Source organism: Spongiibacter thalassae, from assembly GCF_012272835.1.
In the GTDB taxonomy this organism is placed as follows: Bacteria; Pseudomonadota; Gammaproteobacteria; order Pseudomonadales; family Spongiibacteraceae; genus Spongiibacter; species Spongiibacter thalassae.
In genome coordinates, this window is the sequence record NZ_JAAWWK010000005.1 from 250,983 (window position 1) to 308,653 (window position 57,671).

Sequence of the window (57,671 nt, forward strand, 5' to 3'; positions counted from 1 at the left end):
TAAAGCTTGGGGAGTTCAACTATGCTGAGTTTTTCCCTGGTAGCAAAAACATTCAGAAATTCCTGGAGGTAAATCCTAACCACGCCAATACAAGTCAAACACAGCTTGTACGTGTACAAAACAGCAACATCCCCGCGAGGATCTCAACAAGGGCACCGCTATTTGAAATCTTCGCACGCCAATGGCAAACCGAAAAGAAAATAGAATGGCGTGCATCCCATGCCCGCAACATTGAATCGGTGCTTTCAAATTCACTGATCAAGTTTTTCGGCAAACGCGTGTTATCCGATATCACCAAAGCCGAGATTCTCGAATTCCGTTCTAAACTGGCATCGAAGCCAGGTCGTGGCGGTAAAGAGCAGATTGCAGCCAAGACCATCAATACTCATATGGCGCTATTGAAGGCCATTTTGGAAGAGGCCTCAGATCGCTATTCCTTTGAGAACCCCTATAAGAACATCAAGCCACTCAAACTCCAGCGCAGTCACGTTGAGCCGTTTTCCTTAATCGAGGTTAACCGCATCATCGAATCGGTACGCGAAGATTACCGCAATTATTATGCAGTGCGCTTTTACTCGGGCATGCGTACCGGCGAAATCGATGGGCTTCGCTGGGAGTTCGTCGATTTTAAGCGCGGACTAATCGCTATCAGAGAAACATTAGTTCAAGGCAAGACCGAATACACCAAAACTGACGGCAGCCAGCGGGATATTCCCATGCTAGGGCCAGTTAAAGCTGCACTAGAGGCTCAATATCAAGCAACCGGCAAGCTCAGTCCTTATGTATTCTGCAACACCGAAGGCAAGCCCCTGGACCACAACAATATTACTAAGCGTGTCTGGTACCCCCTACTCCGCCATCTAGGCCTGAAGATGCGACGGCCTTATCAAACCCGCCATACCGCAGCAACGCTATTACTGGCTTCCGGTGAAAATCCGGAGTGGGTAGCAAGGTTTCTCGGCCACGCCAGCACCGAAATGCTCTTCAAGGTGTACTCACGGTATATACCCAACCTGACCAGACAAGATGGTTCCGCATTTGAGCAAATGCTTGGCGTACAGGATGAACGGCACGCCGCCCAACAACACAGCACGGAATAAGGGGAAATATTCATGACCAATGAAACAAACGATACCAATTTTATCGCTTTGCTCACCCTAGGCGATATGCGCTTACTCAACATCAAGGTACCGGAACATCTTGCAGATAATCCCGATGACGCTGTACTAGGGCTACTACGCAGTGCCGCACTTATCCTCGCGGAACGCATACTGAACATATGGGAAGTGCCTCAGGAAGACATAGAAGCATTTCTGGTTAATATCGCTGATGAAGCATTAAGTAGCCTCCTCGTTATCCATCAGCTACTGCTGGTGCTATTCCCCAGGAACGAGCCAAGTAAGTATATACACACAAACAATAAGAACTACGACGGCCGAACAACGTGGCAAGCAATTCAGGACGGCGAATCGCTGAAGGTCCGCAAATACCTAGAACACAAATCGCTTGGGGGCGGCTGGTAAACCAGATTGGCAATGCCCTGCTCCAAATTGAATATCGATTAACGACAACACCAATTTATACGGAACAAAGATGATGGCGCTATATGCCAACAGGAGACACTATGAACACATTAACCAAAGAGACTGCCCGCTCACTAGCAAAAGTAATCAACAGCCGTCTTTCGACCTGTTACAACGATGATTTAGTTGCAATTCTTGGTACTGGCCGCGAATCAAATAATGAACAAGCCGTACAATCATGGCTAATGTCTCGCTTCGCCCACGTCGAAGTCGGGCGCAGGGACATGCTAATGGAATACGCGTCCGAGGTACTGACTCAACATCTCGATGACATACGACTAGAAGTGGCCATTGGCGTAATAACCGAACTACCACTACAGCCAAGCTTTATGCCAGCAAAAGCACTTACTGACCGTGAGATACGCTGTATTGCTCGCGGGATCTACCTTCTGGTTTTGGGGCAAGGATCGAGAGACTATTTAGACGCGCTGGTCGATTTGCCACTGGATGGCCAAGGCAATGCAATTGAAAGGATTGCAGCATGGACCTCCATACAAACACAGATCTACACGTACTTCCCTAGCGAACTTACACTGCCATTAGCACAGCGCCTGATGCAAAAGTTCAAGGACGCCAGTTGACATTATTAGAAATCAAAATGAGTAACAATAATTCATGTGTGTAGAAATTTTACGAGCCTGTAAATGTAGTAGCTCAGACTTGATCTGACAGTTACCCGTTTTTTACCGGTGTCTGCCAGTTTAGATCTGAGCTAAATTCTTCTCAGCCCAGATCGTTTTACCATCAAGTAAAGTTGCCATTGGCGTTCTGCCGCAACACATCTTGCCCTGATGAGTTCGCTCATTGTTGTAATATTTAATCCATTCGTCCAGATCTTTTTGTAGCTCGTTAATATCGGCATACAGTTTCTTGCGGAAGGTGATCTGGTAGAACTCTTGCAGAATGGTTTTGTGGAAGCGCTCGCAAATCCCATTGGTTTGTGGTTGCATGGCTTTCGTCTTCGTATGATCAATGTCGTTGATCGCCAAATACAGCTGATAATCATGCTGATCGACGCGACCACAATACTCCGTTCCGCGATCCGTCAATATCCGTAGCATCGGCAGCTCTTGCTGCTCGAAGAACGGTAGCACTCGGTCGTTGAGGGCGTCGGCAGCCGTTATCGGTGTCTTCTGCGTATTTTTCTAACTATGAACATCGAATTTTGCGAAGCGTGAACACTTTTCCACGGCCCTCCTGCAGGCGTGGTCATTTAACCTAAAGTGTTCACGGCAGGTCAACCTCAGCCTGTTTTTTACGCATGGATTCGCCCTGTATCTGCAGCTTGTGGGCATTGTGTAGCAATCGGTCAAGAATCGCGTCAGCCAGAGTCGGATCGCCAATGGCTTCGTGCCAGTGGGGGGTAGGCAGCTGACTGGTGATCAATGTCGCGCCACGACCGTGGCGATCCTCCATGATTTCCAGCATGTCATTGCGCTGTTGCTGGGTGAGCACGTCCAGCCCCCAGTCATCGATAATTAATAACTCTGTCTTGGCCAGCTGCGCGAGCAGCTTTCCAAAGCTGCCGTCACCATGAGCGATGGTCAGCATTTCAAACAGGCGGCTGGCACGGAAGTAGCGTACCGAGATCCCCTGCTCGCAGGCGCTTTGACCCAGAGCGCAAGCCAGGAAGGTTTTGCCCGTGCCGGTGGCACCTTCTATCAACAGGTTACGATGATGCCGGATCCAGTCCAGCTGCAGGAGTTGCGCCAGGGTATCTTTATGCAGGCCGCGACGGGCGCGGTAGTCGATGTCCGCCGCCTGAGCGTTCAGACGCAATTTTGCCTGTTTCAGCAACCCCCACCGAGCGCTATTCACTCAGGTTGCCTGCGCACTCAATACCTCCTGAATACCCTTGAATGCTGTCCCCGGCATGCTGACAAACAATGGGGGTAAGGGGGAGCTATGTCCTCAAGACGCAAAATAGATCATAAAACAACCAAATCAGAGGGGTGCTGCTATGTAGTATCGTTATATTCCAGCGCCTGAACCCCAAGCTGGGTGTTCATGAAATATCCGGGCTAGCCCTTCGCGTCGGGATGCGCTTCGCTAGCCCGACCTACTCCGATAACACGGTTGTGCGCTATGTATATCCTGCGGCCGCATAGATGTATATGTATGTTTCGACAATAATCCGTCAAACACAAATTCACCCCGACCGATCAATCGTTCGTTGACAAAGTGAGTAGAATGCCGGATAGTTACCCCAACCGATCAATCGTTCGGAGATAACAAAGTGATCGATACACCTCAGTCGGCCAGCAATGTGGTCGAATTGCGACTGGCCAGTAATCCGATTCAGCTGCCTGATGATGTGCAGCTGGAGGGGTCGAAGCGGGCCATTCTCGAGGCCGCTCTCGGCCTGTTTGCGCAGAATAACTACGCCGCTACCTCGATTCGCGATATTGCCAGTGCCGCCGGGCTCAAACCCGCGACCCTGTATGCGCATTACAAATCCAAAGAGGAGATGCTGGTCACGCTGGTCCATATTGGTTACCGGGAGCACCACCGCCTGGTGAGGGATGCTGTGCGTGGTGGGGCGACTACCCGCGATAAGGTCGTTGAATGGGTGAAAGCCCACGCGTTGTTTCACGCGACGTATCCGATGCTGGCGGCCACCATCAGTCTCGATTTGCACTCATTGCCTACGTCCAAGATCACCGAAGTACTGGTATTGCGAGATCAGAGTATTGAGCTGATGACCGGGAACCTGCACCGGGGCGTCGCGGAGGGTATCTTTTCCATTGGCCATGAGGTCATGCTTGCCGCGGCGGCAATTGGTGCGATGGGTTTGCGCCTGCCGCATTGGTATAGCAAGGAGCAACCCTATTCTATCGAGGATGTTCAGAATGCCTACGCAGACTTTGCGTTGCGAATACTTGGCGCTGACTAGCTTCAACTGATTTGCCATAGCACTGACGAGTGACCCGTCACGGCGAGACGTATCGCCACGGGCATACGGGTTCGCTCGTCCTGAAAAACGCCTAAATGATCATAATGATAATACGCAGGAACTAGCCATGACGAAAAAATGTATACAACTTGTGGGCCTGGGAATTGCCATTGCGGCGAGTCCGTTTGTCGGGGCGCAGGAAAAAACGCGCAGTCGTGTAATAGAAGAAGTCATTGTATCTGCGCAAAAACGCGATGAAGCCATCCAGGATGTACCGATTTCCATGTCGGTGATGGATGCGAATTTCATGAAAGAACAGGGTATCACCGACCTTCGCGAAGCCTTGTTGTTTGTACCCAATGTAAAAGTCGAACAGGCGGGCTTCTTTGCGGCGCCCAGGGCTCGTGGATTTACCTTCAACAACAATAACAAGGCCTTTGAGCCGCCGCTGGGGCTGGCGATTGATGGCGTGCCCTATACCCGCATTCCCTACTTTATGGCGGCCACCTACGACCTGAAACGGATTGAGGTCTTGCGTGGGCCACAGGGGACCACGTTTGGCAAAAATACAACGGCCGGTGTGGTGCATATGCTGACGGCGGATGCGCAGAATGAATGGGGTTTTGGCTTTTCCACCCAGCAGGGCAACTATCAGCGAGAGCGCTATGAGGCGCACATCACCGGGCCACTATTGAAGGACAAACTGCTGTTCAGAATGGCGGCCTTTGATGATGTGCGCGACGGCTTTACTAAAAATACCACGGCGCCAATTGACCCTGAATCGGAGCGGGTATTTCGCGGACACGATCGCAGTGGCTATCGCATCAAGCTCGAAGCGCCTGATGCATTGGGCGCGGGGAGCTATGCCAAAATCACTCATGAGCGGGTCGAGCTCAGTGATTACGGCACAGGTGCTGAATTGACCGGCGCAAACGACGACACCAAAGCATTTTTGCGCACCTACGACCCGAATACAGACTTTGTACAAGGCAACTATGTCGCGTCGATGGATGCACCGGATGGCCGTGATGTGGAAATCGAAACCACCAGTTTTCAGGTGGATTACGATGTGCGTGACTGGGGACTGGTACTGGTCGGTGGTCACTCCGAGTTGCGTCAGTACCTGACGCTGGATACAGACTTTACGCCCGCGCCAGCGATTCTGGGTGAAGGCGGAGACACCTCGCCAACCACGAGCGCCGAATTTCGTGTGGTCTCGCCGCCGATCAATGGACTGCTCGGGATCGATTCGTTGTTTGGTCGCTCGCTGGGGAGCAGCGATTTTATCCTCGGGGCGTTTTGGCAAAAACGGGAAATCAATGACAGCTTTTTCCGATTTGCCTTTGATATGCCTGCGTATTTAGGGCTGGTGGCGGCAACGTCGGGGGGAGAGGAAAGCACGCCCTACGCCGATCTCTACTCGCTAATTCCAGTCACTCCGGAGGGGGCTTACACCGAAGACGTGACCCAGACCTTCAACCAGAGTGCTGAAACACTGGCGTTCTTTGGTGAGTTGCGCTGGGAATTTATGCCCGGATTGTCATTGCAAATCGGTGCGAGAAACGGCGCTGAAACCAAGGAGGCGAACTGGCACCAGTTCTACAATCAGTCTCAGCCCGCCATCATTTTACCTGAAGCGGGACTGGTGCCTTTCGAGGCGCAGCGCAGTATGGAAGACAACCAGTTCCAGCACAAAATCTCGCTGAACTGGGAGCCATCGGATTCAGTGAGTGTATTTTTACACCGAGCGGAGGCCGTGAAAGGCGGGGGCTTTAATGCCTTTGCCTTCCGTGGTGTCGATGATGAGCTGCAGTTCAAGCCCGAGTACACCACGGAGTGGAGTTTAAACGCGAAAACCACCTGGCTGGACAACACCCTGCGCGCCAATATCTCCCTGTTTCATATGAACGTGGAAGACTTTCAGGTACTGACTCGCGACCCGGAGCGCACCAATATTGGCATAGGCGTGACCTTGGTCAAGAATGCCGCCGAAGCGGTATCACAGGGGGTCGAAGCGGATGTGACCTGGCTGGCGAATAACTGGCTCACGTTGGTGACTACGATTGGCTTCAATGATACCGAGTACAAAAAATTCTTCGATAACGAGTGTGCCCCGGACGATACCCGCGAAGACTGCTCCAACGCATCGGGCAAGTCATTCCCCTTTGCGCCCAAATGGAATAATACGTTCACCGCCCTGATCAACAAGCCATTGTTTGACTCTGCGTATGAGTTTACCGCCTCGGCGACGGTAGAGGTGTACTCGGAACAAAACCTCGATGTCGATCTGGACCCCCGCAAGTTGCAGGATGGTTTCGAGCGTTACAAGGCAAGTATTGGCATTGGCAATCGAGAGGCAGGATGGTCCTTTCGCATTATTGGCGACAATCTGACCGACAAGCAGACCGGCATTCGCCAAGGGGATCTGTTTCCCGGCTTGATCATTGAGCTGACGGAAACCCCGAGGATGATTTACGGCCAGTTTGACTGGACGTTCTGACATGGCCCGTATTCCGCTCGTCCTGCTCATTTTGCTGACCTCGGCGTGTAATGGCAGCAATCGCGGTGATGTTGTTGTGCCAGCGGCTGACCTGCAGTCCTATCGCCTGGACGAGGACGGTGTCGCGAGTCGGGATTATCTGGTGTACACGCCTTCATCGCTGCCAGAGGGCGCGCCGTTGCTGATCTATTTGCACGGTTGCGATCAGAGTGCTGAAGACGTTGCCATTGGTACGCGCTGGCCTGAACTCGCCGACGAGCTGGGTTTTGCTGTGGTCTTTCCCGACCAGCGCGACCCCAATAGTGAGTCGGCCCCTCCGGCGCGGGAGGATGTCGCGGTCGATGGCAATGCAGGCAAGTGCTGGAACTGGTTTCTGCCCGATGAAGTGGTGCGTGGGCAGGGCGAAGTAGGTGCCATCGCGGCAATCACCGAGAGTGTTCGCGAGGAACTCGCCAGCGACCCCGACCGCGTGTTTGTCATGGGCTTGTCTGCCGGTGCCATTATGACCAGCGCCATGCTCGCGAACTATCCCGAGCTCTACGCCGCGGGTGGCATTGTTGCTGGCTGTGGCTACCCCTACTGCAGCGACTCCACCGGGCAACCCGCCTATGAGGCAATGGGAGACCTTGCCCGACGCATGCCCGTCATCGTGTTTCAGGGCAGCGCCGACGTGGTTCAGCCCGTTGCCACCAGTCGTGAAGCGTTGCAACAGTGGTTGGGCACTAACGATTACATTGATGATGGCGAAGCCAATCAGACAGTATCGCAGCTGCCCGCGCATCAGATGCATTACGGCTTCGATCAGGCGGCGCTGCCGGGTGAATACAACCCTTGTGTGAGCAGCGGCAGTTATCCCTGTACGGTGGGCACCCTGTTTTCCAGCGGCGACTACCCCTTCAGCATTGAGCTGTTTATCGATGCCCGGCAGTGCCTGCTGGCCGAGTATTGGACCATACACGGTTTGGGACACAACTACCCCAAAGGCAATACGCAGGGCACTTACACCGACCCCTTTGGCCCCGATATCAATCGAGCGGCGTGGAATTTCTTTATCTCCCAGTCCCGCGGTGGCCCCTATGATCAGCCTGGGCGCACGTGCGCGCCGATTTTCTAATACACGGAACCTTTGTATGAACCATTCTTCTGCGTCCCCTGCGCCAGCCTTACCCATTCGACGGGCGGTAAAGGCCAATGGCATCGTGCTTCAAACCGAGATCTTTGGCAGTTCAGAACACCCTGCGGTGTTGCTGATTATGGGATTGGGCAAACAGCTGATTGCCTGGCCCGATAGCCTTTGTTACCGCCTCGCGTCGTCGGGCTTCCGAGTGATTCGCTTTGACAACCGGGATATCGGCTTGTCAACCAAAGCCCGGAACGCACCCCGTGTGTGGCAGTGGTTGTGGGCGTCTCTGAGAGGCACGTATCCGCCAGCCCCGTATTCACTGGAGGACATGGCCGCAGATAGCCTTGGGCTGTTAGACGCACTGGCGATCGATCAGGCTCATATTGTCGGGGTGTCTATGGGCGGAATGATCGCGCAAATACTCTGCGCCACCCAACCGGGCCGAGTGCTCAGTTTAACGTCGATGATGTCGAACACCGGTGCCGCGGAGGAACCCGTCGCCTCGAAGCCTCTTGCCCGTCAGGTTGGGCGCCAACGTGGCAAGTCCGGCGAGGCCTATTTACGCGAAGCGATCAAGACCCAGCGAATGATTCAGAGTCCGGCTTTTCCGCTAAGCGATAGTGATCTGGAAGCCAAACTCCGCGCAGAGATGGCGCGTTCCTTTCATCCGGCGGGCAGCCTTCACCAGTTTCTGGCGGTCCAGCAAACCGGTTGTCGTCTGCATTATCTCGAGCGGATCACCGCGCGGACGCTGGTGATTCACGGTACCGACGATCCACTGGTACCACCCCAATGTGGGAAGCGCACGGCTCAGGCCATACCACTGGCGAAGCTGCATATGATTGACGGATTGGGACACGACTTACCGGAAGCGATCGTGCCCGAACTCTGTGATGAACTCATCGGGCATTTTACTCGCTGTGCACAAGGGCATAGCGCACATCGGAAAGAGGATGTTTAACTGTGACGATTTGCATTGATGATTCAATTCTGGACATCACAAATAGTGGGCCGGTGTTGCGCGCCAGTCGTTGCCGCGCCTGTGGCCACGACAGCTTTCCGGTGAGTGAGCGCTGTCAGCGCTGTATGGCCGAAGAGATAGAGCCTCTGGCCATTGTCGGTCGCGCGCAATTGTGGACCTGGACCAGTCAGGATTTTTGTCCGAAGTCGCCTTATCTGGAATGTGATAAGAAGCCATTTGAGTCTTATTACGTCGGCTATCTCAATCCCTTGAATACCTCTGTGCTGATTGAATCGAGACTGCTTCAGCCGGGACAACCGGTGATAGGCGATCTCTATGAACTGACGACTCTGAATTTGTTACCTGAGAACGGCGCTGTTGTAACCACCTTTGCTTACCGGAGTATTGCGATATGAGCGGCGTTGCGATTGTGGGCGTGGGCCTGTCACCCTTCGGGCGCAGCTCAATGAGTGGATTACAACAGGGCGCGGTAGCCGTGCGAGCAGCGCTCGAGGATGCCGGATTGCAATGGACAGACATTCAGTGTGCCTACGGCGGTAGCCAGGATGCGGGTAATGCTGACGCGCTGGCCAATCTGTTGGGACACACCGGGATTCATTTCACCAATATCTGGAATGGTTGCGCGACCGGAGGCAGTGCCATTAGTGCAGCAGCCAATGCCATTCGCGCGGGTGAGGCCGATATCGCTCTGGCGGTCGGGTTCGATAAACATCCCCGCGGCGCCTTTGCGGCTAAGCCCTCGGATTGGGGCATTGGTGACTGGTATGGCGAAAGTGGACTCATGCTGACAACCCAGTTCTTCGGCATGAAAATCAATCGCTACCTGCATGACCATGCTTTGGACCCATCCATTCTGGCTCAGGTCAGTCGTAAAGCCTACGCCAATGGCGCGATAACGCCTCATGCCTGGCGCCAACAGACTTTTACCGAGGCGGATATCAATCAGTCTGACATGCTCAGCTATCCCTTGCGCAAGCTGATGTTCTGCAGCCCCGCTGAAGGGGGGGCAGCAATTATTCTGTGCCGCTCGTCATTGGCGAAAGACTTTCACTCGACGCCGATAACGCTGCGCGCCTCGGTAGTCAGGGGCCGCGAGTTCGGCTCATTCGAAGTGTTTAGTCCGAGCCTGCCCACTGCACGAGGTCGCTCTGCAACAGAAATCGCATCGGTTGCCGCGTTTGAGCAGGCAGGGGTGGGACCGGGCGATATTGATGTTGCCCAGTTGCAGGACACAGAAGCTGGCGCTGAGATTATCCATCTTGCAGAAAACGGCTTTTGCGAACACGGCGAACAGGGTGAGTGGCTGAAACAGGGCCATACCGAGATTGGCGGGAAATTGCCGGTTAACACCGATGGCGGCTGTATCGCCAATGGCGAGCCCGTGGGGGCCAGCGGACTGCGGCAGGTGATCGAGGTGTGCTGGCAATTGCGCGGACAGGGGGGAAGGCGACAGGTGCCTTGCCAACCACGCCTCGGTTATACCCAGGTATACGGGGCGCCGGGAATCAGCGGTGTCAATATTCTGGAGCGAGCGCGATGACTAACAGAAACTCCCTTGTTCAATTTCGCAGCGAAGTGAGAACCTTTCTGGCGAATAATTTGAGCGAGAACATGCGGCGGTCGTGTTTGCAGCAGGCCAGTATTTTTAGTGACTTTGATGCGGCGTCACAGTGGCAAAAGATATTGGCCGACAGAGGGTGGGGGGCGCCAGCCTGGCCGGTCGAGTACGGCGGCACGGGATGGAGTGCAGAGCAGTATATTGTGTTTCAGCAGGAGTGCGCGCGCGCCGATACCCCCCAGCCTTTTCCCCTTGGTTTGCAAATGCTGGGGCCGATACTGATGCGTTTTGGCAGCCCTGAACAGAAGGCACGATTTCTGCCGAGTATTGTGTCAGGCGAGGACGTGTGGTGTCAGGGATTCTCGGAACCCAACGCGGGCTCTGACCTTGCTGCGCTGTCGACCAAAGCGCACAAAGAGGGAGGCGACTACGTCATCAATGGCACCAAAATATGGACAAGCTTCGCGCATCGCGCCAATCGTATGTTCCTGCTGGCCAGAACGTCGAGTGAGTCGGCGCGACAGACGGGGATCAGCTTCTTTCTTGTCGATGATCTCCGCGCGAACGGTATCACTATCACGCCCATCGTCAGTCTTGATGGCGAGGTTGAGCAATGTCAGGTGTTCTTTGACAACCTGCGACTTCCGGCTTCTGCCCTTGTGGGCAAGGAGGGGGATGGGTGGGAGATCACCAAAGCGCTGCTGAAGGAGGAGCGCGGCGGCTACCTCTATTACCTAGCGGCCTATCGCCAGCTCAAGCGATTGCGAGCACTGGTAGATGCAACGCCAGACTGCGTTGCCGACCACCACTACCGCCAGTGTTTTTCCCGCCTGACGGCAAGAGCACTTTCACTGAAATCCCTCGAACTGCGCGTTGTGGCGCAGGATGATTCGGCACCTGAATCGTCGGCGTCGCTGTGCAAACTCGAAGGCACTCGGCTGAGTCAGGATATTGATGAACTGGCGCGTTACTGCTGCGGATTGCAATTTGGGCAGACCTCGCAAGCGGAATATTCCGGGCTTGAACGCGACGCGCTGGAAGGGATCTCGCGACACTATTTGAACAATCGCGCTGCCACCCTCTACGGCGGTAGCTCCCAGATTCAAAAGACCTTGATTGCGCGGTCACTGCAACGCTAGTGGCAGGCGCTTGCAGAGCACAAGGGAAACAGGTCAGACCAGTATCACGACGAGGTAAGCATGTACTTGAACATTACTGAGCAGGCGCGGGCGATAAAGCACAGTCTTGCCGCACTGTTTTCACGGGAAATTGACACACATCAGCGTCGTCAACGACTCATTGATGAAGGCTTTCATCTGCTATTTGTGCCGGAACACGCCGGAGGCTTTGGCGCGGGTGGTAGCGAGCTCGCTGCAGTGGCGGCGGTGTACGGCCATCATCGGGTGGGTGCCGAATTGTTACATGAAATGATCTGCCTTCCTCTGTTGGCGGAGGATCATTCGCCTTTGGTGACCCAACCGCAAACGCCACGTGCTGTGGCCTGGCCGATTGATAATGGACTGCGCAATGAAGAAAGTTATCACGCCAAATTAAAATACGTTGTCGCCGGTGACAGTGCACAGGAAGTGCTTATTCCGCTTCCGGTGAGACAGGCGGTGCGCCCACTTCTGTTAGCATCGAGCAAATTCAATCGGTCTGAGATCCATCGCTGGTACAACACCACCTCTCATTGCGACCTGAGCATAGAGCTCCACGATCTTGGCGCTGATACTAGCGCAGCGATGGATAGCCGCCGTTGGGGAGCGATTCTGCTCATCGCACACGCCTGCTGCGGTGTCGGTATGGCGCAGGCTGTTCTGGATTTATCGGTTCGCTACAGCGCTGAGCGACGCCAATTCGGCCAGACGATCAACGCGTTCCAGGCTGTCCAGCATCTGTTGGCAGAGCTCGCCGCCGATGTCGAGTTTGCACGCTCATCGGCGCACTATGCTGTTCTCTTGATGGAAAATGACACATTAACATTTGCCGCCATCAAAGCCCTTTGCCTGCAAGCGATCAACAGAGTGCTTTCTGCCTGCAAATTGGCCATTCAGATTCACGGCGCCATTGCCACCACAGAGGAATACATTGTGGGGCATTACCTAAAAGATGCCGCGATGACACTGAGCTGGGCTGAACACATCTGCCGATGTTTGCCCGATGACGCCCTGACGCTCGACGAGATCTTGGCGGAGGTGGCCAGTGTTTAGTGCAGAGCCATTGCACATTGCGGCGAAAAAAAAGGCGGAATCATGCCCGGAGATGGTCGCCTGGTACTTTGACTCGGGCGCATCGCTCACCTTTGGCGATGCCTACCGACAGTCTTGTGCGCTGGCGGCCGGGTTGCAGGAATTAGGCTTGTCAGCCGGTGATGTGTTGAGTTTCCAGCTCCCCAATTCGCCGGAGGCGGTGGTACTGAGTATTGCCACCAGTTTGTTGGGCGTCGTTGTCAATCCCGTTATTCCGATCTATCGATCCCACGAGTTGACGTCCATTCTAAAACGATGTGGTTCAACAGCGATGGTAGTGCCGGAGATCTATCGCAATACTCACCACGCCCAGCTGATGGTCGATATTCGATCCGAGCTTCCAGCGTTGAAGCACATTATTACGGTGGGGGAGAGTGCGCCATCGGGCACCTCAAGCTACAACGATTTGTTCAATAGCACCTCTTTCATTCCACCTGCTGACAATGACCTCGATAGTGACCACCTGTATCTGTTTACTTCAGGCTCGACCGGCTTGCCCAAGGGCGTGGTACACACCCAGCGCAGCTTGTATGTAGCGCTGCACAATACGTGCACGGCCTGGTCAGTACATTCAGGCGATGTCATGTTTATGCCTTCGCCTTGCACGCATATCACCGGATATGTCAACGGCATCGAATTGCCACTTTTTACAGGCGCTAAAACGGTTTTTATGGATCGCTGGGAGGCGAACCGAGCACGCGCTGCCATCGCGCAACACCGCGCCACGCTCTGTGTTTCGGCAACCCCCTTTCTGGAAGAACTGTTGAATTGCGATGCCAAAGGGCTGGAAGCGCTTCGTAGCCTGCGACTATTTGCCTGCGGTGGCGCGGCGGTGTCTGCCGACTTGATGGACAGGGCGAATACTCTGCTACCCGCTTGTGACACCTTCCGCGTGTATGGCAGTACAGAAGCACCACTGATCACCGCCGGTTTCCCCTCAGGCGCAAAGCGCGTCGAGAACTTCAATGCCGATGGCTTGCCCTGCAATTGGGACGTGAAAATCGGCGATGACAGCCACAGCCATCCGGGTGAAATTCTGGTGCGCGGCAGGGCCATGATGGACCGTTATCTGGACGAGGAACATACCGCAAGCGCGTTTACCGCAGACGGTTATTTTAAAACCGGCGATATCGGCGAGCTGCGAAAAGACGGCGCCCTGTTGGTCACCGACCGGCTCAAGGACATCATCATCCGCGGCGGCGAAAATATCAGTGCGCGCGAGGTCGAGGACGCGCTGGCCGATTTCGACTTGATTGATGCGTGTGCGGTGGTATCGGCCCCTCATCATCGTTTGGGTGAATGTGTCGCACTGTGCGCGATCTCACGCGATCCCGCGAGGGTGTCGCTGGACCGTATTGCGCAGCATTTGCTGGCCAAGGGGCTGGCTCGCCAAAAATGCCCTGAAAAGCTGGTGCTGGTGGAGACATTTCCGATGACCCCGACTGGAAAAATAAAAAAGGAGGTACTGCGTAAATACTTTGACGATTGATCACTAACGAGAGGAAATACACCATGAAAAAGATAATAAAGACGATGAAGTGTCATTCCATTAAAGGGACTTTTCTGACTGTACTGCTGGTCTATCTGTTTGCGCCTGGCATCGCAGTAGCTGACCGTTGTGCCGACAACGGGCAGGGTGATTGGGCCTGCAGTCACAATAGCAAAGTGCATTACTACTGGTGTAACGGGTATCTGGTGGGACGGGCGGTACGCTGGCAGATTCCCGAGGGGACGCCACCGCCGGGTGGATGGCCGGTCGCCTTTTACTACGCCGGTACGCAATATAACACCAGCTCTCACGCGTTTGCCCGCGATGCCGATGAAGTACTGGGGCTGGTGTATGAAACCCGCATGATTCACGAGCTGCTGGACGATCCGATGGCGAGCGGCAAGCAATACGCGGTGTTTGTTCCCGATCCACCAGCCACCTCGGGCTATATGCAGTATTGGCATACCAACGTGGTGTATCCCTACAGCGCGAGTTGCGACTACGATTTCTTCAACGATTTTTTTGATGACATCGAAAATAATCAATATGGCAGTAGCTCCCTGTACAACATGGATCAGCGCTACGCTTACGGGCTCTCCAGTGGCGGCTACAATACCAGCCGTATGGCGGTGACCTTCAACAGTGGTTCGATGGCAGATGTCTGGCAGTCACTCGCGGTCATTGCGGCGTCCTACGCAACGTGCGCGGGGTGGCAGTGCACGGTGCCCAATGCCTTGCCCGCCAATCACCCGCCGACCAAGTTCTGGCATGGCAGTCAGGATTCCGTCGTTCCCATATCGACGATGCGGGAATACTATGACGAGCTGGTAGAAGATGGTTTCACGACGGAAAAGCTGGAGGGTGTTTACGATCATGAACTGACCTCAGATGTAATAGGCAGTTTTGGCGTGAAGGCCTGGTTTGATCAGTTCTGGCCCTAGGAGCTAGTTCTCTCGCCGCCTGGCGAGCCGGGGCGCGTTCCCGAGTTAAATGGAGCGCGCCTCTCTATCATTGACAATCCCCCCCATAAACAGTCCACTAGCCACTGAAAATAACGCAGAATCGGCGTGGAACCATGAAAAAGACAATATCCTGCTCAGCCTTGAGCCGCAGTTTTACACCGTGATCGACAAACTGGTGCAGGGCCAGCTCTACAGCGAGCTGGGCGCCATTGTCTCGGTCTATTTCGTGGCCTGGCTGCTGGCGGGTCGGGTGCGCAAAATGCTGCCCCTGTTTCGCGTCGAGCCGCTGCCGCCGGAGCAGCATCCACTGAAACACCTGTGCTATCGCTGCGGCAAGCTGTTGTTCCCGGTGTTTGCCATCATGATGTTGCGCATGTTGGTGGAGTTTAGTGCCTGGTTTAGCGACGACGCCTGGGTGATGAAGGGCGCGCTGATTATCGCCATCCTGCTGGTGTTCCACTCCTTTGTGAATATCGCCATCCGCAATCGGCTGGTGGCCACCTGGTTCCGCTGGATCGCCACGCCGGTGCTGATGTTGCACTTGGTGGGCGTGCTCGATGATGTTGTGACAGTGCTGGATTCCATCGCCGTCGAGGTGGGTAATATCCGCATTTCCAGCTACGGCGTGGTGCGGCTGATCATCTTCGGCTCGCTGCTGTTTTGGCTGGGGCGGGTGTCGTCAAATACCGGCCAAACCATTATTCGCCGCCAGGAGTCGCTGGATATTCGCACCCGAGAGGTGCTGGCCAAGCTGTTTGAAATCGGCTTGAGCATTGTCATCATTCTGCTGCTGTTGCAGGTGATGGGCATTAACCTCACCGCGCTGGCGGTGTTCGGTGGTGCGGTCGGTGTCGGTTTGGGTTTTGGTTTGCAGGCGATCGCCTCCAATTTTATCTCCGGTATTATCATATTGCTGGATCGCTCGGTCACGGTCGGCGATTACGTGGAGCTGGAGGACGGTCGCACCGGTATCGTGACCCAGCTGAATATGCGTTCGACCACGCTGGAAACCTACGATGGCAAAGACATTGTGGTGCCCAATGAGAAATTTATTACCTCCAGCTTTACCATCTGGACCCACAAGAACAACAAGCAGCGCTATCGCGTCGACTTCTCCGTGGCCTACAAGACCGATGTACGGGCGATGGTTGAGCTGGTCAAGGCGGCGGTGGCAGAGCACCCCCAGGTGCTGAGCGGTGACCGACTTCCGATAGAGGAGCGCCCCGATTGCGAAATCGACAGCTTCGGCGACAACGGCATTAATATGTTTGTCGAGTTCTGGATGGAGGGTATCGACGACGGCCGCAACCGCGTGGGCGGCGACCTGTTGTTGACCATTCTGGAAACCCTGCAGCAAAACGGTATTGAGATTCCCTTCCCGCAGCGGGAGGTAAAAATCCTCAACCTGGATGCGCCGTCATCGGCTATGGCTGAACGCGGTGGATTTCAGTGAGCGAGCACAAGATATTTAGCATGCCCTTTGCGAAAGTCTACGGCTGCTATATTGACAAAGCCCAGCGCAAGGGGCGGTCGGCGGAGGAGGTTGATACCATTATTGGCTGGTTAACCGGTTATGATGCAAGCGGACTGCAGCAACAGGTAGAAGGCGGTTGCGATATCAAAACGTTTTTTGCCGACGCGCCCGCGATGCAGCCGAAACGCGAACTGATTAAAGGCGTCGTCTGCGGGGTGCGTGTCGAGACGGTGGAAGATCCATTGATGCGGGAGATTCGCTATCTCGATAAACTTGTTGATGAGTTGGCCAAAGGCAAGGCGATGGCGAAAATACTGCGCCAGTAGCAGCTGAGCGTTGGGGCAACGCGATGTGTGTGAAACTGATAATAATGATGATGTTGATGTTGCCATGGTACCTATAAAAACCCTGTTAATGATGCTGACCTTGTCCGTGGTCAGCGGCTGCTATGTGAGTGCGTCGAGTCATACGCGTATATCTGACACGGTGCCGCGCAGTGACAAAGCCTTTCAGAACAATCCCGATCATTTTCAGTTTGTGGTAGTGGGGGATCGCACCGGTGGTCACCGCCCTGGGGTATTCAGTCGCGCGCTGGACAAAATCAATGCACTGCAGCCTGAGTTTGTGGTCAGCGTGGGCGATTTGATTGAGGGTTACAGTGATGGCGAGGGTCTGATTCGCCAGCAATGGCAGGCGTTAAAATCGCGCTCAGCGTCCGTCAATTCCCGGTGGCGGCTGCCTTTCATCTGGGTCAAATCCAAAGCACTGGGTGCCGCTTCGCGGATAACGCAGCCTTTGCCGCTGTAGGCAGAATCACCGAAGACAAGCTCCTTTTTAAGCACGTGCTGATAAAAGAACCGGAGCCCGTTGCGATACACATTCACCGTCGACTAGGAATGGGGCTCCACCAGTGATGAGAAATAGGCTTCGAGTTGCTCCTGGGTGAACTGGTCGGGGCAGATATCCCAGAATTCGGTGACACCGTTAATGGCACTTTGACGAAGTCGCCTCGGGCTTTGGCAGACACTGGCTCTGCTGCTCGTCGCCATTTGTGGATCAGGTTCGCGTTGATGTTAAATTGCTGGGGGACAGCTGCAACAGACGCCCCCGGCAGACGACAGGCTGCAAGCACTTGCTCCTTGAGCTCACTGGAGTGACGGCGACGGCGTTGCTTAACCGGTGGCGGGAGTAATCCTTGTGTATCCATATTAGGTGTCCACTTAAAAATAGGTGGACACCATCATTATGCTGATCGTGACGTTTTTACAGGTGTGTTTGCCGGACGCTTACGATGCAAAACCACTAATGACTATTCCTGGAGGCTGTTAGTCATCTGTTTTACTATAGAAGTCAGTGAGAGCGTGAAATTGACTATGAATTAGTATCCGTAGATTTATACAGGGGAGGCTAGGTATGCCTCTCTCTGTTCCAGAGTTTTGCACTCACGGCTGGTTAAAGCGGTCTTTTACTGCAATATTCAACCTGTTGCCGGAGTTGGATTGGGTGTCGATGTGTGTCAACTCGGCAATAAACGCGTGGGCCCGTTGACAGGTGATATTGTAAATTGTCTTGCAAAGATTGAATGCGTCCGCATGTGGCCAGTCTGCGGGTAGCAACTGATTGGGAAGCTGAGGATCGTGAAGATTCGCTCGCCGGAAGGAGTGAATCATTAAAGTCTGCAATTGAAATGCGCTCAGTGCCGACAGGTCATTGCTGTTAAGCAGAGCGAGCGCCGGTTTGAAATCTGCGACAAACTTTTGGTAGCGCTGATTCACCTCGTCCAGATTCCAGCTTGCCCTGATTTTTGGCATATTGCTGAATCCGTCACTGTCTTCGATCGAACTGGCGCGGAATATCAAAGCCAACTCCTGATAACCATTGCGCTCGACGATCTGTCGCGCGGTGTCCAAACTGGCTAGCGGATGCAAAAATACACCGTTGGATAACAGGGTAAAACCGTTCCACTCCAGTTCTTTTCTAAGCTCAGTGCGCTCGGTAGTAGCTTCGAGATTTTTTTGCAGTACAACCAGTGTCCACTGGCCGTCCCAGTCGATGTGATAGGACTGGTAGATGTGCTTGTAGGCAGACTCAAAGCGGCGGGTACCTGCTGGCGTTAGGGAGTAAAAACTCCGACGGCCCTCTTTTCTGGAGGTGAGCCAGCCTTCGTCTGAGAGCCTGAAGGCACTGGTGCGCACCAAACGCTCGTTGATTCCGAATACAGACATCAGCTGTATCAGCTCACTCAGCCAAATTCCCTCTGAATACGGGGATATAGCATCGCCGAACACGGAAATTATGAGCGATTTTGAACGCGGTTCTTCCGTTTTAATATAGTGGTTGATCCACTTTTCCAGTGTGTTTGTCATGATTTTTTGAGGCATTGCCTGCTCGTTTTTCTATCTAATAGCTTAGAAAAGTAACGGTGAACTTTCCGCAGGTATGATGTGCCGCTACCCATGATGAGTTCACAGTGATGGCGAAGCCACGCCCATCGGCGAATTTTAGGAGAATCGCCGTATAAAGTCGACCGCAATGAGATCAGTCACATTGAGCGATATTATCAAGTCGTTCACACGAGGCCTCGGCGGCTTTACCCAGAATTGAGGCTGGCTGCCAGAAGTCGTCGCCGGTTTGCTGCTGAAACTGCGTCATACGATTCACGGCATTCGCCAGGCCATAGGTTTCTGCATAGAACATTGGTCCGCCGCGCCAGCGGGGAAAACCGTAACCGTTCACATAAACCACATCGATATCACTGGCTCGTTCGGCAATGCCCTCTTCCAGAAGCTTCGCGCCTTCGTTTATTAAAGCCAGAATCAGTCGGTCTGTGATTTCGTCGGCACTGATGTCGCGCCGGGAAATTCCCCATTTCTTTGAATGTTCCTCTATTAGGGCGGTCACCGAAGGATCTTCCTGTTGCACGCCTGTGTCCGGGTCGTATTGATAGAATCCCGAGCCCGTTTTTCGGCCGAGTCGCTGTCGGTCGACGAGTTCATCCGGGACCGAACACTCCGGCAGGCTTCCGGGGGCAATGCCTTGGTTACGCCGCGAAAAATAACTGATATCCAGTCCGGCAAGATCGGCAACGGAAAGGGGACCCATGGCCATTCCCCAATCTTTGATGGCGGCGTCAATTTGCGCGGGGGTAGCACCTTCGATCAGCAGTAATTGTGCCTGCCGGGCATACTTTTGTAGCATACGATTGCCGACAAAGCCGTAGCACACGCCGACAGTAACCGGTATTTTCCCGAGCCGTTTGGCAACCTGCATCAAGGTTTTTACCACGTCTGGCGCTGTGTGTTGCGCGCGTACCACTTCAAGCAGTTTCATGATGTGGGCAGGGCTAAAAAAATGCGCCCCAACCACATCCTGGGGTCGCGATGTCATTTGCGCAATCTCGTTAATATCCAGATAAGAGGTATTCGTCGCCATGATTGCCCCGGGCTTGCAAGTGGCATCGAGTTTCTGGAATACATTGGACTTGACTTCCATGCTCTCGAACGTCGCCTCGATCACGAGGTCGGCCTTTGCGATGTCCGTCATCTGTGTCGTGCCGTGTACCCGATTGAAGGCCGCATCAGCGTCGGCGCGTGAGTAGATTCCTCTCTTCACGCCCTTGTCGTAGTTGCCGCTGATGATGTTGAGGCCGCGCTTTAAGTTGTCTTCGCTAACTTCCACCAAAGTGACCTGATAGCCCGCTGTGGCAAAGCACATGGCAATGCCGCCTCCCATAGTGCCCGCGCCGATAACGGCAACATGGTTAATGTCACGGGCAGTGACTTCGGGGCTGATGGTTTTGGGTTTTGCGACACTGCGCTCGGCAAAAAACAGGTGCCGCAAAGATTGTGAGCCGCGAGACGCGCGGCACTCGAGGAAGCGCTCGCGCTCAAGTCTCTGGCCTTCCTCTACATCGAAGTGAGTAGCGATTTCGATCAGGTCAATGATGTAGTTTGGCGCAAGCAGGTGCTTGCGGTGTTGTCGGTGCTTGGCGCGAGCCTCGTCGAACATTGCAGTTGCAGCGGTCGGGCGAGGGCGGTCACGGGTCCGTTTAATCGGTGCACGCGCGGACACCAGTTCGCGTGCATACTCCAGGGCAGCGTCTGGCAGTGCTCCATCAATGAGGGCATCGAGCAGTCCGTAGTCGAGGGCGATGGTAGCTGACAGGGGTTTGCCGCCAAGGATCATATCCAGTGCCTTCTCTGCGCCGACCAGTCGCGGAAGGCGTTGCGTTCCGCCAGAGCCGGGTAGAAGTCCCAGATTCACTTCTGGCAGTCCCAGGTTGGTATCGGGGACGGCGCAGCGGTAGTGGGCGGCCATAGCGAGCTCAAGGCCACCCCCTAGTGCGTTGCCGTGCATCGCTACGAGGACCGGGAAGTCGGCATTTTCAACCGCCGCGATCACATCTGGCAGCTGGGGAAAGTCCTGGGGTTTGCCAAACTCCGAAATATCTGCACCGGCAATAAATGTTTTTCCTTCTCCGTATATGAGCAGCAACTCGGCGTTGTCGGACCGCGCTTGTTCGAGTACTGACAGCAAGGAGCGGCGGACAGCTTCCGAAATGGCGTTCATAGGTGGATTGTTTATTGCTGCAATGGCAATGCCGTCTGAAATTGAGTAAGTCACTGATTCAAGTAGGGTTGTCGAGCTGGGTGAAGGCATTTTCGGACCTCTGATGTAATAGGGTGTCGGGCTCACATTGAATTATATATTACAGTAAACTTGCCCAAAGGTAAAAATAGTGTATCATAAAGATCAAGGTCGTCTCGCTGGCTGGTCTCAACACTGAGCCGTCAGGAGCGTTGCTAATAAAGATGTAAATCTCGCGCATTGGAGTCAGTTTTATGAAGCTCAGCAGCTACGTATGTGGTAAGTGGCACGAAGGTGCCGGTCAGGGAGTGGAAACATTTAATGCCATTACCGGTACCACTGTGTGTCATGTCAGTAGCGAAGGTATCGATTTTGCGGAAGTCGTTCGCCACGGTCGGGAGGCCGGTGGTAAAGCACTCCGGGCGATGACGTTTCATGAACGTGCGCTGGCGTTGAAAAATATGGCCAAGGCGCTAATGGCGGACAAGGAAAAATACTACGAGATTTCGGCCCAGACCGGCGCCACACGTGCTGATGGTTGGGTTGATATCGAAGGTGGTTTGGGGACGGTTTTTTCCTATGCCAGTCTGGCAACTCGCGAGTTGCCCAATGACACCGTTCTGGTTGAAGGCGACACTGAAGTTCTTTCTAAACAGGGCAGTTTTCTGGGGCGTCACATACTGACTTCCAAACCCGGTGTGTCCGTGCATATCAATGCGTTCAACTTCCCTATTTGGGGAATGCTGGAAAAAATTGCGCCTAGCCTGATTGCTGGCGTGCCGGTGATTGTTAAGCCTGCGACTCCCAGCGCCTACCTGTCTGAAGCGATGGTAAGAGATATCGTCGCTGGCGGTTATTTTCCAGAAGGCGCAATTCAGATTATTTGTGGGTCTGTGGGAGATCTGCTTGATCACCTTGGCGAACAAGATGTGGTCACTTTCACCGGCTCAGCAAGTACCGGTCGAAAGCTGCGCACTCATCCCAATATCATTGCCAATTCCATTCCCTTCACCATGGAAGCGGACTCGTTGAACGCCGCTATTCTTGGTAAGTCAGTCAGCGAGGACGACCCGGAATTTGACTTGTTCCTGAAGGAAGTGGCGAAGGAGATGACAATCAAAGCGGGGCAAAAGTGCACCGCGATTCGCCGCGTGATTGCGCCCCGCGACAAGGTCAGTGCTGTCATTGAGGGGTTGTCAGCCAGACTTGATAAGATCGCGATGGGTGATAGCGCTCACGAGGGGGTGCGAATGGGTGCCTTGATCAGTCGTGATCAAGTACGGGATGTTGCTGAACAAGTCGCTCGCTTGTCTCAAGAGTGCGAAATTGTCCACGGTGGGAGCGAAGATTTTGACGTGGTGGGTGCAGATAAGCACAAAGGGGCGTTTTACCCGAAAACCATTTTATATTGCGACAAGCCTTTTGAAAAAACGCTCGTTCATGAAATCGAGGCTTTCGGACCGGTGACCACCGTTATGCCCTACGACGAGCTGGACGATGCCATCAATATTGCAAAACTTGGTAAAGGCAGTCTTGTCGCATCGGTATACAGTTACGATGCCGGCGAAATTAAATCGCTGGTTACATCGGTTGCGGCCTGGCATGGTCGCATGCTGATTCTCAACCGTGACTGTGCCAAGGAATCGACGGGGCACGGGTCTCCGCTTATGCCTTTGGTGCATGGTGGTCCCGGACGTGCCGGCGGTGGTGAAGAATTGGGCGGGCTGCGCGCTGTGAAACACTATATGCAGCGCACTGCGATCCAGGGTTCACCAAGAGCGCTGACAGCAGTGACGTCCGAGTATCACCGAGGCGCTGTGGTCGAGTCTGATGGCGTTCATCCGTTCAGAAAATACTTCGAAGATTTGATCGTAGGCGAAACGCTTGTTACGCATCGCCGTACAGTTAGTGAAGCCGATATTGTTAACTTCGGCTGTTTAAGTGGCGATCATTTCTATGCTCATTTTGATGAGATCGCGGCAAAAGATTCCTTCTTTGGGAAACGTGTTGCTCACGGTTACTTCGTGCTGTCAGCTGCGGCTGGCATGTTCGTCGATCCTGCTAAAGGCCCGGTTATCGCCAACTATGGACTGGAAAGCCTCCGATTTATTGAGCCGGTAGGTATTGGTGACACCATTCAGGCTAAATTGACCGTCAAGAAAAAAATCAAGAAGGCTAAACGCGGTGACGAAAAGGCTAATGGAGTTGTGCAGTGGGCTATCGAGGTCATTAATCAGCATGACGAATTGGTGGCGGTGTACGACATTATGACTCTGGTCGAGCGTCGAGAAGACGACTAAAAATTCAAGAGGACCGCACAATGGAATATAAAAACATCCGCTTTTCAGTTGAAGCTGGTGTCGCCGTTATCACCTTGAATCGGCCTGACACACTTAACAGCTTCACCGTAGATATGCATCTCGAATTTCGTGATGCACTTACACGATGCGCTGAAGATCAGCAGATTCGCTGTGTGCTGCTTACTGGTGAGGGTCGCGGCTTCTGCGCTGGACAGGATTTGAATGACCGCGCAGTGTCACCTGGAGAGGCATCACCTGATTTGGGGGAATCCGTTGAGAAATATTACAACCCGATGATTCGATTAATTACTACGATGGAAAAGCCGGTGGTGTGTGCCGTCAACGGTGTTGCAGCCGGCGCGGGAGCCAATATTGCGTTGGCGTGCGACATCGTGATTGCGGCGCGATCAGCAAGTTTTATCGAATCATTTTGTAAGTTGGGCTTGATCCCGGACTCAGGGGGTACCTGGCATTTGCCACGATTGCTCGGGATGGCTCGGGCCAAGGCCGTTGCGATGCTGGGGCCTGAGATATCGGCGGAGCAGGCGCAACAGTGGGGCATGATCTGGGATGTGGCTGACGATGAAAATCTGATAGAAGCTGCGATAACGTTAGCCAAATTGTTAGCGACTCAACCGACCAAGGGTTTTGCGTATACGAAACAAGCGCTACACGCCTCTGCAACAAATAGTCTCGATGAACAGCTTGAACTCGAAAAGGCATTAATGCGCTCTGCAGGGCAGACTGAAGATTACAAGGAAGGTGTTAATGCCTTTATGAATAAGCGCAAACCTGAATTTGTGGGCCGATAATCCCAACTGTTAAATTACGGAGAAGCTACATGGAACCGCTAGTCGCTTATATTTGCGATGCTCAGCGAACTGCAATTGGACGATATGGCGGGACGCTCGCAGAGGTGCGCGCTGACGACCTCGGCGCCGTACCGATGCGTGCATTGAAAGAGCGCAATCCCAGCGTAGACTGGGCACAGGTAGATGATGTGTTTTACGGATGCGCCAATCAGGCCGGTGAAGACAACCGTAATGTCGCGCGAATGAGTGCATTGCTGGCAGGGCTGCCTGCGGGGGTACCCGGAATGACGATCAACCGCCTGTGCGGGTCTGGTCTGGATGCGGTGGGAACAGCTGCGCGAGCGATCCGCGCCGGAGAAATCAATCTGGCTATTGCCGGAGGGGTCGAGTCAATGTCCCGAGCGCCCTTCGTCATGCCCAAAGCAACGTCTGCATTTGATCGCAAAGCTGAAATTTTCGACACGACTATTGGCTGGCGCTTTGTCAACAAGGTATTGAAAGCTCAGTATGGCATTGACTCAATGCCTGAGACGGCTGAAAACGTAGCGGCCAAATTTGAAATAAGCCGAGAAGATCAGGATACATTTGCCGTAAGCTCTCACGCCAAAGCCCACGCTGCGCAAACGGCCGGACGTTTTGATATTGAGGTGACGCCGGTCACTATTCCAAAACGCAAGGGCGATGCCGTTGTGTTTGATAAAGATGAGCATATTCGCCCACAAACGACCTACGAGAAATTGTCTACGTTGCCAACGCCTTTTCGAGAGAACGGAAGCGTTACAGCGGGTAATGCTTCTGGTGTGAATGACGGCGCGTGTGCATTATTGCTCGCGTCCGCGGAAGGCGTAAAGCAGCACGGGCTGACTCCGAAAGCAAAAGTATTGGGGATGGCATCGAGTGGACTTGAGCCCTCAATCATGGGGTTCGGTCCGTATGAAGCCTCTAAAAAGGTACTTGAGCTTGTAGGCTTGAGTATTGGCGATATGGACGTTATCGAACTGAATGAGGCGTTTGCGTCACAGGGGCTGGCAGTTATTCGCGCATTGGGTTTGAACGATGATGATCCTCGCATTAATCCAAATGGTGGTGCGATCGCACTGGGTCACCCTCTCGGTATGAGTGGTGCGCGTCTTGTTACTACCGCTATGTATGAATTGATTCAGAAACAACAGCGCTACGCACTGTGCACGATGTGCATTGGTGTTGGTCAGGGCATTGCGCTGGTGATCGAACGCGTTGCCGACTGAAAAGGAGTATGCCGTGAATATGTCAACTATGAATTTGAATCGCTCGCAGGATGAAGCGGAGCTGGAAGCAGAATTTCAGCGCCGCATTGATAACGAAGAAAAAATTGAGCCGAAAGATTGGATGCCCGAAGCATACCGTAAAAACCTGATTCGGCAGATTTCCCAGCACGCGCACTCAGAAGTCATCGGTATGCAACCCGAGGGCAATTGGATTACGCGTGCGCCCTCCTTGCACAGAAAAGCTGTGTTACTGGCTAAAGTACAAGACGAAGCAGGTCATGGCTTGTACCTTTACAGTGCGGCGGAGACATTGGGAATATCGCGCGAAGAATTGATTGATGCACTGCATACTGGTGCGGCGAAATACGCATCAATTTTTAACTATCCCTCGTTGTCGTGGGCCGATATGGGCGCTATTGGCTGGCTGGTCGACGGTGCTGCGATCGTAAATCAGGTCTCCCTGCAGCGGACCTCTTACGGGCCGTACGCCCGAGGTATGGTTCGCATTTGTAAAGAGGAGAGTTTTCACCAGCGTCAGGGTTACCATATCTTGATGACGCTGATGGAGGGCGACGAAAGGCAGCGGAAAATGGCTCAGGACGCCGTTAACCGCTTCTGGTGGCCATCGCTGATGATGTTCGGTCCCCACGATTCTGATTCAGAACACTCTGGTCAATCAATGACCTGGAAAATCAAACGTCAATCCAATGATGAACTACGGCAAAAATTTGTCGATCAAAGTGTTGAGCAAGCAGAAGCCATCGGCCTGACGCTACCCGATCCTGACTTGCGCTGGAATGAAGAGCGTGGTCATTACGACTTTGGTGAGATTGATTGGGATGAATTTTATTCTGTGATTGCGGGCAACGGACATTGTAACCGTGACCGTGTCGCCCATCATCGACGCGCCCATGACGAGGGTGCGTGGGTCCGGGAAGCTCTGGACGCATACGAAAATAAAAGAGCTGCTGCTCGCACTGCTTAAAGGTAAAGAACATGTCTCAATCAAATATGAAATTGTATGAAGTGTTTATCCGCGGCCGTCGAGGTCTCGATCATAAACATGTAGGCAGCTTGCACGCAGAAGACTCTGAGCAAGCGCTGGAATACGCCCGCGACGTCTATACACGTCGTGGCGAAGGTATCAGCATTTGGGTAGTGAATTCCTCTGATATCTGCGCCTCTCAGGAAAGTGACTGCGAAAGCTTTTACGATCCCTTGGACGACAAGCCGTACCGTCACGCAACCCATTATCAACTTCCCGAAAAAGTTAACAACATGTGAGCCTGAGCATGAGTAATGTAGCTAACGAAAAAATAGCGGCTTATGCCAACCGCCTGGGTGACGACTCACTAATTCATGGTCACCGTTTAAGTGAATGGTGCAGTAATGGCCCCTTCCTTGAAGAAGATCTTGCCATGACCAATGTTGCGCTGGATTACATTGGTCGTGCGCGCAATTTTCTGACATATGCCGCAGAGCTGATTGGTGGTGGAGCAACTGAAGATACATTGGCGTATGAACGTGACTGTCTCGAGTATACCAATCTATTGATTTACGAGCTGCCGAAAGGTGACTTCGCTTTCACTACAGCCAGACAATATTTGCTTGACGAGTTTGAACTTCTGTTTCTAACCGCTCTGTGTAACTCCGAAGACAGTACTCTGGCCGCAGTAGCAGAAAAATCACTGAAAGAGACACGCTATCATTTGCGTCGTAGCAAAGAGTGGATGTTACGGCTGGGTAACGGCACGGAAGAAAGCAAGGAAAAATTGCAGACAGCTGTCGAGCAATTGATAGGCTACACGCCTGAACTTTTCGAGGTTGATGCTTTAGAGAAAGATTTAATCTCGGGGGGGATCGCGGTAGATCGAGCTGGTCTCGAAGAGTCTTGGCGAAGCGCTTGCGAAAAGACCTTTGATGAGGCTGGCGTTAACATGCCCCAGGCAGTATGGCGCGTGAAAGGAGGTCGTACAGGATTTCATACTGAACACCTTGGGCATCTGTTGGCAGACATGCAGTTTGTACAACGCGCATACCCTGGGTGTCAGTGGTAGCTAAGGATGCAACGTGTGAGCGACGAGACTTTGATCCCTATGTTGCCGATTGAGGAATTCGAGCGGCGGGAGCGGCGACGCATGTCGCCAGTAGCTGATATATGGGACTTGCTTGACAGAGTGAAGGATCCGGAAGTGCCGGTAATCAGTATTTGGGAGCTTGGAGTCCTTCAAGATATTACTGTTCAAGAAGATGTCGTGACGGTTTCGATAACGCCAACCTACTCCGGCTGCCCAGCGATCAATGCAATGGCTGAAGATATTGTCGATTGTTTGGCGGCAGCGGGATACGATCATGTCAATGTGCAAACTCGATTGCAGCCCGCGTGGACGACAAGCTGGATGTCTGCAGAGGCTAAGCGCAAATTGGTCGACTACGGCATCGCGCCAATGCAAAAAGATGACGAGGGAATCCAGTGTCCACATTGCAGATCTGTGGACGTCAAGCTGGTGAGTTATTTTGGTTCAACAGCTTGCAAGGCACTGTATCAATGTAAAAGTTGCGATGAGCCTTTTGACTATTTTAAAAACCTATAGAGATTGAGATAAGAGAGAAGCGGGATAATGAGCACGAGAGCATTTCAGCAGCTGGCCATTGCCAGTGTGCAAAAAGAAACCGATTCTGCTGTAGTGATTGGCTTCGATCTGACGGCGGGGCAAGCAGAAGATTTTTATTTTCGTCCGGGCCAATACTTGACATTGCGCGCAAATGTCGATGGCGGAGCCGTTCAGCGTTCTTATTCGATATGCTCCGGGGTTAACGATGGCGCAATGAAAATTGCGGTAAAGCGTGTTGACGGAGGCAAGTTTTCCAATTTTGCGAATGATGAACTCAAAGCCGGCGATGTCATAGAGGTGATGCCGCCTCAGGGTAGTTTTAGCGCGGACATCGATTCGGCCCATAGTAAGAATTACCTGTTTATAGCCTCCGGCAGCGGCATCACGCCGATACTTTCTAATATTACTTCAATTCTCGATGTAGAAAGTAATAGCAAGGTGACCTTGATCTACGGCAACAAACGAACCACCTCGATCATGTTCAGAAATGCTCTGGGTTTTTTGAAGAATCGCTACCTGACACGCTTTCAGTGGATCAATATCCTCAGTCGGGAAGATCAGGGCGTGGACTTGCTTAATGGTCGTATTGATAACGCCAAGGGGCGTGATTTAGGCGCCAGATTATTGGATCTCACGTCCTATGATGAGTTTTATATCTGTGGTCCTGAATCAATGATTTCTGAAGTGTCACGCGGTTTGCGCAGTATTGGCGTCGAGGAAGACAATATTCGTTATGAGTTGTTTGGCACCTCTGCCGATGATGCCAGCGCAGTGTTGGAGAAGCATCACGCTCGCGCGAAAGCCTACGCGGGGAAAATGAGCGAAGTGACCGTCATTTTCGATGGCCGAGGCAGCTCATTCGACCTCAGTGCTGACGGTGAAAACATTTTGGATGCCGGCATGAGTCACGGTATGGATTTGCCATACAGCTGTAAAGGTGGTGTGTGTTCAACTTGCAAAGCCCTATTGGTGGAGGGTGAGGTCGATCAGGATATTACACACGGGCTTGAAGAAAGTGATATTCAACGGGGTTTCATCCTAACCTGCCAGGCTCATCCGATATCAGAGAAGGTTGTTGTTAATTTTGATGAAAAATAATGCTCACATGTTTTTAGCTCACAAGGAAGACTCGCAATGACCAAAGTGGTATTGTCCCCCCAGACGCTTGCCGAACGTTGTGCCGAGGTATTGATGGCACGGGATCAGGCGAGTCGCCACCTAGGTATGGAGCTGGTGTCAGTGTCTCCAGGAAAGGCGGAAATGAAAATGCTGGTGAAGGATTACATGGTCCAAGGGCATGGAAACTGCCACGGTGGCTATATTTTCACTCTCGCCGACACCACCTTTGCATTCGCATGTAACACCTATGACGCTGTCTCTGTCGCCCAGGGCTGTAACATCGAGTATGTTCGCCCCGGTAAACTGGACGATACCTTGACAGCGAAATGCGCCCAATTGTCGCGTGGTAAGCGAACTGGCGTGTACGACGTAACTATCGAAAATCAGGATGGTGAATTGATCGCATTGATGCGTGGAAAGTCTTATCAGGTCGGTGCCTCGCTGCTGAGCTGATACAGCGGGCATTAAATGCCGGCGTGGTGAGCGAAACCCGCGCTGTGACGCGCAGCGGAGCGTTTCACTGCTAGCTGGTGCCGGCGCTAAATCGGCTCACTTCCGCACAGCTTAAGATTGGCGCGAGTCTTTTTCGTCAACTTGCACGGCAAGCGATGTTCCGCTGTCGCCAGCGTCGCCATTAATACTCTTTTTAAACCCTCTAATCGCGCTACCGAGGTCACTGCCGACACTACCGAGGCGTTTGGTACCGAATAACATTGCGACAATGGCCAGAACAATCAAGAGCTGCCATATACTGATTCCGCCGAGACCCATCTGATACTCCTCTTCCTAAACTCGTTCTTATTGAGTGTAAAACGCTAACCTACTTGAGGGACGCACTGAGCCGACCCAGTGTAGCGAACTTAATGTAACACAAAAAACTAGTAAAAAAATATATTTGTATCAAGTAATGTCGGTCAGCTTGACTCGGGTTTATATGTAGTATTTAATGTTACATATATCGGGGGGTATCTATGAGCAATACGAGATTTGCGGTTGCGGTACATGTGTTGAGCGTGTTGCGTCTAAGCGACGGGCAGACCGTACCCTCGTCATTGCTGGCGAGCAGTGTTGGCACAAACCCGGTGGTAATCCGCAAATTATTGGTTGTCCTGGCCCAAGCCGGGCTGATTGTCGTTGAACGTGGCAATAGTGGTGGTGCTCGTCTTGCGCGCGCTGCTGACGACGTTAATTTGGCTGATGTACTCGACGCGGTTACTGGAGTCGGCGATATGGTGAAAATCCACGGTGAAGCCAATCCGGCGTGTCCCGTAGGGCGGAATATCGGTCATGTGCTGGATCTCATTCTGAATGATGGCTTTGACGCATTTCGTTCAATACTGGCGAAGCACACCATTGAGGATCTGGTTCAGTCTATTCGCGCGCGGGATGCAGGCTAAAAAATTTTACCTCTATATGTAACATGAATAGATACATAAAAAGGTTGGTCGCCCGGTATTCGGGCAAAAACAGGTGTCACTCAACGCAGATGGAGAGATTATGACGACGACCACACGTGAAAATCTGGTGGTAAAGCTATTGAAATCAATTGAAACAAAAGACCCTGAAGGGTTTGCTGTTATCAGTTCTGAACAATATATTCAGCACAACCTCTTTGTTGCTGATGGACGAAAGGGATTTGTGGCGTTTGTGCAGTCATTACCTGATGGGTTTGCCAAAGTCGATACGCGCCGAGTGTTCGAGGATGGTGATTACGTCGTTGCGCACAGTGAAATAGATATTGGCGGTGCTCGAGCCGTTTTCGATATTTTTCGATTCGACGGGGATAGAATTGTCGAGCATTGGGATGCGGCCCAGGCATTGACACCGCCAAACCCAAGTGGCCGCTCTCTGCTGGACGGTCAACAAACGCTTGCGGATCCCGGGGTTTCCCTCGATCAATGTAAAGCCGTGGCAAAAGGGTTTGTGGAAAATGTGCTGATGGTGGGCGATTTGTCCAATGCGGGAGACTATGTTGGTGATACCTATCTGCAGCACCATCCGCTTGTGCGAGATGGGCTGGATGGGCTCAGAGAAGCATTTTCCCAGTGGCAGACTGAGGGCATCGAAGTCCGCTATGAAAAAATCCATCATGTATTAGGAAAGGGGGATATGGTTCTGGTCGTGACTGAGGGTTGCTTCAATGGTGCGTCAGTGGCCTACTACGATATGTTTAGAATTGATCAGGGGAAAATTGCAGAACACTGGGACGTGGTTGAGGAAATTCCCGCAAGGGAAAGTTGGGCTAATAACAATGGTAAGTTTTAATAACCCATCGTTCTATTGAGGTCTCTGCCGCAACAGGATTTGGTTATCCTTGATGCCGCAGCGCGCCGCTCAAGTCAATTGCACACAATGAGGCTAGCGCTGCACAGAATGCAACGTTAGTCATGTTGAATTGGGGCAACATCCCTTGCAAAAGGAGGGGTGATAATGACTCATACACCGCACGGCGCTGGCGCTGACTTGGATCCAATCGAAACTGCAAGCCGGGAAACAATCGCTGAGTTGCAATTGCAAAGGCTCAAGCAAACCTTGGAAAAGGCCTACAATAATGTACCTTTCTACAAGCAGAAATTCGACGAAGCGGGTGTGACACCTGCAGATCTGCACTCACTCGAAGACCTCAGTAAATTTCCCTTTTTGGTTAAGCAGGATCTTCGCGATAACTATCCTTTTGGATTATTTGCCGTTCCACGGGAAAAAGTGTGTCGCATACACGCTTCCAGCGGTACGACTGGCAAGCCGACAGTGGTCGGTTACACCAAAAATGATATTGACAATTGGGCCGACCTGGTTGCGCGCAGTATTCGTGCGGCGGGCGGGCGTCCCGGTGATATCCTACATAATGCTTATGGCTATGGTCTGTTTACCGGCGGTATGGGGGCGCACTATGGGGCCGAGCGCCTCGGCTGCACGGTGGTGCCGATGTCTGGCGGGCAAACAGAAAAGCAAGTCCAATTGATACAGGACTTTAAGCCGCGGATCATTATGGTGACCCCTTCATACATGCTCAATTTAATCGAAGAATTTGAGCGCCAGGGAATTGATCCTCGCTCGACCAGTTTGGAGATCGGCATTTTTGGTGCTGAACCGTGGACCAATGCAATGCGTCAGGAAATTGAAGAGCGTGCAGGCATTGACGCTGTCGATATTTATGGTCTCTCGGAAGTGATGGGCCCCGGAGTAGCCAGTGAGTGTGTTGAAACCAAGGACGGCCCAGTGATTTGGGAGGATCATTTCCTGCCCGAGATTATCGACCCGGTGACCGGAGAGGTATTGCCTGATGGTGAAGAGGGCGAGCTGGTCTTTACCTCGTTGACTAAAGAAGCCTTTCCAGTAATCCGTTATCGTACGCGCGACTTGACTCGGTTGTTGCCCCCGACTGCGCGTGGCATGCGCCGTATTGGGAAGATCACCGGCCGCTCTGACGATATGTTGATCATTCGTGGGGTCAATGTATTTCCGACGCAGATCGAAGAGTTGCTTCTTAAGATCCCCGAGCTTGCGCCCATCTATCTGATTGAGGTGGCCAAGGAGGGTAATATGGACGTGGCGACCGTTTCGGTAGAGCTGTGCCCTCAATATCAGGAGGCGGTTGATACCATGCGCGAGGATATTTTGGCTCGTCTCAAGCATCTCGTCAAAACCTATGTAGGGATTTCCATTAAGGTCAAGCTGGTCGATAGTGCTGGGCTTGCCCGCTCTGAAGGCAAGGCCAAGCGTGTGATAGATTACCGATAAAGGCCAGTCATGAGCTCCGCATATATATGTGGAGCCGTGCGTACGCCATTCGCCAGTATGAGCAGCTTTTACCGCCGCTTAACGATAGCTGAGCTTGCTTCGTTGCCACTGCGCGATATGGTCAGGCGAAATGCCGCCATAGACTGGCGGAATATCGACAGTTTGTACGTTGGCTCCAATAATAAGAATTTATGCACGACGTATCGATTTCGTGAATTCGCGGCGGGATGTTTGAAGCACGCTGGAATCAGTAGCCATGTCGCTGCGCAACAGTTTTCAGGCTCATACTGTGCGGGAATGGCTGCTTTAGCCCAGGCATCGCTGGATGTGGAGAGTGGGGGCGGTCAGGTTGCAGTTGTGCTGGGTGTGGGTTGGCATGGAGATGACTCTGCTACACCGCGTATTGTTGATGATTTTTACTTTACGAATTTAAACGAGAGAGTGGCTCGTCGCGAGAAGATAGCGAGTCATTACCGCGTAGCCAGTGAGTTGCGCGATGCGTACATTCTGTCGGCTTTTACTAATGCCGGTCACGCTCGTAAAAGTGGATTTTACGAGCGTGAATGTATGCTGGTGAAAAGGACAGATACGAAGCATCTGGCCTATTTTCGCGAAGACGATATTGAGTTTGTTGCCAGTCCCGATGCCGCAGAAGTGACAAAGATGGAAAAGATTGTGCAGCTAAAGCCCGCGTTGAGGGCCGGCTTTGCTCCGGCCGCGGAAGGGGCATGCGGGCTGGTGCTCGCCTCGCGGCAGGGGATCGATCTGCTCGGCTTGCGTCCAAGAGTGAGAGTCATGGCGCAGGCGATAACAGAAAGCGCCGTTGATTTGTCTACACCGTATTGTATTCCAGCGATTGAACAGGTACTTGATCAAGCTGCATTGAGCATATCGCAGTTGGATATGCTTGAAATCAGTGAGACCTGTTCCGTCGAGGTGCTCGGTATTATGCGCCATTTCGATATCACACTGGAGTCAGGAAAAGTCAATGGCAATGGCGGAGATCTCGCCGTAGGTGAGGCCTCTGGCGCGTCTTCGGTGCGATTGGTCGTGACCGCCATGAACAAACTGCAGGCCAACAACCTTCGTTATGGTCTATGCGCGGCATCGTCTAGCGATGGGCGGGGTATGGCAATCTTGTTGGAAAATTTGGTGGAATGTTAAAACGGGAGAGAATGGCATGATTAAAGTCAGTATCAGTTACAAGTATGAAGAAAACGCCAATTTTGATCACGCGTATTACTCGGCTCAGCACCTGCCAATGGTGAAGTCTCTGCTGGGCGACGCGTGCATAAAATATGAAATTGACAAAGGTGTGTGCGGTCCGATGCCGGGAAGTGCGCCAGATATTATTGCGGCTTGTCATCTGTATACAGAAAGCACAGAGAAGTTCTATCAAGCGTTTTCTGCAGTGCAAAAAGAAATTTTGCGCGATGTCAAAAACTATACTGAAATCACGCCGGCTATGCAGGTCAATGAAGTGTCGGCATCAGAGTAAGCGGGTCTTTGCACAAAATGTGAGTGTCTCTGCACGCGAGAGGGGGTTATTGCGGCGGAATTGCGTTGAAATAGAGGTCGAAATTTTAACGCAAATAATAATGCGGAGACAGATTAGTGATGACAGACATGGCAGGTAGTTTAGCGTTGCCGCGTGAGATGCGGCATTTCATCGAAGGTCGCGAGGTCGAGTCCGCAGATGGCCGGCGCGGAGAGTTGCTCAGTCCGGTAGACGAAGCGGTGTTTGCTACTTACGCTTTCGGCGGCGAGGAAGACGTAGATAAGGCCGTTTCTTCAGCCCGTGCGCAATTTGATCACGGTGAGTGGTCTCGTCTGAGTGGCTATGATCGCGGTTTGTTACTGAACAAGCTGGCGGATCTCATTGAGCGTGATGCAGACCTGATTGCGGAAATGGATGCGGCCTGCATTGGGCGCCCGGCGATGGAGCCTCGTATTCTCGATTTGCCCAATGCGATTCAGACTATCCGTACTTCAGCAGGCTGGGCAGATAAACTGGAAGGGCGAACCATTCCGACCCCCGGTTACCTCGGCAGGCCGACGATCTCTTACACAGTGCATGAAGCCGTTGGTGTGGTAGCGGCGATTACGCCCTGGAATACACCGTTTATGATTACCTGCTGGAAGGTTGGGCCGCTGCTGGCCGCGGGTTGCACGGTTGTGATCAAGCCTTCTGAAGAAACTCCGATGTCGGCCCTGCATTTGGCCCGGCTGGTCAAGGAAGCGGGTTTTCCGGATGGAGTGGTTAATGTTGTGACGGGATCCGGTTCTGTCATTGGCAACGCCTTGGTACGGAACCCTGGGGTGGATAAAGTGACCTTTACCGGTAGCCCCGGTGTGGGTAAACACATCCAGCAAGAGGCGGCAGAAGACTTTAAGCGCGTGTCGTTGGAATTGGGCGGTAAAAGTCCTCAAATCGTCTACGCCGACGCTGACCTCGCCGAAGCGGTTGCCGGCTGCGCAATGGGGATATTTTTCAATCAGGGGCAAATATGCGCGGCGGGGTCTCGAATTCTGGTACACGAAGACATCGCAGAGATCTTTGCGCAACAGTTTGCCGCGGTCGCAGAGAGCATAGTGGTGGGCGACCCTGCTCAGGAAGGTGTGCAAATGGGGCCGGTAGCGAAAAAGGCCCAATTTGACCGAGTCAATGATTACATACGCAAAGGCATCGATGCAGGCGCAACGCTGATGGCGGGTGGTGTCAGCGAGTACACCCAGGGGTGGTTCGTTAAACCGACGGTTTTTGCCAATGCCAACAACGACATGGTGATCGCCCAAGAGGAAATATTTGGTCCTGTAGCCACCATTATCCCGTTTAAAGACGAAGACGAGGCGATTCAAATAGCGAATGGCACGGTTTATGGATTGGGAGCTACGGTGTGGACGTCGGACGTAAAGCGGGCCCATCGCCTGGCCAAGCGCGTTAAGGCCGGTGCGGTCGGTGTGAATTGCTGGGCGCCGATCGACGCGCGACTGCCCTGGGGCGGTGTTAAGCAGAGCGGTATCGGCCGCGAATGTGGACTCGCAGGTGTTATGGCCTACACCGAAGAGAAAGTGATTACCGTCGTTACAGACTAACCTCTATTGCCGCCAGGGTGGACGCCCCTCTCTCAATTGGGTCCTGGCGGCCTTTTTAATCCTCGCACCTCATCTCTTCTCCTACCTCATTGATTTAAATATAAAAAGTCATTTCTACTAATGTGAGCGGAAGCCCCTCGCAAAAGGCCGTCTCCGCTGTGCCCGCCGATAAATGCTGTGGTTAGGTTATTACCCTTAAACATTATATACTGTTTAGTAATATCTCATATGATACAGAAAAAAAGGTTTACACCAATATTGTGAATTGTGTTATGGTTTGCACCGTACAAACAACAGTATTCTGTGTCAGCTGAAAAGCGTAATAATCAAATATCGATAATTCGAATAAATCTCCGGGAGATAGAAATGCCAGACTCGTTCAAGAATAAAATGTTAGGCCATGGTACGCTGATGATCTTTTCATGCCTTCTATTTGGTGTGTTCTACTGGATGGAGCTGGTTGGTGGTTTTGAGATCGTTCCAGGTTATATCGTCAATTTTGATATGCCGGGCACGGCAGAAGGATGGAAAAAGGCGCACTCTGGCCCCGCCCTGAATGGCATGATGGTAATAGCCGTCGCTCTGGTTTTGCCTCATCTTGATTTCAGCGAGAAGAAGGCCAAGCTGCTGGGGGGGGTCGTGTTGCTGGACGGGTGGAGTAATGTGGGTTTTTACTTCTTCGGCAACCTGAGTGGAAACCGTGCCCTGAGCTTCGGAGATAGCCGCTTGGGTGAAGGTGATATTTTCAGTATTCTCGGTTTGGCGCCTGCGTACTTATTCGGCGTGCTGGCGTTGTGGGCGTTGGCGGTTATTGGTCTGGCGGCGCTAAAAAAGGGTCGCAGTGTAGCATAGGCCAGAAGATCAGTATGGATGGGACGGGTATCCGGATAAGAATGAAGTGAGTCGCTAAGCGCTCAGTGTTGATTAGGCAGGGAATGCAGAGTATAACCAACGAAGGCGCTGGCGACTCAGTGGAATGGTTAGAAGCCGATTTAATAATAAAACATAAAGGTATCACATGAATACAATGCAAAATCAGTTGGTTAGTGATAGTGCGATTTCCACCTTGGGTTGGCAGCCTCGAGCCAGCTATCAGTTGGAGTGTTTTCGTGAATGGAAGGATTTTGTGCGTGATAACTTTCCATGGTTAGAGTTTAAAAATAATAGTCGCGAGCGCTTTTCTGCGGAGGTCTCTTCACAAGCTGTTGGCAGTTCCAGTTTGAGCTTGTTACGGGTGCCTGAGGGCGAGGTTAAGCGTACGCGCCATCTCGCAGAGCTGACTGATCATGGGTTGATCAAGATCATGTGGCAACTGAGTGGCAGCTTGCGGCTGGAGCAGGATAAAAACAGCTGCATCCTTATGCCGGGTCAAGCCACAGTCTGTGATAGTTCACGTCCGTATAAAATTGAAATGTCAGAGAAGGCAAAATTTGCGGTACTGATGCTGCCGCACAGCTATTGTGCGGGGTGGGAGCATATATCGGAGTCTGTGTGTGGCACTGAGTTGTATAAGGGAGCATCGTCCAGATCTATTTTGGGGACATTGATGGCCTTGACTGCTGCCAATCGTGGTGACGAAGAAGATGATGTCGAAGCTGTACTTGATGCATTGCAAACCATGGTCACCAAACTGCTGTATCGCTCCGCAGAACAGATGGGCGTGCATTCATTCGAAGATAGGCGCTTGAATAAGGCGAGAGACATTATTGTTCGAAATATTTCGAACAGTCATTTTGGGCCGGATGAGCTGGCGTCGGAAATGTGTATGTCGCGCCGGTCGCTGTATATGCTGTTTGAAGAAATTGATACTACTCCGGTTAAAATGATTCGCGAAATCCGCTTGGAAGCGGCAATGCGTGTGCTGTTGGATAGTCAGCAAAGCGGCCGCAAGATTACTGATATTGCCTTTGATTCCGGTTTCAATGAATACGCCACATTCACCCGATTATTTAAATCGCAATTCGGAAAGACTCCCAGTGAGTTTCGCAATAATCCCGGAAGGAATGTAGGATAGCGCAACACAAATAGTCGCGCCGCACTGTTTGTCATTCGTATTGCACTGATAGCCACGTCGTGTCAGTTTGACTGATACATGCTTTGAAATATAACTCCAATCAAAAGGTGTTCTATGTCAATGATAAACAAATGTGTCGTCCTGAAAGAACGGCCCCGCTTTCAAATCCCCACCGAGAAATGTTTCCGGGTTGAAGAATCCCTCATTCGACAACCCGGAAGCGGTGAATTGCTAATACAAACCACTTCTTTGGGTATGGACCCATACCTGTTCTCAAAAGTCAAAAAAGTCTCCGAGCAGGCCAGGCCCATTGGTATTGGAGATGTGATGTATGGTGCAACTGTCGGCCGGGTCATTGCGTCCAATGTGCCTGAGTTCAAGGAAGAAGATTACGTATACGGTCTGTGGGGTTGGCAGGAGTATTACATCAGCTCAGGTAGCGACATAAAAAAAATAGACCCGGATGTGCCGTCGCCCTCTTATATGCTCGGCTCCCTGGGTGCTGCGGGTTTTGGTGCGTACTTGGCTAACCGCAATGTGTTGAATATAAAGCCCGGTGACAAGGTGTTTTGTAGCGCGGCAACAGGCGCGCTAGGGCAGATGATTGGTCAATTAGCCCGACTCAAGGGCGGAGAAGTCTACGGTACTGCGGGTAGTGAAGAAAAGTGTGAGCTTGCCGTAGCTCAAATGGGGTATACCGCTTGTTTCAATCATGCTGACAAAGATCTTGGTGGCACTATTGGCAGGGCAATTGATGGCGGCATTGACGCCATGATGGTATCGGCAGGGGGGCGCAGCTTTGACGCGGCCTTTCCGTTGATGGCGCTCAATGGCAGGGTTGCGGTGTGTGGCCTGATGGCGCTGTATTCCATGATGGAATTGCCTGCTGGTCCGGATCGCACGATGGCGGTGTTGAACGAAATACTGCTCAAGCGCCTTCGTGTCGAGGGCTCTCTTGTGCTGGATTACCTGAATACTGATATCCACCGTGAGTTTCTGCAGGAAATGTCAGCCTGGATCCGGCTCGGCGCGATCAAGCCGGTGGAGCACGTCACGACTGGGCTGGAGAATGCTCCAGTTGCACTTCGCGAGCTATTCGAAGGCCGAAATATCGGTAAATCCATTGTGAAAGTGAGCGAATGATACCGTGCGTGCACGGTATGTCACTCGGTTTGCACAGTGAGATAGGCCTGTATTTCGATAGTGCGGGACACTTTGAATGTGCGTAATGCCGGTGTCAGGCCCTGCTCGGGGTGCTCAGGTAAGCGGCTGATTCAATAAATATACGAAGTAGTGATTTTATGGATAACTTAAGTTTCAAACTTGCAAAGTTAGTGATAGCAAAGCGCGCATATGTAGCAATTGCGTTCGTGCTCATCACAATCTTTATGGCGATCGGTGTGCCCAAGGTAGATATCAGGACTATTTTTGCCGACCTGCTACCAGCAGATGATCAATTTGTCCAGACCTTTAAGGATCATCCTAACTTTGGTAACCCGCTGACGATCACAGTCATGGTGAAGCGTACAGACGGTCAGCTGATCTATAACGAGGACACGCTGGAGAAGGTGTGGAACCTGACGCGTGATATAGACCTGATCGAAGGCGTGGATCACGATCGAATCATTTCCATCACCACAGAGAAGGCGAATTATGCTGAAGCGACCTCGATGGGTGTGGAAATGCAGCCGCTTATGGGGGATAGAATCCCGCGTGGCGAGGAAGAGCTGAATGATCTCCAGCGCCGTGTAGAGCGCTCGCCAATGGCGCGTACCTATCTGGTGTCGGCCAATGAAAAGGCTACGCTGATCCGCGCTGGCTTTCACGAGCATTTGCTGGACTATGGCCACGTGTTTAACGAAGTCCAAAAGCTGGCGGAAGCAGCAAGTGATGACGAACACTCCATTCGTGTAGTTGGGCAGCCGGTCTTGACCGGATGGATCTACCTGCTGCAGGAGCAGACCTACGCTATCTTCGCTGTAACCGTCGGGTTGCTGTTGCTGGCGTTGGTGTTTTACATGCGGAATCTGGCCGGTATCACCACGCCCATTATCTGTAGTCTTGTTGCCGCTACCTGGGGTTTTGGTTTGGTCGGTTGGCTGGAGTCGCCGATCGAGCCGCTGCTGATGGTGGTACCTCTGCTGCTAATCGCGCGCTCCTTTTCCCACTGTGTTCAATACACTGAGCGCTTTTACGAAGTGTTTCATGAGCTGAAAGATCGGCGTTTGGCGTCAGAGGCGACGCTTGCAGTGATGATGGCGCCGAGTGTCTTCGGCATCATTACAGATACCCTGGCAATACTGTGTATCGGTGTCGCGCCAATCCCTGCCATGCAACGCTTTGCACTATTCTGCGGATTCTGGGCCTTCTTCCTCATTCCTACTGGTGTAATGCTGATCGCAGTATTGTTGTCCTACATGCCTACTCCTAAAAACATCGACTCGATTATCGGAGGGAATGTGAATGACAAAGGCATTCACGGCATGCAGAAAAAGGCCCTTAAAGCTATTGGTGCGTTGATTACCGGTAACGTCAAGCGCACCCGTGTCACCGCTGCAGTGACCGTCGTCGTCTCTCTGGTTGTCATTGTTGTGTCACGCCAGGTGGCGATCGGTAACCCGACTGAAGGCAGTAATTTGCTGTGGAATAACTCCGAATTCAATGTGGGCACGCGTGATGTGAATGACCACTTTCCCGGTGTAAATTCCCTTGAAATCATTTTGGAAGCGAAAGATCCGGATAATGTTCAGGCCCGCGCGGCACGTAGCAAGGAAGCTTATGAGGTATCCAAGCAAATCGTGCGTAGTGTCATGAGTAGTGAGAGCCCGGCTAAAGCGACCAGAACATTTTCCGACTTTATGGAAGAAGGTTCGCGCCTCTATTCAGGCGGTCATCCTGCATGGTTGTCACTGGACCCAACAGACCGTGCGGTCAATGCAGCCGGGGTTGCGGTGGCCTTTGGGCAGAACCCGCTTAACTTTGCTGATGTCACCGACTTCCAGTTTCAGCACAGTGCAGTGTCACTGTTCTATCGAGACAACAAGCAAGAGACGATCGACGCTGCATTGAAAGTTGCCAGAGAGGCCGTTGCCGAAGTCGGCGACGATCACGAAACTATCAACGTCCGAATGGCTTCCGGGACTATCGCACTGCAAGAAGCTCAGAACCAGGTGGTGAAGCGCTATGAGTGGATCATGCTCGGCTTGGCGTGTGTGGCGATATTCCTTATTGCCTCGTTTGCTTACAAATCGTTTGTTGCTTCCATCATTTTGTTAATCCCGGTTGTGTTGGCCAACTTCTATCTGACTGCTGCCATGCATCTGCTGGGTATTGGTCTGGATATTAACTCGGTTATGGTGGCAGTGCTCGGTGTTGGAGTAGGTATCGACTACGGTATTTATCTGCTGTCACGGATCTGTGAGGAATACAGTGCGCAAGGTGAAAGTTGGGAAAAGGCAATTGTTGAAGCCCTAACGACTACAGGCAAAGCCATTATGTTCACAGCTTCAATTATGCTGGTAGGTATCCTTCCCTGGTACTTCTTGTCTGATTTGAAATTCATGGCTGATATGGGGCTGCTGTTGTCATCTGTCATGTTGATCAACATGGTGCTGGCGCTGCTGGTACTGCCGCTGATCGTCTATGTGGTGAAACCCAGGTTTGTAACGCGCAATGACCTGATGGTTGGTGAGAGTCTGGACATGTCTTGGTTCAACGAAGACAAAGCCCTTGGGAAATCAAACACGAATAGCTTGCGTGGCAGTGAGCTGAACGTGAATACGCTTCAATAAAGTATCAACCTTGAATGCATCCGTCCGTCCGCAGGCGGCTCAACAACTGCGGTCAACTTGAAGAATAAATCTGGAGGTAGTTATGCACATTCGTAAATATGACATGAATTTTAGCCGACGCCAGTTGTTGAAAGGTATGGCTGCCGGTGCGGCTGCAGGGGTGTTAATGCCGCTGGAGAAAGTTCTGGCGAAAGACATGAGCTTGCTCAAGGCCTATCCTGATGAGCTTTACTCAATCGATGATCAAACAAAAGGAAAAATCAGCGTAGGCGATTACATCACCGCAAACAATGTTGAACATGCCAAGCACTTGCTGGACCCCTCTGTATACGACCAGATTAAAAATGAAGGTCGTCGTATTAAGGTCAGAGCGCCGACCACGGATCTTCGTCAATTGTTCAATCATTCTTACTACGAAGCGATGCAACGGAATTTAGCCGAAGGTCGAACTGGTAAGTTTGATGCTAAAGGTAATGTAGTCGACTCTAGTGGTAAAGCTTGGGGCGGCGGATTGCCGTTTACTAGTCCAAAAACGGGTAAGGAAATTTGGGCCAATATGGCCATGAGCTGGGGACGTGCCGATGCAAATACTTACGCCATCCGCCAGTGGGATTACGGTGCAGGTGGCAACCTGGAATACGAATACGATTTCCAGTGGGTTGAGCTGCAAATGCAGGCCCGAACCGACCGCAAAATCTTCCGTGGCTATGATAATGAAATTCGTCGCCAGTGTGTTTACTTCAGTAACTCAGCAGACGTTCGTGGCACATCGTTCCTCAGTAACTGGGCCTACGATCAGTCTGTTATACCCGACCTCTACGGCTATTTGCCTGAATTCCGCCGGGTACGTCAGTTCCCTGCAAACCAGCGCTTCGAGCCGCTAATTCCGGGCGCTACCTGGTTCCTGACTGACCCATGGGCTGCTGGCGACCCGTTCCTGACTTGGGGTAACCACAAAATCACTGACCGCAAGCCTATGTTGCTCGCATGTAACGGTAACTTCGGTAGCACTGATGACAACTGGGAGCCTAAAACCCAGGAAAATAATCCCAAATTCTGGGAAACCGAGTACGAAATGTGTCCCGATGTCATCGTGACAGAATGTGAACCGGTCGGATACCCGCGTTCGCCTGTAAGTAAGAAGCAGGTTTTCGCCGATGCGCGTAACAGTGTGCCCTGTGGTTGTATGCGTTACGACCGTCAAGGCAAGTTGTGGGCGAACTTCGAGATGGCCTTCGGTCAATTTGTTGGCGGTGGTAAGGATGGCAATCGCGTTGTGATGAGTGCAGATGGCAAGACGCCGGCGTGGTCCTGGACCTATGTCATGATCTATGACCACCAAAATAAGCGCATGTCAAAAACCCACCATGCGAAGAAAGGTGTCGGTACTGAATCCCGCTTTGACATTGATGAAGATTGGTTGTTCGAGACCTACTGCACTCAGCAGGCCTTGCAATCTCTGGGTCGTGCGTAAGTTGCAGTAGAAAAAGATAGTCGGCGGTTAATCTGGCCGCTGGCTATTCCAGTAATGATAGGAATAACATGATGAGAATAATGTCATTCGCTCAAAAGCCACTGCTGACGTCAATATTTTTGCTAGTCAGTTGTTTTGGTATTCCAGCGGCATTTGCCGATAAGTCAGCAAAACTCGTCTCGACGCAAACTCCAACAGACAGGCTTTTCGATATTGAAATGTTGGGCAATGTAGGTTACGCCGTTGGTGAGGCTGGTTTGATCATGAAGACTACAGATGGTGGTGAAACCTGGGAGAAAGAGCAAAGTAATACCACGCTCGCGCTGACCAATATCTCCCTGACTAGCAAAGGTGCTGTGGCAGTCGGACAGCTTGGAGAGGTTGTCGTGAATGCTAATTGGCAGGGCTGGAAGCGATTGTCGACCAATACTGATCTTCGCCTGCTTGGCGTTGATATGAATAGCGATGGATTAGCTATCGCTGTCGGCGCATTTGGGACCTTGATGCGTTCGCAAGATGGCGGAAACAGTTGGCAGTTGCTTACGCCAGATTGGGCGCCACTCTATGACTCGGGGAAAGGTGATACCGCTGTAATACGCGATGAGCCGACAAATTACGTCGTCCGCGTGTTTGATGATGGCCGCATTCTCATTGGTGGGGAATACGGTACGTTGCTGACCTCTGAAGATGGCGGTGAGTCTTTTAGCGTGACTTATCGCCACCCTGAAGTGGGTGATGTCATTGCCCCCACATTATTTGATCTCAAGTTCTATGAAGACGTGGCCTTCGCTGTTGGACAGTCTGGTTTGGTATTGGTTTCGAAAGATGAAGGTCGTACCTGGTCTCCCCACAATAGCCCGACGAAATCCAGCTTGTTTGCCGTAACGGGTGATCAGAGCGGCAATATCTTTGCCATTGGTCAGCGCATTTCCGTAGTTAGCGACGACTATGGTCAAAACTGGAAAGTGTTTGATGCCTTGGATATTAGCTTGAACTGGTATGCCGGTCTGGAAAATAAAGGTGATCTGGCCACAGAAAATTTGCTGGCCGTTGGTCACAGCGCACGGATTCTCTCATTAAATCCATTTAAATAACGCGGTTAATAAGCGGTAGATAGGTGAGGACTCAATAACATGAAAAAGACGTATCGACGTGTGGCGCCGGCTTTGCTGGTGTCTCTTGGAGGTCTTCTGGCAAGTCATGCTCAAGCTGAGAGCGGGATTCAGGAGCTGTGGGATAGAACGACGTTTCTGGGACAGATTCGTCTTGATGCTGCCTACAAGACCAATGATGAGCAGAACCCGTACAACCAAAATGCTTTTCCTTTTCAGGATGTTGCTGTTGAAAGACAGGCATACTTGCCGCCAGATCTTGGTGGTGGTAGCTGGGGGGCAGTGCCCTTGATGGCGGACCCTCTGGGTCTAATTCCAACCAATGATACAATTCGCAGAGATGATAGAGTCTACTTCGAAGACTATGAAACTAATCAGTTGAACCTGCGCTTCAGCGGTGAAATGGATATGCGTTTCAATCGCGAATGGCGTATGAATGTCAAGATGCGAGCCATTTTCGACCCTGTAGTGCATGAGGGCTTCAACGCCGGGATGTTTAGCAATGACCAAGGTGGGATTGCTTCCGGTGGGGGAGATCGCTATGCGGACACCGGCGAAACCAATTTTTACGAAGCGAAAAGCCGTACCGGCGAAAATCTAAACCCTTTTGAAGTTGCTGGTCGTGACTATATGGTAGATTTTCCGACTTTTATTCTGAATTACAAGTCTGGAAAGTATGACCTTCGCTTTGGTCTGCAACAAATCGCCTGGGGGCAGGCGGTATTTTTCCGAACGTTCGACGTTGCCAACAGTCTGGATTTGCGCCGTCACTTGATTCTCGATCGGGGGATTGAGGAATTTGAAGACGAACGTGTGCCGAAGCTAGCCTTGCGCGGTACAGTGCAGGCCACAAGAAACGTAATTTTTGACGCCTATATAGGTAAGTTTCAGCCGGATATCTTACCTAATCCCAATACCCCGTATAACGTTGTGCCTTCACAGTTCTACAAACCATTGGATAACTACCACAGCGGTGGTTACGACAACAAGTTGGATGCCGGTTTTCGCTTGAAAGGCGACTATGGCAACTGGAGCTGGCAGGCAATGGCGGTCAGTCGCTACAACCCGCTTGGTGTATTTAGTTGGGCAGAAAGTGGCATTGAGAAGGGGCTAAGCCCTTGGGGTGGATCAGTCGGTGCGGCAGTTGAAGCGGCCTACTTAAGTAAGCCTCAGTGCCAGGGCGAACAAAACCCCTATGACAACTTCTGTCGTCTTTATGGCAGTGTCGGAGAGGCCTTGGGACACACGCCATTCACTGTTGGTCCCGGCGGTGTGTACAGCGACAAAGAATGGTTCTCAACTGCAGCTAGCGTGCGTTTACATGGTGTGGATGTGTTGAACCGAGCCATTGCAGATTTTCCCGCATTGCGTGATGTATTTGCATCACCAGTCAACAATGTCGAAGAAGCCAGTGCATTGTTGAACACTTTTTTCATCGGTGCGGGTGGCAGTATCCGTGGTAACGTTGAGCGTGACTACTACCGTGAAGACGTATTTGGCTTGGGGCTGGGCTACGTCACCTCTACAGAGGATGTGAATTCCTTCTGGGATCAAATCATACTCAACTTGGAAGTGCAGTATGCGCCTGAGCGTCGCTTCACGTCTCCCGACTTGAGCCAGGATGGCATTGAAACCGACGAGGTGATTGTGACGCTGGTTGCAGAGAAATGGTATCGCTGGACTGAAAGCTTCCCAGCGGCCTATCTCGTCGGTCAATTTATGCATCGCAGTGAAAGTGATCTGGTCGGTCTTCATCTTTCCGGCTATGGCGGAAACGTAGGCAACACTGACCCCAAATTGCCCGAAGGAATCGATAGTGCAAACTACCTTGTATTTGCTGGCTTCCAGCCATGGCCAAACCGTAAGTTTATCGCCGAGTGGGCCTTCCTCTACGATGTAGAAGGCGGGTTGTTGGCTCAACCTCTGATCAAGTGGAATCCGGGTCGAGGAATGAGTGTTGACCTGTATTACAACTATGTCACTGGTGATCTCCACGGCGATGGCACCAGTACTCTGACTCGCGCAATAGACCATGTTGAAGAAGTAGGTATGCGTTTCACTTACCAATTGTAATGAGCTCAACCCAGTGGGACGGGTGATTCCTGCCGATCACCCTTTTGCCGGTCGCCTTTAGCGACCGGCTTTTTTGCATCAGGGGACTACGACATGAGCAGTTGGCTAGTTGATAAAAAAAGAAGACAATTCCTGAAATATGCGTTAACCGGCGTGGGGGCTGGAGTGACGGCACCATTGTGGTCGACTCTGGCTTCAAGCGGCAGTATAAAAGCGGCCTATCCCGACGATCTTTTATCCATTGACGAGTACAGCCGGGGTGGCATTTCGACGGGCGAATATATCACGGCTGACAATGTCGATTTGGTAAAGGATTTGCTGGAGCCAGCGAAATACCACCATGTCAAAAACATGGGAAGGCGTCTGAAAGTGTTGCCCACCACAATGGACTGGATGAAACTGGGCCCATGGGAATATCTGGAAGCAACGCTGTCCAATCAGGGCAAAGCGCGGTTTGACAAAACCGGTAATGTAGTAAATGGCGATGGCAAACCGTGGATTGGCGGCCATCCGTTTCCGGGTTCTACGAATGCGCTGGAGTTATTTGCCGGATTAACCCTCTCCTGGGGGCGGCACGATGCCAGTTTATACGCGATGAAAGAGTTTGATGTCAGCCGCGATGGCATCGTCGATTACGAGTATGATCTGGTGTGGGCGGAGTTGTCACCGGTTGGCAGATTATCTCTTGAGCCAAATCCTTACTGGCCAGGCCATGAAGAAAACCTGCGTTACAATACGGTTGTATACCTGTCACCAGAGTCTGAGCGCGGTGCCAGCTATTTGAACATCTGGCCCTACGACCAAAACCAATTTCCCGTGTTGTACGGATATGTCCCCACATTCAGGCGCATTCGCCAGTTTCCGACCAATCAGCGGTTTGAACCCTTGGTGCCAGGGTCGGCTCTTTATCTCTCCGACGCCTGGGCTGCGGGTGACCCCCTTTTAACTTGGGGGAACTATAAAGTCATTGGCCGCCAGCCTCTACTTGCCGGTGTGTCGGGGGGGTGGAACAGCGGGCATGAAAATTGGGAGCACAGCGTTCACGGTGGTCAGGAAGGCGAAACCTTTTTCGATAGTGTCGTTGAAATGGTCCCTGAAACCATTGTCTGCGAAGCAGAGCCTGTTGGATTTGCCCGAGCACCTGTCAGTAAGAAACGCGTATGGTTTGATGTGCGCAACGGGATGCCGGTAGCGATGGTCACCTACGATCGCAAAGGTAAACCTTTTCGTTCTTTCGACGGTTGCTACAGTATTTACGATAACGGCGATAATAAGATCATGGATGGGCAACATCCCTACTGGTCATGGACCTATCTCCACGCATACGAGTTTCAGTCGGGCAGGATGACTCGTATCGAGCAGGTGAGAGAACTTAATGGGGGGCACTACAGCCGCGCCAACGACGACTCAATTTATGACGAATACTTGACCCATGCCGCTATTCAACGGCTCGGTCGGGCATGAGTTAGCCGCGGGCGATACAACGACCACCCCTGCCATCGCCCCAAAAAGGGTGCAATGGGTGCCAGATTCGCTTAAATTGCGGCTATCGGCAAAATATTGCACGTAACGTCAGCTATGTTGCACCTGTAATCAGCTATTGTGGCCTGGTTCGCGACAAACTATCACTACAGATTGCAGCGGTGCAGACATTTTCAACGTGAAAGTTGTGCGTCGCAATGGTGTGTCGACATCACAATAACGAACTGTTTTTGAGGAAAATTAAATGGCCCAGGTGTTAGAAGCAGATTATCTCGTGATTGGTGCGGGTGGTATGGGGATGGCATTTGCCGATGAAATTCTCAGCCATAGCGATGCCAGTATTATTATGGTTGATAAGAATTTTCGACCTGGGGGGCACTGGAACTACGTCTATCCGTTCTGCCGCTTGCATCAGACATCGACGTGCTATGGAGTGAACTCGACAGAGCTGGGTGGTGACCGCCGCGACGAATTTGGGCTGAATAAAGGGTGCTACGAGCTCGCGAGCGGCAGCGAGGTCGTTGCATACTTTGATAACGTGATGCGCCGGCGCTTTATTCCTTCAGGTCGAGTACAGTTTTTGCCGATGTGTGAGTACGACAAGGCAACAGGCAAGGCTCGCAACACTGTTAGCGGGGAAGAATACGAGTTTCGTGCAAAGAAAATTGTCGATTCAACGTATCTCAATGTGACTGTTCCTTCTCAGCGCCCGCCAACCTTTGATGTAGCGGAAGGTGTCAAAGCCGTAGCGGTCAATGATTTGCCACGGGTGGCGCCTCATTACGACAACTTTGTTATTGTGGGTTCCGGTAAAACCGGTATGGACGCTGTGTTGTTTTTGCTGGTGAACGGCATCGACCCCGACCAGATCACCTGGATTATGCCTGCGGATGCATGGATGTTCGATCGTTTCACTGTGGACCCCGGTCGCAAGTTTAGTGACCCGGTAACCCAATATGCGATCGGCATTTTCGAATGCGCGCTGGAGGCTGAAAACTATCGCGATTTCTATGATCGGCTGGCAGGACGAGAGCTAATCAAGCAGCTCGATCCCGCTCATAAACCGACGCGTTGGCGCTGTGCTACGTTCACCGAGCTTGAGTTGGAGCAGCTTCGCCGTGTTAAAAACATAGTCAGAAAAGGATATCTGGAAGCGGTAACCAGCAGCGAAATGACCTTGTCTCAGGGTAACGTAGCCGCGCCGCACAATGCCGTTTACGTGGACTGTGCAGCGGATGGTCTGCCCAAAGTAACGGATACCAAAGTGTTTGATGGCAATACCATCACCCTGCAAACCATTCGTATGTGTCAGCAGGTATACAGTGCAGGCTTTATCGGCAATGTCGAGTGTAACGTCAATGCAGATGAAGATCGTAAGAATGAGCTATGCCACCCAGTGCCTCTGCCTTATCTGGAAATCGACTATTTGCGCTGTGCATTGCAGAACAGTAAGAATATGGCTGTGTGGTTGACTGAGCCCGCAGTGGTGAAATGGATTAATGAGTCCAGAACCGATCTGTTTAGTCCGCTGCTCGACTTCGAAGACCCCGAGGTCGCCCAACAGATACAGGCAATGGGTGAATTAATTCAGCAGGCTATCCCTAAAATGGAAGCATTGCTGAAAGAGGGAATGGAACAGTCAGCCTAGTTTTTAAATTGACCGCCCAGGTTTAATTTTTGCGCCCCATTGAGGGCGTTTTTTGTCTCTGCCCACCCGTAAATGATGATTTGGAGGCCAGTCGATGTCACGTGTCTATGAAATTGATGGGGTCAGGCCGGTGGTGCATCCCACTAGCTTTGTACACCCGGATGCTATTTTAATTGGTGATGTCATTATTGGTGCCCACTGTTATATCGGTCCAGCGGCGTGTCTGCGAGGCGATTTTGGTACCATCGAAATCGGCAATGGGGCCAATGTACAGGACACTTGTGTCATTCACTCCTTCCCGGGAAAAATTGTTACCGTGGCCGATTATGGTCATATCGGCCACGGAGCTGTGCTACATGGCTGTACTATTGAAAGGAATGCCCTAGTCGGCATGAATGCGGTGGTTATGGATGGCGCGGTAATCGGTGAAAGTGCAATCGTTGCAGCGTGTTCATTCGTCAAGGCAGATTTTGTCTTACCCAGCCAAAGTTTAGCGGCGGGTTCTCCTGCAAAAGTGATGCGCGCGTTAACAGAGCAGGAAGTCAATTGGAAAACCAGTGGGACAGAAGAGTACGTTGCGTTGGCAATGCGCAGTGCGGCTTCTATGAAAGCGGTCGAGCCACTAACTGAAAAGGAATGCCATCGTCCAGCTCTAAAGGTGGCGGCGGCTCACCAACCACTTAGTGGGCGATATCGATAAAGCGGAAAATCAGATAGATCAGCGTGGCCACTCCTTGACGCTTGTATGAATGAAGAAGAGTCTTGAATAGTAGAATAAGTACACATTTATCCATAATTTTTTGACATGAAATGCAGAAGGCTCGGCGCTTGCGTATTTTTGCCTACCGTGAACACTGAATTTTCCCTAACTGGACCAGCGGGGGCATTTGAACGAAAACCTACGGTTTTGAATCCCTCGACCACATCGTAACGGTAGGTTTCTGTCCAATGGCCTCTATCCACATAATTTGAGATCCGGCCGGTAAAACATCCAGATTTAGCCAATTTAAGCATATCTATCTGATATTATTGAAGTTATCAAAACTTACGCGCAATTACGCATGATTTGCGTAATCAGGAATACAGCCAGCTCTTACTATCACAGCGAGTCCTGTAGTTGCTTGAACTGACCTTGGATCATCGCCTTTTCCTGAAGTATTACCTTGTTCTCGTCAGTCAGAAATGCAATCTTGTCCTTGCAGGTCTTTAGTTCGGCTTTGGTGGTCTCCAATACTTGAGATAACACAGCCAATTCCTTGCTGATATCTGCTTTCTGAATGGTCATCACTGCCATGTTTTCCGCCAATTGTTCATTTTTATGCTGGAAATCCCGATACTTCGTCACGGCATCTTCAAAATCGCGTTTCAGATCCTGGACATCTTCTATCTTTCCATTTAGGGGGCCTAGGGATTTTGCCTCCAAATACTGCAAAAGCCTCTGAAGCCCGCGTGTTTACTGGCCTGTAGGGAGGCATTGGCTTTCACTTTTCGGCCGATAGCCCTCAATCGGTGCCATTAACTCATCCAGTTTCGGTAGTTCTCCCGTCGGCGCGAACGTATACGTACCCCGGAAGTTGATATTCTCCCACGCGACAGGTGATGCGCCCTTTACGGTTTCCATGTATTTTTCGCTGCCCTGCTCCTCGAAGCTATCCAGCAGGTTGCTGAGTACTTTCGAGTTGAAGTAGATAATGGCATTTGCTACCAACCGGGCGCTTTCGTTCCAGATTTGTATCTCCTCGTCGCTATTTCCCCGGAACCGGTCGCTGTTCACGTTGCTGATTGCCCGGCGCAACTGGTGATAAGCTTCTCCCCGATTCAAGGCTCGTTGCACGTGGTTTCTAAGGCTGGCGTCATCGATGTAATCCAGTAGATATTGGGCCTTCAATAGTCGGTTATATTCAGTCAGCGCTTTCAGTAGAGGGTGGTTTTGCTTGTAGCCTGAGAGTTTCCGGACCAATGTGGCTTGGGTGGTTTGCCGCTGAGCCAGTGAGACGGCAATTCGCTGGATGGTGTCCCAGTACTCCATAATGCTCTGCATGTTAATCGGTTTACGCAACGCGAGTTTCACGCGCTGATCCTCGTCTTCGGAGATATCGAACATCTCATTGATGACCCTGCCTACCTGGGCATATCGGGGGGCGAACCGGTATCCAAACAGATCGAGCAAGGCAAAATTTACATGGTTTACCCCGTGGGTATCCGTGGAGAGTGTATCTGGAATGATCTCAGTACTGTTGTTCATCAGAAGATCAAAGATGTAATGGGATTCATGTTCGTTAGCGCCGATCACCCGGGCATTGATTGCCATATGATTGGCGTTCAGGCTGATAGCCGAGACCCCTTTGCTGGTGCCGAAGTATTTTGAGGAATACCGGGTACGGAATGTCTCGCGCTTAGCTTCGAACTTTTGGCCATCGGCGCTGGCATGCAGGTTGTCATCCTGGATATTGTAGTGATTAAAAATGCTCAGTCGCGTAGTGGCGTTGTTGATGCGGTCATTTGCGGCATTTAATGTTTCCAGCCGAAGGTAGTTCGCCTGGATCGTGCTCAGCTGATCGTAGGTGCGGTCGGAGATCTGGGCGATACCATAGATGCCCTGGTTTGTGGCATTGGCGATCAGGATCGCCAACAGGTCCACTTCATACTGGCGGCTTTTGGAGGTCATGCCCAGCACATGCTCGAAGTCGTCAATAAATCCGGTATCCTGATCCACCACGCGCAAGACATCGGCGACTCCGATAGCCCTCATTTGCTGGAAGAACGGATTGTTCACCAGATGTTTTTTGCCGGCAGCAGGTAAACGCCAAAGGTGTTTACCGCCCTTCGGGCGCAGAATGATATCCCTGTTGTCCAGGCGTTCCAGGTAGTCACTGACCTCGTGTAGCCGAGTGGCCAACTGATCCGTCATGCGCGGGATCAGTTGCTTTGGATCCTCAGTAATTTTGGGCTGCTTCGTACCCTCGACCAAGGCCTGCTTCTGATTTTTCCAAGTCTGTGGTTTTACCAGATCGTCGTCCAGTGCACGATACCGTATGACTTCTGGCAGCACTAACTGGCCGTTTAGGCGGCTGGGAATCTGCAAATACAAGAACCATTCATATCTAGCCTTGTCTATGCCGCCGTCAGATTTCAACAAGAGTGGTCGCGTGGCTTTGGGTGGAAGACGCCTGTCAATACTGACATCCCCGAGCATATTGCCGGCTGCCAGCTCCTGTCGAGCTTGACTCAAGACCGCTGCCAACCGTTGTGTTTTATCGGTGCCATCAATGCGAAGACAACAAAAGAGTGATCGTAACAGGCCGGTTCTCAACGTAGATTCTGTATCCAGGTGTTGCCAGAACGCCTCATCCGCCGACTGCTTCTGATTGCCGAGATACCGGCAGACGGAGCTCAGCTCACTGGCATTGAGAACCTGGAATGCTTGTTTCTGTACAGAGTGGAATGACGTATTGGGATCGATACGATCATCAACGAACAGACGCAAGATTTCCGCAGCTTTACTCACATTGGTAGCCGCCTTTTGCCAATCCCGATAAACTCGGTCCTGCGCCAGCTGATGCGCTCGTTGCTTGACCTGTCGAACGTGATGAATGAACCCTTCGGCCATCCGTTCCAGCCCCTCTTGGTATCGAAACTGTAGGTAGCAAAGCAGATATAGGCACTGATTCTCAGGCGACTGACGTTTTATTTTGGCGCCGTAATAGTGAATCCGTTCGGCATAGTGCTGCTGATTTTTTTGAGACAGAGAAAGCGAGTCGAGGACAGCGGTCACCTCTGCCATCAGCGGTTGAATGTGGTGATACACTGCAAGTTCTTTCTGCAACTCGGTACCGGTGAAATTGCGCGCGCTGCCGCGCAATTGTGTTAACGTAAGCTGGTCTGTTTAGCGTCAACTATCTTGTCCGGTCGGCGACAACTATGATGGCCGGTTGGGTGGTTCAGTTTTCTACTGGCCTTGTACCTTTTTCACGTGCTGCTGCTTCCGGTAACTCTCTCCCTCAAATTCGATAATTGTCGCATGATGGATAAGCCGATCAATCGCTGCCACCGTCATGATGCTGTCGGGAAAGATTTGATCCCATTCGCTGAACGGCTGATTGGCGGTAATGATGAGGCTGCCACTTTCGTAGCGGTGCGCGATAAACTCAAAGAGCACATGCGTCTCCGCATCCGTTTTCTTCACATAGCCAATATCGTCGATGATGAGTACCCGATATTTATCCAGCCGGGTCATCGCCGTCATCAGATCCAAGTCGCGCTTGGCTTGCTGCAATAGCTGAACCAAGGCAATCGCTGGAAACAGCTTGCAGCGAATACCCTGTTCGACCAGGCGATGCCCCAGGGCGTTGGCAATGTGGGTTTTGCCGGTGCCGCTCGGGCCAAGGAGCAGAACATTGTCAGCGCGGTGTGCCCAGTCGATGTCCTGCTGTAGTTTGGCCAGCGAGGTTTGTTCGGCTTTGATCAGCTCGCTGTTTTCCAGGGTGGCAAAGGTTTTATTGGCGGCCAGACCGGCTTCACGCAACCACTTGTAGGTTCGTCTCTGATACCGGTCGGAGAGTTCGTATTCGCACAGGGCGGCCAGGTAGTCCGTGTGCGACCAGCCTTTCTCAACCGCGACATCCCACAACGACTGGTAGTGACGAACAAACGCGGGCAGCTTGAGCTCTTTGAGTAACAAGGCAACGGTATCGCTCATGAGCAGCCCTCCGCCATAGCGGCTTCGCGTTGGCTCTCACCTTTGATCGAAGATAGCAATTCGTCGTAGCTGGCCAATGGGTGTTGGGCGGTCATCACCGAAGAAGTGATGGTCTGGCCTCTCAGGTAACGCGCCTGCATGTCCGTAATTGACGCGAAGTGACCCGCTCGGGCTGACGCCAACAAGTCTTGTCCTAACCCCTCTTCATCGTCGTACTCAAACGCCAGTCTCAGCACGGTCACGATCCACTTGCAGGCCTCACGAGCCTCGAGGTGTTGGTCGGCCAGATGCCAGAGTTCACGGTAATTGTCATCAGGCAGTAAATCATCTCGCAGCTGGGAATAGCGAAACGCCTGTGGCTTTGAGGCCAGCGAGCGAATAACGTGACGATAATTGACGCTGCGTGCCCGCTGCTCACCCGGCTTGGGATAGACACGCGGCAACGTCAGTGCCCGTTGTTGGCCAACGTACAGCGCCAATTGATCGTGGTGCAAACGCACCTGAACACGCTCGCCAATCAGTCGTGAGGGTACGGTATAGACCACACGCCTGATCTCGATGGTCGATGAGCGGGTGACTTTGACGTTGAACGTCCGGTAATCCGCCATCTCATCGCCAGACAGGGGTTGCAGGGAGGCCTGTTCTTCTGCAAAGCGACTGCGAGTCCGACGGTTCAACTTCTCCACCACCTGATCGATCAATGCCTGATAGGCTTCAACCGAATCAAAGTCAGCGTGGCCGCGCAGCTTCAGTTGCTGGGACAAACGCTGCTTAAGTGAGCCATTGGCGCACTCGACTACACCATTCTCATGGGATTGTCCGGGATTGTTGCGGGTGGGCTGCATGCCGTAGTGCTCGCACAACTTGGTGTAGTCGTCTGTCCAGACATTTTGCGTATTATTACGCGCAGCGCTCAGGCTGTCGGTGCGGTGTTCCAAAGGGCTGCCACCCGCTTGCTTCAGGGCGCGTTGCAGACCGCAGGCCAAAGCGGCATAGCTCTCACCCCCTTGCACCACGGTGACCGAACGCCAGCCACTGTAGGCCAGACGAAACTGATACAGCAGATGCGCGAAGGGTTGCGCCTGGATGGTGATCGGGCTGTCGGGGTGGGTGAAGTCGGAGAAACCTTGCTGTGATACCACTGCCTGCTGCCGGAACATCACCTCCCGGTCAGGGCCATGCAGGGCTTTCCATTGTTTAACACGCCGCTGCAGGGTACGCAGGATGCGCTGATCATAAGTTCCGGGTAATGCTCTTCCAGATAGTCGAGCAAGGTGGTTCCCGTCAGTGACGGCTCTCGCTCCAGCAGTGGCACAAGCTCAGCGCTCCACACCGCTTCGAGCGGATCTTCACGAGTGCGCCAATCACGCTCCATTTTACTGCGGGCTCCCCCAGCTTGCTCTATGCGCCGCCCGGAGCGGACGGAAATACCTGCTTTGGCGGCGGCCACGTCCTGACTGGCGCCGGCTTTACGATGCTGCATATACAGATCCTCTTGTCGGTGGGTAATGTGTTGACCAGGCACTTGTGCTCCATGAAGGAAAACAAATGCCTATTGTCATACCCAACCGGCCAAGATAGTTGTCGCTAACAGGTCATCCTAATTGTCGCCGAACACGTTTCTTTATCTATATAGTCCTTCAGATTGTTTTTTAATTTTCCATAAAATTCTTCATAATTTTCCTCACTGACAACAAAAGCCCCATGTTCATGTATTACCCCGTGAAAAAAATATTCTAAATATAGCGAGGCCGAAATTTCAGCTCTCCTTGATGAGGACTAAAATTTAGCACCCGGTTTTGATCTGGCAATTTAAGTAAGTTTTGAGCTGCGGCCAGATCAAACCTGATTTGTAGAAATTCAGTTCAGTTGTAAAATTCATCCTCAAACAACAATAATGACGACTGATGGTTCCTCTGCCGACTGGTTCAACACTTATTACACATAGATCAGCCCCAAAGTGCAAAAATACACCTCTATTGATGCTCTTGGTAGCTTAGAAAATCCCTCACCGCCGCCAAATCATCGATAGAACCAGACAATAAATGAGATTTAGGAGGAACCCCTTTGAAGACTGAATTTTCGTTGGGCGTGTTCAGCCAAGCATCCGCTATATGAGGAGCCGGCAACACGATTTCTAATGATCTAAATATGCCCAGTATAAGACTGACCCTCTCAATCAAATCCATGGTCAATTCGACCTTTTCAGGAGCTTCCATGCAATCGCGCAGCACCTTTTCTTCCTTAAAACCCAGGATAATCAATTGATCGTCGATAGTGAACGACCACTTCGAGAGAATATCAAATATTACTGGTAAAACAACACGACTAGCTTCTGGACTAGATTGAATTTCGATAATTTCTTTCGGGATATTTTTTTTCATCACGACCTCTGTTACTCATTAATTTTCGAATACATATGGCATCCAAAACGACCCCTAACCACCAAACAACGTCATCCTCCCCCCCCGACGTTGGCATTCCTATATTCTCATCATTACCATATCCCTAATTGCTCCAAATCTAAGGATCTAAAGCTCGGCGCCCACTCATTCAGTGCGAGATATAGGTCCTTCGGCTTGTTAATTGGGATAGGCTCGATGCTCATTGCTCGCCCCATAAACCACAATTTAGCAACATCGAAATCAAATTCAGCTAGATAGCAGCCCGAGTAATAGTATCCCGCTGCCTCTCCAGCATCGAGGAGCATATACCCTGGATCAATTTCAACAACGCCACTCCTCATGCCCTCGCGGTATACATGCCAAACTAAGTTCTCTACTAACATCGCTATCTCCTTCTATTCACAACGATATAAAAGTAACTCACTATAGAAGGCCGTCAAATTTGAGGGCATGAGATAGGTTTCAACTCAAAAAGCGGTCATTTTCTGGCACATACCGAGGTCTCAGCTACTCAAGTCCAGTGGAAATTTGAGTCTTTCTACCGTAGAAACATCGAACGGACCGTCATCGCCTTTCTACCGTAGAAGCCCAGAATCTCAGTTCTCTATAGTTGTAGAGTTTAAGGCAGCAAGTGACCAAGCCA

The 57,671-nt window shown here is 51.9% G+C and carries 52 protein-coding genes and 3 pseudogenes (1 of these 55 only partly in view); 41 read left to right on the forward strand and 14 right to left on the reverse strand.

What is annotated here, in order from left to right; genetic code table 11:
• From HCU74_RS14480 to HCU74_RS14490, 3 genes are all read left to right on the forward strand, one after another.
• Nucleotides 1-1,100, forward strand: partial view of a tyrosine-type recombinase/integrase gene (locus HCU74_RS14480; RefSeq protein ID WP_168451136.1) — the 3' portion only. It extends 151 nt beyond the left edge of the window; the window shows 1,100 of its 1,251 coding nt (coding positions 152-1,251); the start codon falls outside the window, past its left edge; its stop codon occupies nucleotides 1,098-1,100.
• A 12-nt stretch (nucleotides 1,101-1,112) separates the two neighbouring features.
• Entirely contained in the window at nucleotides 1,113-1,523 is a 411-nt protein-coding gene (locus HCU74_RS14485) for a hypothetical protein (protein ID WP_168451137.1), read from the forward strand.
• Between the two features lie 101 nt (nucleotides 1,524-1,624).
• Complete coding sequence (locus tag HCU74_RS14490) at nucleotides 1,625-2,164, forward strand: hypothetical protein (RefSeq protein ID WP_168451138.1); 540 nt, start codon at nucleotides 1,625-1,627, stop codon at nucleotides 2,162-2,164.
• Between the two features lie 120 nt (nucleotides 2,165-2,284).
• Here the strand turns inward: HCU74_RS14490 and HCU74_RS14495 are convergent.
• A pseudogene (locus HCU74_RS14495) lies at nucleotides 2,285-2,722 on the reverse strand (integrase core domain-containing protein); the annotation flags it as partial.
• A gap of 88 nt (nucleotides 2,723-2,810) precedes the next feature.
• The gene (gene istB / locus HCU74_RS14500; RefSeq protein ID WP_168451139.1) at nucleotides 2,811-3,401 is read right to left on the reverse strand and encodes an IS21-like element helper ATPase IstB; all 591 of its coding nucleotides are present in this window, start codon (nucleotides 3,399-3,401) and stop codon (nucleotides 2,811-2,813) included.
• A gap of 418 nt (nucleotides 3,402-3,819) precedes the next feature.
• On the opposite strand from istB (HCU74_RS14500), the gene HCU74_RS14505 reads away from it, so the two are divergent.
• From HCU74_RS14505 to HCU74_RS14565, 13 genes are all read left to right on the forward strand, one after another.
• Nucleotides 3,820-4,476 (forward strand): TetR/AcrR family transcriptional regulator, encoded by a 657-nt coding sequence (locus HCU74_RS14505; RefSeq protein WP_168451140.1) that lies wholly within the window; start codon nucleotides 3,820-3,822, stop codon nucleotides 4,474-4,476.
• A 127-nt stretch (nucleotides 4,477-4,603) separates the two neighbouring features.
• Nucleotides 4,604-6,976, forward strand: coding sequence for a TonB-dependent receptor (locus HCU74_RS14510; RefSeq protein ID WP_168451141.1), 2,373 nt, complete (start codon nucleotides 4,604-4,606; stop codon nucleotides 6,974-6,976).
• A gap of 1 nt (nucleotide 6,977) precedes the next feature.
• A complete protein-coding gene (locus HCU74_RS14515) occupies nucleotides 6,978-8,090 on the forward strand; it encodes an extracellular catalytic domain type 1 short-chain-length polyhydroxyalkanoate depolymerase (RefSeq protein WP_168451142.1) in 1,113 nt (370 codons plus the stop codon).
• A 16-nt stretch (nucleotides 8,091-8,106) separates the two neighbouring features.
• Nucleotides 8,107-9,060: an alpha/beta fold hydrolase gene (locus tag HCU74_RS14520; protein WP_168451143.1), complete on the forward strand. Its 954-nt coding sequence runs from the start codon at nucleotides 8,107-8,109 to the stop codon at nucleotides 9,058-9,060.
• A gap of 2 nt (nucleotides 9,061-9,062) precedes the next feature.
• Entirely contained in the window at nucleotides 9,063-9,476 is a 414-nt protein-coding gene (locus tag HCU74_RS14525; RefSeq protein ID WP_168451144.1) for a PhlB family protein, read from the forward strand.
• Entirely contained in the window at nucleotides 9,473-10,621 is a 1,149-nt protein-coding gene (locus HCU74_RS14530; protein ID WP_168451145.1) for a thiolase family protein, read from the forward strand. Before HCU74_RS14525 ends, HCU74_RS14530 begins: the two co-directional genes overlap by 4 nt.
• Nucleotides 10,618-11,778, forward strand: coding sequence for an acyl-CoA dehydrogenase family protein (locus HCU74_RS14535; RefSeq protein WP_168451146.1), 1,161 nt, complete (start codon nucleotides 10,618-10,620; stop codon nucleotides 11,776-11,778). Before HCU74_RS14530 ends, HCU74_RS14535 begins: the two co-directional genes overlap by 4 nt.
• A gap of 60 nt (nucleotides 11,779-11,838) precedes the next feature.
• A complete protein-coding gene (locus HCU74_RS14540; protein ID WP_168451147.1) occupies nucleotides 11,839-12,849 on the forward strand; it encodes an acyl-CoA dehydrogenase family protein in 1,011 nt (336 codons plus the stop codon).
• Nucleotides 12,842-14,377, forward strand: coding sequence for an AMP-binding protein (locus tag HCU74_RS14545; protein WP_168451148.1), 1,536 nt, complete (start codon nucleotides 12,842-12,844; stop codon nucleotides 14,375-14,377). The genes HCU74_RS14540 and HCU74_RS14545 overlap by 8 nt, the downstream gene beginning before the upstream one ends.
• 23 nt (nucleotides 14,378-14,400) lie before the next feature.
• Nucleotides 14,401-15,318 carry an extracellular medium-chain-length polyhydroxyalkanoate depolymerase gene (locus HCU74_RS14550; protein ID WP_168451149.1) on the forward strand — a complete coding sequence of 306 codons (918 nt, stop codon included), beginning with the start codon at nucleotides 14,401-14,403 and terminating at the stop codon, nucleotides 15,316-15,318.
• A gap of 70 nt (nucleotides 15,319-15,388) precedes the next feature.
• Nucleotides 15,389-16,792, forward strand: coding sequence for a mechanosensitive ion channel family protein (locus HCU74_RS14555; protein ID WP_246864649.1), 1,404 nt, complete (start codon nucleotides 15,389-15,391; stop codon nucleotides 16,790-16,792).
• 20 nt (nucleotides 16,793-16,812) lie between these two features.
• Nucleotides 16,813-17,139 carry a DUF2200 domain-containing protein gene (locus HCU74_RS14560; RefSeq protein ID WP_210425296.1) on the forward strand — a complete coding sequence of 109 codons (327 nt, stop codon included), beginning with the start codon at nucleotides 16,813-16,815 and terminating at the stop codon, nucleotides 17,137-17,139.
• Nucleotides 17,140-17,164: 25 nt separating this feature from the next.
• Entirely contained in the window at nucleotides 17,165-17,620 is a 456-nt protein-coding gene (locus tag HCU74_RS14565) for a hypothetical protein (RefSeq protein ID WP_168451152.1), read from the forward strand.
• A gap of 83 nt (nucleotides 17,621-17,703) precedes the next feature.
• Here HCU74_RS14565 and HCU74_RS20040 read toward each other — a convergent pair whose 3' ends face one another.
• The 4 genes and pseudogenes from HCU74_RS20040 to HCU74_RS14580 all read right to left on the reverse strand — a co-directional run bounded on the left by HCU74_RS20040 (nucleotide 17,704) and on the right by HCU74_RS14580 (nucleotide 21,472).
• Nucleotides 17,704-17,862: a hypothetical protein gene (locus tag HCU74_RS20040; RefSeq protein WP_246864650.1), complete on the reverse strand. Its 159-nt coding sequence runs from the start codon at nucleotides 17,860-17,862 to the stop codon at nucleotides 17,704-17,706.
• Nucleotides 17,863-17,903: 41 nt separating this feature from the next.
• Nucleotides 17,904-18,020 (reverse strand): annotated as a pseudogene (locus tag HCU74_RS20465) (hypothetical protein); the annotation flags it as partial.
• A 235-nt stretch (nucleotides 18,021-18,255) separates the two neighbouring features.
• Entirely contained in the window at nucleotides 18,256-19,194 is a 939-nt protein-coding gene (locus tag HCU74_RS14575) for a PaaX family transcriptional regulator C-terminal domain-containing protein (RefSeq protein WP_168451154.1), read from the reverse strand.
• Between the two features lie 157 nt (nucleotides 19,195-19,351).
• Nucleotides 19,352-21,472, reverse strand: coding sequence for a 3-hydroxyacyl-CoA dehydrogenase NAD-binding domain-containing protein (locus HCU74_RS14580; RefSeq protein ID WP_168451155.1), 2,121 nt, complete (start codon nucleotides 21,470-21,472; stop codon nucleotides 19,352-19,354).
• A 182-nt stretch (nucleotides 21,473-21,654) separates the two neighbouring features.
• Between HCU74_RS14580 and paaZ the strand changes: the two genes are divergently transcribed.
• Genes paaZ through paaI form a run of 9 tightly spaced genes read left to right on the forward strand, consistent with a single transcriptional unit; the run spans nucleotide 21,655 to nucleotide 29,946 of the window.
• Nucleotides 21,655-23,700 (forward strand): phenylacetic acid degradation bifunctional protein PaaZ, encoded by a 2,046-nt coding sequence (gene paaZ / locus HCU74_RS14585; RefSeq protein WP_168451156.1) that lies wholly within the window; start codon nucleotides 21,655-21,657, stop codon nucleotides 23,698-23,700.
• 20 nt (nucleotides 23,701-23,720) lie between these two features.
• Entirely contained in the window at nucleotides 23,721-24,512 is a 792-nt protein-coding gene (gene paaG, locus HCU74_RS14590; protein ID WP_168451157.1) for a 2-(1,2-epoxy-1,2-dihydrophenyl)acetyl-CoA isomerase PaaG, read from the forward strand.
• A gap of 29 nt (nucleotides 24,513-24,541) precedes the next feature.
• Nucleotides 24,542-25,759, forward strand: coding sequence for a 3-oxoadipyl-CoA thiolase (gene pcaF / locus HCU74_RS14595; RefSeq protein ID WP_168451158.1), 1,218 nt, complete (start codon nucleotides 24,542-24,544; stop codon nucleotides 25,757-25,759).
• Nucleotides 25,760-25,778: 19 nt separating this feature from the next.
• Nucleotides 25,779-26,744 (forward strand): 1,2-phenylacetyl-CoA epoxidase subunit PaaA, encoded by a 966-nt coding sequence (gene paaA / locus HCU74_RS14600; RefSeq protein WP_168451307.1) that lies wholly within the window; start codon nucleotides 25,779-25,781, stop codon nucleotides 26,742-26,744.
• Nucleotides 26,745-26,755: 11 nt separating this feature from the next.
• On the forward strand, nucleotides 26,756-27,043 hold the full coding sequence (gene paaB / locus HCU74_RS14605) for a 1,2-phenylacetyl-CoA epoxidase subunit PaaB (protein ID WP_168451159.1): 288 nt from the start codon (nucleotides 26,756-26,758) through the stop codon (nucleotides 27,041-27,043).
• 8 nt (nucleotides 27,044-27,051) lie between these two features.
• Nucleotides 27,052-27,816 carry a 1,2-phenylacetyl-CoA epoxidase subunit PaaC gene (paaC, locus tag HCU74_RS14610; RefSeq protein WP_168451160.1) on the forward strand — a complete coding sequence of 255 codons (765 nt, stop codon included), beginning with the start codon at nucleotides 27,052-27,054 and terminating at the stop codon, nucleotides 27,814-27,816.
• A gap of 6 nt (nucleotides 27,817-27,822) precedes the next feature.
• On the forward strand, nucleotides 27,823-28,353 hold the full coding sequence (paaD, locus tag HCU74_RS14615; protein ID WP_168451161.1) for a 1,2-phenylacetyl-CoA epoxidase subunit PaaD: 531 nt from the start codon (nucleotides 27,823-27,825) through the stop codon (nucleotides 28,351-28,353).
• A gap of 27 nt (nucleotides 28,354-28,380) precedes the next feature.
• On the forward strand, nucleotides 28,381-29,472 hold the full coding sequence (locus tag HCU74_RS14620) for a 2Fe-2S iron-sulfur cluster-binding protein (RefSeq protein WP_168451162.1): 1,092 nt from the start codon (nucleotides 28,381-28,383) through the stop codon (nucleotides 29,470-29,472).
• Nucleotides 29,473-29,508: 36 nt separating this feature from the next.
• Nucleotides 29,509-29,946, forward strand: a complete 438-nt coding sequence (gene paaI, locus HCU74_RS14625) for a hydroxyphenylacetyl-CoA thioesterase PaaI (RefSeq protein WP_168451163.1) — start codon at nucleotides 29,509-29,511, stop codon at nucleotides 29,944-29,946.
• Nucleotides 29,947-30,057: 111 nt separating this feature from the next.
• Here paaI and tatA read toward each other — a convergent pair whose 3' ends face one another.
• Complete coding sequence (gene tatA / locus HCU74_RS14630; RefSeq protein WP_168451164.1) at nucleotides 30,058-30,264, reverse strand: twin-arginine translocase TatA/TatE family subunit; 207 nt, start codon at nucleotides 30,262-30,264, stop codon at nucleotides 30,058-30,060.
• A 200-nt stretch (nucleotides 30,265-30,464) separates the two neighbouring features.
• Here tatA and HCU74_RS14635 point away from each other — a divergent pair, with 200 nt between their 5' ends.
• From HCU74_RS14635 to HCU74_RS14710, 16 genes are all read left to right on the forward strand, one after another.
• Nucleotides 30,465-30,890: an Rrf2 family transcriptional regulator gene (locus HCU74_RS14635; RefSeq protein WP_168451165.1), complete on the forward strand. Its 426-nt coding sequence runs from the start codon at nucleotides 30,465-30,467 to the stop codon at nucleotides 30,888-30,890.
• Between the two features lie 100 nt (nucleotides 30,891-30,990).
• Nucleotides 30,991-31,758, forward strand: a complete 768-nt coding sequence (locus HCU74_RS14640) for a nuclear transport factor 2 family protein (RefSeq protein ID WP_168451166.1) — start codon at nucleotides 30,991-30,993, stop codon at nucleotides 31,756-31,758.
• A gap of 165 nt (nucleotides 31,759-31,923) precedes the next feature.
• Nucleotides 31,924-33,234, forward strand: coding sequence for a phenylacetate--CoA ligase PaaK (gene paaK, locus HCU74_RS14645; protein WP_168451167.1), 1,311 nt, complete (start codon nucleotides 31,924-31,926; stop codon nucleotides 33,232-33,234).
• 9 nt (nucleotides 33,235-33,243) lie between these two features.
• Entirely contained in the window at nucleotides 33,244-34,398 is a 1,155-nt protein-coding gene (locus HCU74_RS14650) for a thiolase family protein (RefSeq protein ID WP_282596042.1), read from the forward strand.
• A gap of 16 nt (nucleotides 34,399-34,414) precedes the next feature.
• Nucleotides 34,415-34,732, forward strand: a complete 318-nt coding sequence (locus HCU74_RS14655; protein WP_168451169.1) for an EthD family reductase — start codon at nucleotides 34,415-34,417, stop codon at nucleotides 34,730-34,732.
• Between the two features lie 119 nt (nucleotides 34,733-34,851).
• Nucleotides 34,852-36,330, forward strand: a complete 1,479-nt coding sequence (locus tag HCU74_RS14660) for an aldehyde dehydrogenase family protein (RefSeq protein WP_210425323.1) — start codon at nucleotides 34,852-34,854, stop codon at nucleotides 36,328-36,330.
• 366 nt (nucleotides 36,331-36,696) lie between these two features.
• Nucleotides 36,697-37,182 carry a styrene-oxide isomerase StyC gene (gene styC / locus HCU74_RS14665; RefSeq protein ID WP_168451170.1) on the forward strand — a complete coding sequence of 162 codons (486 nt, stop codon included), beginning with the start codon at nucleotides 36,697-36,699 and terminating at the stop codon, nucleotides 37,180-37,182.
• 166 nt (nucleotides 37,183-37,348) lie between these two features.
• Entirely contained in the window at nucleotides 37,349-38,344 is a 996-nt protein-coding gene (locus HCU74_RS14670; RefSeq protein WP_168451171.1) for a helix-turn-helix domain-containing protein, read from the forward strand.
• A gap of 120 nt (nucleotides 38,345-38,464) precedes the next feature.
• A complete protein-coding gene (locus HCU74_RS14675; RefSeq protein ID WP_168451172.1) occupies nucleotides 38,465-39,487 on the forward strand; it encodes an MDR family NADP-dependent oxidoreductase in 1,023 nt (340 codons plus the stop codon).
• A gap of 158 nt (nucleotides 39,488-39,645) precedes the next feature.
• Entirely contained in the window at nucleotides 39,646-42,135 is a 2,490-nt protein-coding gene (locus tag HCU74_RS14680) for an efflux RND transporter permease subunit (protein ID WP_168451173.1), read from the forward strand.
• Between the two features lie 82 nt (nucleotides 42,136-42,217).
• The gene (locus tag HCU74_RS14685; RefSeq protein ID WP_168451174.1) at nucleotides 42,218-43,609 is read left to right on the forward strand and encodes a DUF1329 domain-containing protein; all 1,392 of its coding nucleotides are present in this window, start codon (nucleotides 42,218-42,220) and stop codon (nucleotides 43,607-43,609) included.
• A 68-nt stretch (nucleotides 43,610-43,677) separates the two neighbouring features.
• Nucleotides 43,678-44,703, forward strand: coding sequence for a WD40/YVTN/BNR-like repeat-containing protein (locus tag HCU74_RS14690; RefSeq protein WP_168451175.1), 1,026 nt, complete (start codon nucleotides 43,678-43,680; stop codon nucleotides 44,701-44,703).
• 39 nt (nucleotides 44,704-44,742) lie between these two features.
• Nucleotides 44,743-46,794, forward strand: coding sequence for a DUF1302 family protein (locus HCU74_RS14695; RefSeq protein WP_210425297.1), 2,052 nt, complete (start codon nucleotides 44,743-44,745; stop codon nucleotides 46,792-46,794).
• Nucleotides 46,795-46,887: 93 nt separating this feature from the next.
• On the forward strand, nucleotides 46,888-48,258 hold the full coding sequence (locus HCU74_RS14700; protein WP_168451176.1) for a DUF1329 domain-containing protein: 1,371 nt from the start codon (nucleotides 46,888-46,890) through the stop codon (nucleotides 48,256-48,258).
• Nucleotides 48,259-48,520: 262 nt separating this feature from the next.
• Nucleotides 48,521-49,924 carry an NAD(P)/FAD-dependent oxidoreductase gene (locus HCU74_RS14705; RefSeq protein ID WP_168451177.1) on the forward strand — a complete coding sequence of 468 codons (1,404 nt, stop codon included), beginning with the start codon at nucleotides 48,521-48,523 and terminating at the stop codon, nucleotides 49,922-49,924.
• 94 nt (nucleotides 49,925-50,018) lie between these two features.
• On the forward strand, nucleotides 50,019-50,624 hold the full coding sequence (locus HCU74_RS14710) for an acyltransferase (RefSeq protein ID WP_168451178.1): 606 nt from the start codon (nucleotides 50,019-50,021) through the stop codon (nucleotides 50,622-50,624).
• A gap of 399 nt (nucleotides 50,625-51,023) precedes the next feature.
• Here HCU74_RS14710 and HCU74_RS14715 read toward each other — a convergent pair whose 3' ends face one another.
• The 7 genes and pseudogenes from HCU74_RS14715 to HCU74_RS14740 all read right to left on the reverse strand — a co-directional run bounded on the left by HCU74_RS14715 (nucleotide 51,024) and on the right by HCU74_RS14740 (nucleotide 57,411).
• The gene (locus HCU74_RS14715) at nucleotides 51,024-51,356 is read right to left on the reverse strand and encodes a hypothetical protein (RefSeq protein ID WP_246864651.1); all 333 of its coding nucleotides are present in this window, start codon (nucleotides 51,354-51,356) and stop codon (nucleotides 51,024-51,026) included.
• 21 nt (nucleotides 51,357-51,377) lie between these two features.
• Nucleotides 51,378-53,807 (reverse strand): annotated as a pseudogene (locus HCU74_RS14720) (Tn3 family transposase); the annotation flags it as partial.
• A 66-nt stretch (nucleotides 53,808-53,873) separates the two neighbouring features.
• Complete coding sequence (gene istB / locus HCU74_RS14725) at nucleotides 53,874-54,623, reverse strand: IS21-like element helper ATPase IstB (RefSeq protein WP_168451179.1); 750 nt, start codon at nucleotides 54,621-54,623, stop codon at nucleotides 53,874-53,876.
• Nucleotides 54,620-55,765, reverse strand: coding sequence for a Mu transposase domain-containing protein (locus tag HCU74_RS14730; protein ID WP_210425298.1), 1,146 nt, complete (start codon nucleotides 55,763-55,765; stop codon nucleotides 54,620-54,622). The genes istB (HCU74_RS14725) and HCU74_RS14730 overlap by 4 nt, the downstream gene beginning before the upstream one ends.
• A 17-nt stretch (nucleotides 55,766-55,782) precedes the next feature.
• Entirely contained in the window at nucleotides 55,783-56,106 is a 324-nt protein-coding gene (locus HCU74_RS19835) for a hypothetical protein (RefSeq protein WP_210425299.1), read from the reverse strand.
• Nucleotides 56,107-56,599: 493 nt separating this feature from the next.
• Nucleotides 56,600-57,007, reverse strand: coding sequence for a hypothetical protein (locus HCU74_RS14735; protein ID WP_210425300.1), 408 nt, complete (start codon nucleotides 57,005-57,007; stop codon nucleotides 56,600-56,602).
• A gap of 113 nt (nucleotides 57,008-57,120) precedes the next feature.
• Nucleotides 57,121-57,411, reverse strand: coding sequence for a hypothetical protein (locus HCU74_RS14740; RefSeq protein WP_168451180.1), 291 nt, complete (start codon nucleotides 57,409-57,411; stop codon nucleotides 57,121-57,123).
• Between the last annotated feature and the right edge of the window lie 260 nt (nucleotides 57,412-57,671).

Coding starts and splice junctions, on each gene's coding strand:
- HCU74_RS14485 (WP_168451137.1), top strand. CDS start 1,113: ATGACCAATGAAACAAACGATACCAATTTTATCGCTTTGCTCACCCTA.
- HCU74_RS14490 (WP_168451138.1), top strand. CDS start 1,625: ATGAACACATTAACCAAAGAGACTGCCCGCTCACTAGCAAAAGTAATC.
- HCU74_RS14510 (WP_168451141.1), top strand. CDS start 4,604: ATGACGAAAAAATGTATACAACTTGTGGGCCTGGGAATTGCCATTGCG.
- HCU74_RS14515 (WP_168451142.1), top strand. CDS start 6,978: ATGGCCCGTATTCCGCTCGTCCTGCTCATTTTGCTGACCTCGGCGTGT.
- HCU74_RS14520 (WP_168451143.1), top strand. CDS start 8,107: ATGAACCATTCTTCTGCGTCCCCTGCGCCAGCCTTACCCATTCGACGG.
- HCU74_RS14530 (WP_168451145.1), top strand. CDS start 9,473: ATGAGCGGCGTTGCGATTGTGGGCGTGGGCCTGTCACCCTTCGGGCGC.
- HCU74_RS14535 (WP_168451146.1), top strand. CDS start 10,618: ATGACTAACAGAAACTCCCTTGTTCAATTTCGCAGCGAAGTGAGAACC.
- HCU74_RS14540 (WP_168451147.1), top strand. CDS start 11,839: ATGTACTTGAACATTACTGAGCAGGCGCGGGCGATAAAGCACAGTCTT.
- HCU74_RS14550 (WP_168451149.1), top strand. CDS start 14,401: ATGAAAAAGATAATAAAGACGATGAAGTGTCATTCCATTAAAGGGACT.
- HCU74_RS14560 (WP_210425296.1), top strand. CDS start 16,813: ATGCCCTTTGCGAAAGTCTACGGCTGCTATATTGACAAAGCCCAGCGC.
- HCU74_RS20040 (WP_246864650.1), bottom strand. CDS start 17,862: ATGGCGACGAGCAGCAGAGCCAGTGTCTGCCAAAGCCCGAGGCGACTT.
- HCU74_RS14575 (WP_168451154.1), bottom strand. CDS start 19,194: ATGCCTCAAAAAATCATGACAAACACACTGGAAAAGTGGATCAACCAC.
- HCU74_RS14580 (WP_168451155.1), bottom strand. CDS start 21,472: ATGCCTTCACCCAGCTCGACAACCCTACTTGAATCAGTGACTTACTCA.
- paaZ (WP_168451156.1), top strand. CDS start 21,655: ATGAAGCTCAGCAGCTACGTATGTGGTAAGTGGCACGAAGGTGCCGGT.
- paaG (WP_168451157.1), top strand. CDS start 23,721: ATGGAATATAAAAACATCCGCTTTTCAGTTGAAGCTGGTGTCGCCGTT.
- pcaF (WP_168451158.1), top strand. CDS start 24,542: ATGGAACCGCTAGTCGCTTATATTTGCGATGCTCAGCGAACTGCAATT.
- paaA (WP_168451307.1), top strand. CDS start 25,779: ATGTCAACTATGAATTTGAATCGCTCGCAGGATGAAGCGGAGCTGGAA.
- paaB (WP_168451159.1), top strand. CDS start 26,756: ATGTCTCAATCAAATATGAAATTGTATGAAGTGTTTATCCGCGGCCGT.
- paaC (WP_168451160.1), top strand. CDS start 27,052: ATGAGTAATGTAGCTAACGAAAAAATAGCGGCTTATGCCAACCGCCTG.
- paaD (WP_168451161.1), top strand. CDS start 27,823: ATGCAACGTGTGAGCGACGAGACTTTGATCCCTATGTTGCCGATTGAG.
- HCU74_RS14620 (WP_168451162.1), top strand. CDS start 28,381: ATGAGCACGAGAGCATTTCAGCAGCTGGCCATTGCCAGTGTGCAAAAA.
- paaI (WP_168451163.1), top strand. CDS start 29,509: ATGACCAAAGTGGTATTGTCCCCCCAGACGCTTGCCGAACGTTGTGCC.
- tatA (WP_168451164.1), bottom strand. CDS start 30,264: ATGGGTCTCGGCGGAATCAGTATATGGCAGCTCTTGATTGTTCTGGCC.
- HCU74_RS14635 (WP_168451165.1), top strand. CDS start 30,465: ATGAGCAATACGAGATTTGCGGTTGCGGTACATGTGTTGAGCGTGTTG.
- HCU74_RS14640 (WP_168451166.1), top strand. CDS start 30,991: ATGACGACGACCACACGTGAAAATCTGGTGGTAAAGCTATTGAAATCA.
- paaK (WP_168451167.1), top strand. CDS start 31,924: ATGACTCATACACCGCACGGCGCTGGCGCTGACTTGGATCCAATCGAA.
- HCU74_RS14650 (WP_282596042.1), top strand. CDS start 33,244: ATGAGCTCCGCATATATATGTGGAGCCGTGCGTACGCCATTCGCCAGT.
- HCU74_RS14655 (WP_168451169.1), top strand. CDS start 34,415: ATGATTAAAGTCAGTATCAGTTACAAGTATGAAGAAAACGCCAATTTT.
- HCU74_RS14660 (WP_210425323.1), top strand. CDS start 34,852: ATGACAGACATGGCAGGTAGTTTAGCGTTGCCGCGTGAGATGCGGCAT.
- styC (WP_168451170.1), top strand. CDS start 36,697: ATGCCAGACTCGTTCAAGAATAAAATGTTAGGCCATGGTACGCTGATG.
- HCU74_RS14670 (WP_168451171.1), top strand. CDS start 37,349: ATGAATACAATGCAAAATCAGTTGGTTAGTGATAGTGCGATTTCCACC.
- HCU74_RS14675 (WP_168451172.1), top strand. CDS start 38,465: ATGATAAACAAATGTGTCGTCCTGAAAGAACGGCCCCGCTTTCAAATC.
- HCU74_RS14680 (WP_168451173.1), top strand. CDS start 39,646: ATGGATAACTTAAGTTTCAAACTTGCAAAGTTAGTGATAGCAAAGCGC.
- HCU74_RS14685 (WP_168451174.1), top strand. CDS start 42,218: ATGCACATTCGTAAATATGACATGAATTTTAGCCGACGCCAGTTGTTG.
- HCU74_RS14690 (WP_168451175.1), top strand. CDS start 43,678: ATGATGAGAATAATGTCATTCGCTCAAAAGCCACTGCTGACGTCAATA.
- HCU74_RS14695 (WP_210425297.1), top strand. CDS start 44,743: ATGAAAAAGACGTATCGACGTGTGGCGCCGGCTTTGCTGGTGTCTCTT.
- HCU74_RS14700 (WP_168451176.1), top strand. CDS start 46,888: ATGAGCAGTTGGCTAGTTGATAAAAAAAGAAGACAATTCCTGAAATAT.
- HCU74_RS14705 (WP_168451177.1), top strand. CDS start 48,521: ATGGCCCAGGTGTTAGAAGCAGATTATCTCGTGATTGGTGCGGGTGGT.
- HCU74_RS14710 (WP_168451178.1), top strand. CDS start 50,019: ATGTCACGTGTCTATGAAATTGATGGGGTCAGGCCGGTGGTGCATCCC.
- istB (WP_168451179.1), bottom strand. CDS start 54,623: ATGAGCGATACCGTTGCCTTGTTACTCAAAGAGCTCAAGCTGCCCGCG.
- HCU74_RS19835 (WP_210425299.1), bottom strand. CDS start 56,106: ATGCAGCATCGTAAAGCCGGCGCCAGTCAGGACGTGGCCGCCGCCAAA.
- HCU74_RS14735 (WP_210425300.1), bottom strand. CDS start 57,007: ATGAAAAAAAATATCCCGAAAGAAATTATCGAAATTCAATCTAGTCCA.
- HCU74_RS14740 (WP_168451180.1), bottom strand. CDS start 57,411: ATGTTAGTAGAGAACTTAGTTTGGCATGTATACCGCGAGGGCATGAGG.